At 34.0% G+C, this 57671-nt stretch carries 61 protein-coding genes, 1 pseudogene and 1 riboswitch (1 of these 63 cut by a window edge); of the genes and pseudogenes, 17 read left to right on the forward strand and 45 right to left on the reverse strand.

What is annotated here, in order from left to right:
* The 6 genes from AC6CHR_RS00640 to AC6CHR_RS00665 all read right to left on the reverse strand — a co-directional run.
* Positions 1 to 249, reverse strand: the 5' portion of a protein-coding gene (locus AC6CHR_RS00640) for a LysM peptidoglycan-binding domain-containing protein (protein WP_498246511.1). Its footprint begins 1578 nt before the window's first position; 249 of the gene's 1827 nt are visible here — the first part of the coding sequence; the start codon lies at positions 247 to 249; the stop codon falls past the left edge of the window.
* A 321-nt stretch (positions 250 to 570) separates the two neighbouring features.
* Entirely contained in the window at positions 571 to 1368 is a 798-nt protein-coding gene (locus AC6CHR_RS00645) for a class I SAM-dependent methyltransferase (protein ID WP_498246512.1), read from the reverse strand.
* A gap of 154 nt (positions 1369 to 1522) precedes the next feature.
* Positions 1523 to 1645 carry a hypothetical protein gene (locus tag AC6CHR_RS00650; RefSeq protein WP_498246513.1) on the reverse strand — a complete coding sequence of 41 codons (123 nt, stop codon included), beginning with the start codon at positions 1643 to 1645 and terminating at the stop codon, positions 1523 to 1525.
* A gap of 117 nt (positions 1646 to 1762) precedes the next feature.
* Positions 1763 to 2005: an NUDIX hydrolase gene (locus AC6CHR_RS00655; RefSeq protein WP_498246514.1), complete on the reverse strand. Its 243-nt coding sequence runs from the start codon at positions 2003 to 2005 to the stop codon at positions 1763 to 1765.
* Positions 2006 to 2059: 54 nt separating this feature from the next.
* Complete coding sequence (locus AC6CHR_RS00660) at positions 2060 to 2338, reverse strand: NUDIX hydrolase (protein ID WP_498246515.1); 279 nt, start codon at positions 2336 to 2338, stop codon at positions 2060 to 2062.
* The gene (locus AC6CHR_RS00665) at positions 2317 to 2910 is read right to left on the reverse strand and encodes a GNAT family N-acetyltransferase (protein WP_498246843.1); all 594 of its coding nucleotides are present in this window, start codon (positions 2908 to 2910) and stop codon (positions 2317 to 2319) included. The genes AC6CHR_RS00660 and AC6CHR_RS00665 overlap by 22 nt, the downstream gene beginning before the upstream one ends.
* Before the next feature lie 604 nt (positions 2911 to 3514).
* On the opposite strand from AC6CHR_RS00665, the gene AC6CHR_RS00670 reads away from it, so the two are divergent.
* Genes AC6CHR_RS00670 through AC6CHR_RS00680 form a run of 3 tightly spaced genes read left to right on the forward strand, consistent with a single transcriptional unit; the run spans position 3515 to position 4572 of the window.
* A complete protein-coding gene (locus AC6CHR_RS00670; RefSeq protein WP_498246516.1) occupies positions 3515 to 3880 on the forward strand; it encodes a DUF2089 domain-containing protein in 366 nt (121 codons plus the stop codon).
* A 12-nt stretch (positions 3881 to 3892) separates the two neighbouring features.
* Positions 3893 to 4276 carry an SHOCT-like domain-containing protein gene (locus AC6CHR_RS00675; RefSeq protein WP_498246517.1) on the forward strand — a complete coding sequence of 128 codons (384 nt, stop codon included), beginning with the start codon at positions 3893 to 3895 and terminating at the stop codon, positions 4274 to 4276.
* An 8-nt stretch (positions 4277 to 4284) separates the two neighbouring features.
* Positions 4285 to 4572, forward strand: a complete 288-nt coding sequence (locus tag AC6CHR_RS00680; RefSeq protein ID WP_498246518.1) for a hypothetical protein — start codon at positions 4285 to 4287, stop codon at positions 4570 to 4572.
* A gap of 17 nt (positions 4573 to 4589) precedes the next feature.
* Here AC6CHR_RS00680 and AC6CHR_RS00685 read toward each other — a convergent pair.
* Together AC6CHR_RS00685 and AC6CHR_RS00690 are read right to left on the reverse strand one after the other, a co-directional pair.
* Positions 4590 to 5162, reverse strand: a pseudogene (locus tag AC6CHR_RS00685) (YdeI/OmpD-associated family protein); the annotation flags it as partial.
* A 114-nt stretch (positions 5163 to 5276) separates the two neighbouring features.
* Positions 5277 to 6437 carry an MFS transporter gene (locus AC6CHR_RS00690; protein ID WP_498246519.1) on the reverse strand — a complete coding sequence of 387 codons (1161 nt, stop codon included), beginning with the start codon at positions 6435 to 6437 and terminating at the stop codon, positions 5277 to 5279.
* A 745-nt stretch (positions 6438 to 7182) separates the two neighbouring features.
* On the opposite strand from AC6CHR_RS00690, the gene AC6CHR_RS00695 reads away from it, so the two are divergent.
* The gene (locus AC6CHR_RS00695) at positions 7183 to 7587 is read left to right on the forward strand and encodes a CBO0543 family protein (protein WP_498246520.1); all 405 of its coding nucleotides are present in this window, start codon (positions 7183 to 7185) and stop codon (positions 7585 to 7587) included.
* Between the two features lie 208 nt (positions 7588 to 7795).
* On the opposite strand, the gene AC6CHR_RS00700 is transcribed toward AC6CHR_RS00695, so the two are convergent.
* Complete coding sequence (locus AC6CHR_RS00700) at positions 7796 to 8143, reverse strand: YrdB family protein (RefSeq protein WP_498246521.1); 348 nt, start codon at positions 8141 to 8143, stop codon at positions 7796 to 7798.
* A gap of 1 nt (position 8144) precedes the next feature.
* Positions 8145 to 8753 carry a hypothetical protein gene (locus AC6CHR_RS00705; protein ID WP_498246522.1) on the reverse strand — a complete coding sequence of 203 codons (609 nt, stop codon included), beginning with the start codon at positions 8751 to 8753 and terminating at the stop codon, positions 8145 to 8147.
* 781 nt (positions 8754 to 9534) lie between these two features.
* Here AC6CHR_RS00705 and AC6CHR_RS00710 point away from each other — a divergent pair.
* Together AC6CHR_RS00710 and AC6CHR_RS00715 are read left to right on the forward strand one after the other, a co-directional pair.
* Positions 9535 to 9678: a DUF2382 domain-containing protein gene (locus AC6CHR_RS00710; protein WP_498246523.1), complete on the forward strand. Its 144-nt coding sequence runs from the start codon at positions 9535 to 9537 to the stop codon at positions 9676 to 9678.
* A gap of 59 nt (positions 9679 to 9737) precedes the next feature.
* Entirely contained in the window at positions 9738 to 9860 is a 123-nt protein-coding gene (locus tag AC6CHR_RS00715; RefSeq protein WP_498246844.1) for a hypothetical protein, read from the forward strand.
* 289 nt (positions 9861 to 10149) lie between these two features.
* On the opposite strand, the gene AC6CHR_RS00720 is transcribed toward AC6CHR_RS00715, so the two are convergent.
* The 6 genes from AC6CHR_RS00720 to AC6CHR_RS00745 all read right to left on the reverse strand — a co-directional run bounded on the left by AC6CHR_RS00720 (position 10150) and on the right by AC6CHR_RS00745 (position 14567).
* Complete coding sequence (locus AC6CHR_RS00720) at positions 10150 to 11067, reverse strand: endonuclease I family protein (protein ID WP_498246524.1); 918 nt, start codon at positions 11065 to 11067, stop codon at positions 10150 to 10152.
* Between the two features lie 210 nt (positions 11068 to 11277).
* Entirely contained in the window at positions 11278 to 11400 is a 123-nt protein-coding gene (locus AC6CHR_RS00725; RefSeq protein WP_498246525.1) for a hypothetical protein, read from the reverse strand.
* 1032 nt (positions 11401 to 12432) lie between these two features.
* Complete coding sequence (locus AC6CHR_RS00730) at positions 12433 to 13197, reverse strand: alpha/beta fold hydrolase (RefSeq protein WP_498246526.1); 765 nt, start codon at positions 13195 to 13197, stop codon at positions 12433 to 12435.
* 76 nt (positions 13198 to 13273) lie between these two features.
* Positions 13274 to 13702, reverse strand: coding sequence for an NUDIX hydrolase (locus AC6CHR_RS00735; protein WP_498246527.1), 429 nt, complete (start codon positions 13700 to 13702; stop codon positions 13274 to 13276).
* A 196-nt stretch (positions 13703 to 13898) separates the two neighbouring features.
* Positions 13899 to 14294, reverse strand: a complete 396-nt coding sequence (locus tag AC6CHR_RS00740) for an NUDIX hydrolase (protein ID WP_498246528.1) — start codon at positions 14292 to 14294, stop codon at positions 13899 to 13901.
* A 42-nt stretch (positions 14295 to 14336) separates the two neighbouring features.
* Positions 14337 to 14567, reverse strand: a complete 231-nt coding sequence (locus AC6CHR_RS00745) for a hypothetical protein (RefSeq protein WP_498246529.1) — start codon at positions 14565 to 14567, stop codon at positions 14337 to 14339.
* Positions 14568 to 14879: 312 nt separating this feature from the next.
* On the opposite strand from AC6CHR_RS00745, the gene AC6CHR_RS00750 reads away from it, so the two are divergent.
* The gene (locus tag AC6CHR_RS00750) at positions 14880 to 15437 is read left to right on the forward strand and encodes a hypothetical protein (RefSeq protein ID WP_498246530.1); all 558 of its coding nucleotides are present in this window, start codon (positions 14880 to 14882) and stop codon (positions 15435 to 15437) included.
* A gap of 320 nt (positions 15438 to 15757) precedes the next feature.
* On the opposite strand, the gene AC6CHR_RS00755 is transcribed toward AC6CHR_RS00750, so the two are convergent.
* The 3 genes from AC6CHR_RS00755 to aroA all read right to left on the reverse strand — a co-directional run bounded on the left by AC6CHR_RS00755 (position 15758) and on the right by aroA (position 21551).
* Complete coding sequence (locus AC6CHR_RS00755) at positions 15758 to 17503, reverse strand: methyl-accepting chemotaxis protein (RefSeq protein ID WP_498246531.1); 1746 nt, start codon at positions 17501 to 17503, stop codon at positions 15758 to 15760.
* Between the two features lie 290 nt (positions 17504 to 17793).
* The gene (locus AC6CHR_RS00760; RefSeq protein WP_498246532.1) at positions 17794 to 18903 is read right to left on the reverse strand and encodes a phosphotransferase; all 1110 of its coding nucleotides are present in this window, start codon (positions 18901 to 18903) and stop codon (positions 17794 to 17796) included.
* Positions 18904 to 20207: 1304 nt separating this feature from the next.
* Entirely contained in the window at positions 20208 to 21551 is a 1344-nt protein-coding gene (gene aroA, locus AC6CHR_RS00765; protein WP_498246533.1) for a 3-phosphoshikimate 1-carboxyvinyltransferase, read from the reverse strand.
* A gap of 73 nt (positions 21552 to 21624) precedes the next feature.
* On the opposite strand from aroA, the gene AC6CHR_RS00770 reads away from it, so the two are divergent.
* Positions 21625 to 22554 (forward strand): LysR family transcriptional regulator, encoded by a 930-nt coding sequence (locus AC6CHR_RS00770; protein ID WP_498246534.1) that lies wholly within the window; start codon positions 21625 to 21627, stop codon positions 22552 to 22554.
* A gap of 313 nt (positions 22555 to 22867) precedes the next feature.
* Here the strand turns inward: AC6CHR_RS00770 and AC6CHR_RS00775 are convergent, their stop codons facing one another.
* Positions 22868 to 23851, reverse strand: coding sequence for a TIGR00341 family protein (locus AC6CHR_RS00775; RefSeq protein ID WP_498246535.1), 984 nt, complete (start codon positions 23849 to 23851; stop codon positions 22868 to 22870).
* A gap of 743 nt (positions 23852 to 24594) precedes the next feature.
* Positions 24595 to 24678, forward strand: a riboswitch (ZMP/ZTP riboswitch).
* A gap of 53 nt (positions 24679 to 24731) precedes the next feature.
* Between AC6CHR_RS00775 and AC6CHR_RS00780 the strand changes: the two genes are divergently transcribed.
* A complete protein-coding gene (locus AC6CHR_RS00780) occupies positions 24732 to 25565 on the forward strand; it encodes a bifunctional 5,10-methylenetetrahydrofolate dehydrogenase/5,10-methenyltetrahydrofolate cyclohydrolase (protein ID WP_498246536.1) in 834 nt (277 codons plus the stop codon).
* Positions 25566 to 25918: 353 nt separating this feature from the next.
* Here the strand turns inward: AC6CHR_RS00780 and AC6CHR_RS00785 are convergent, their stop codons facing one another.
* Together AC6CHR_RS00785 and AC6CHR_RS00790 are read right to left on the reverse strand one after the other, a co-directional pair.
* Positions 25919 to 26461, reverse strand: a complete 543-nt coding sequence (locus AC6CHR_RS00785) for a DinB family protein (RefSeq protein ID WP_498246537.1) — start codon at positions 26459 to 26461, stop codon at positions 25919 to 25921.
* Positions 26462 to 26908: 447 nt separating this feature from the next.
* Positions 26909 to 27352, reverse strand: coding sequence for a hypothetical protein (locus AC6CHR_RS00790; RefSeq protein ID WP_498246538.1), 444 nt, complete (start codon positions 27350 to 27352; stop codon positions 26909 to 26911).
* Positions 27353 to 27748: 396 nt separating this feature from the next.
* On the opposite strand from AC6CHR_RS00790, the gene AC6CHR_RS00795 reads away from it, so the two are divergent.
* Positions 27749 to 28054 (forward strand): DUF4306 domain-containing protein, encoded by a 306-nt coding sequence (locus AC6CHR_RS00795; protein WP_498246539.1) that lies wholly within the window; start codon positions 27749 to 27751, stop codon positions 28052 to 28054.
* 403 nt (positions 28055 to 28457) lie between these two features.
* Here the strand turns inward: AC6CHR_RS00795 and AC6CHR_RS00800 are convergent, their stop codons facing one another.
* From AC6CHR_RS00800 to AC6CHR_RS00810, 3 genes are read right to left on the reverse strand one after another with little or no spacing between them, the layout of a single operon-like run.
* Entirely contained in the window at positions 28458 to 29369 is a 912-nt protein-coding gene (locus AC6CHR_RS00800) for a glycine betaine ABC transporter substrate-binding protein (RefSeq protein WP_498246540.1), read from the reverse strand.
* On the reverse strand, positions 29369 to 30217 hold the full coding sequence (locus AC6CHR_RS00805; protein ID WP_498246541.1) for an ABC transporter permease: 849 nt from the start codon (positions 30215 to 30217) through the stop codon (positions 29369 to 29371). Before AC6CHR_RS00805 ends, AC6CHR_RS00800 begins: the two co-directional genes overlap by 1 nt.
* Before the next feature lies 1 nt (position 30218).
* On the reverse strand, positions 30219 to 31472 hold the full coding sequence (locus AC6CHR_RS00810) for a quaternary amine ABC transporter ATP-binding protein (protein ID WP_498246542.1): 1254 nt from the start codon (positions 31470 to 31472) through the stop codon (positions 30219 to 30221).
* A gap of 304 nt (positions 31473 to 31776) precedes the next feature.
* Here AC6CHR_RS00810 and cudC point away from each other — a divergent pair, with 304 nt between their 5' ends.
* Complete coding sequence (cudC, locus tag AC6CHR_RS00815; protein ID WP_498246543.1) at positions 31777 to 32325, forward strand: choline uptake/conversion transcriptional regulator CudC; 549 nt, start codon at positions 31777 to 31779, stop codon at positions 32323 to 32325.
* A 195-nt stretch (positions 32326 to 32520) separates the two neighbouring features.
* Entirely contained in the window at positions 32521 to 32865 is a 345-nt protein-coding gene (locus AC6CHR_RS00820) for a hypothetical protein (protein WP_498246544.1), read from the forward strand.
* Between the two features lie 251 nt (positions 32866 to 33116).
* Here the strand turns inward: AC6CHR_RS00820 and parC are convergent, their stop codons facing one another.
* The 3 genes from parC to AC6CHR_RS00835 form a co-directional block, all read right to left on the reverse strand.
* Positions 33117 to 35564: a DNA topoisomerase IV subunit A gene (gene parC, locus AC6CHR_RS00825; protein WP_498246545.1), complete on the reverse strand. Its 2448-nt coding sequence runs from the start codon at positions 35562 to 35564 to the stop codon at positions 33117 to 33119.
* Positions 35565 to 35567: 3 nt separating this feature from the next.
* Positions 35568 to 37538: a DNA topoisomerase IV subunit B gene (parE, locus tag AC6CHR_RS00830; RefSeq protein WP_498246546.1), complete on the reverse strand. Its 1971-nt coding sequence runs from the start codon at positions 37536 to 37538 to the stop codon at positions 35568 to 35570.
* A gap of 274 nt (positions 37539 to 37812) precedes the next feature.
* Entirely contained in the window at positions 37813 to 38226 is a 414-nt protein-coding gene (locus AC6CHR_RS00835) for a CoA-binding protein (RefSeq protein ID WP_498246547.1), read from the reverse strand.
* 272 nt (positions 38227 to 38498) lie between these two features.
* On the opposite strand from AC6CHR_RS00835, the gene plsY reads away from it, so the two are divergent.
* Both plsY and AC6CHR_RS00845 read left to right on the forward strand, forming a co-directional pair.
* Positions 38499 to 39083 (forward strand): glycerol-3-phosphate 1-O-acyltransferase PlsY, encoded by a 585-nt coding sequence (plsY, locus tag AC6CHR_RS00840; RefSeq protein ID WP_498246548.1) that lies wholly within the window; start codon positions 38499 to 38501, stop codon positions 39081 to 39083.
* 258 nt (positions 39084 to 39341) lie between these two features.
* The gene (locus AC6CHR_RS00845; RefSeq protein WP_498246549.1) at positions 39342 to 39644 is read left to right on the forward strand and encodes a HesB/YadR/YfhF family protein; all 303 of its coding nucleotides are present in this window, start codon (positions 39342 to 39344) and stop codon (positions 39642 to 39644) included.
* A gap of 176 nt (positions 39645 to 39820) precedes the next feature.
* Here the strand turns inward: AC6CHR_RS00845 and AC6CHR_RS00850 are convergent, their stop codons facing one another.
* The 7 genes from AC6CHR_RS00850 to acnA all read right to left on the reverse strand — a co-directional run bounded on the left by AC6CHR_RS00850 (position 39821) and on the right by acnA (position 45126).
* Complete coding sequence (locus tag AC6CHR_RS00850) at positions 39821 to 40126, reverse strand: hypothetical protein (RefSeq protein ID WP_498246550.1); 306 nt, start codon at positions 40124 to 40126, stop codon at positions 39821 to 39823.
* A complete protein-coding gene (locus AC6CHR_RS00855; RefSeq protein WP_498246551.1) occupies positions 40127 to 40543 on the reverse strand; it encodes an acyl-CoA thioesterase in 417 nt (138 codons plus the stop codon).
* 195 nt (positions 40544 to 40738) lie between these two features.
* A complete protein-coding gene (gene tlp, locus AC6CHR_RS00860) occupies positions 40739 to 40984 on the reverse strand; it encodes a small acid-soluble spore protein Tlp (protein ID WP_498246552.1) in 246 nt (81 codons plus the stop codon).
* A 116-nt stretch (positions 40985 to 41100) separates the two neighbouring features.
* Positions 41101 to 41244 carry an acid-soluble spore protein N gene (locus AC6CHR_RS00865; RefSeq protein WP_498246553.1) on the reverse strand — a complete coding sequence of 48 codons (144 nt, stop codon included), beginning with the start codon at positions 41242 to 41244 and terminating at the stop codon, positions 41101 to 41103.
* Positions 41245 to 41308: 64 nt separating this feature from the next.
* Positions 41309 to 41440 carry an FbpB family small basic protein gene (locus AC6CHR_RS00870; protein ID WP_498246554.1) on the reverse strand — a complete coding sequence of 44 codons (132 nt, stop codon included), beginning with the start codon at positions 41438 to 41440 and terminating at the stop codon, positions 41309 to 41311.
* Positions 41441 to 41648: 208 nt separating this feature from the next.
* On the reverse strand, positions 41649 to 42161 hold the full coding sequence (locus AC6CHR_RS00875; RefSeq protein ID WP_498246555.1) for a peroxiredoxin family protein: 513 nt from the start codon (positions 42159 to 42161) through the stop codon (positions 41649 to 41651).
* A gap of 238 nt (positions 42162 to 42399) precedes the next feature.
* Complete coding sequence (acnA, locus tag AC6CHR_RS00880) at positions 42400 to 45126, reverse strand: aconitate hydratase AcnA (RefSeq protein WP_498246556.1); 2727 nt, start codon at positions 45124 to 45126, stop codon at positions 42400 to 42402.
* A 496-nt stretch (positions 45127 to 45622) separates the two neighbouring features.
* Here acnA and sspO point away from each other — a divergent pair, with 496 nt between their 5' ends.
* Positions 45623 to 45772, forward strand: coding sequence for a small acid-soluble spore protein SspO (sspO, locus tag AC6CHR_RS00885; RefSeq protein WP_498246557.1), 150 nt, complete (start codon positions 45623 to 45625; stop codon positions 45770 to 45772).
* Positions 45773 to 45882: 110 nt separating this feature from the next.
* Here sspO and AC6CHR_RS00890 read toward each other — a convergent pair whose 3' ends face one another.
* Positions 45883 to 46146 carry a hypothetical protein gene (locus tag AC6CHR_RS00890; RefSeq protein WP_498246558.1) on the reverse strand — a complete coding sequence of 88 codons (264 nt, stop codon included), beginning with the start codon at positions 46144 to 46146 and terminating at the stop codon, positions 45883 to 45885.
* A 128-nt stretch (positions 46147 to 46274) separates the two neighbouring features.
* Between AC6CHR_RS00890 and AC6CHR_RS00895 the strand changes: the two genes are divergently transcribed.
* Together AC6CHR_RS00895 and AC6CHR_RS00900 are read left to right on the forward strand one after the other, a co-directional pair.
* The gene (locus tag AC6CHR_RS00895; protein ID WP_498246559.1) at positions 46275 to 46421 is read left to right on the forward strand and encodes a small acid-soluble spore protein P; all 147 of its coding nucleotides are present in this window, start codon (positions 46275 to 46277) and stop codon (positions 46419 to 46421) included.
* 149 nt (positions 46422 to 46570) lie between these two features.
* Complete coding sequence (locus AC6CHR_RS00900; protein ID WP_498246560.1) at positions 46571 to 46987, forward strand: Hsp20/alpha crystallin family protein; 417 nt, start codon at positions 46571 to 46573, stop codon at positions 46985 to 46987.
* Positions 46988 to 47306: 319 nt separating this feature from the next.
* Here the strand turns inward: AC6CHR_RS00900 and AC6CHR_RS00905 are convergent, their stop codons facing one another.
* From AC6CHR_RS00905 to AC6CHR_RS00945, 9 genes are all read right to left on the reverse strand, one after another.
* Positions 47307 to 47522 carry a DUF7336 domain-containing protein gene (locus AC6CHR_RS00905; protein ID WP_498246561.1) on the reverse strand — a complete coding sequence of 72 codons (216 nt, stop codon included), beginning with the start codon at positions 47520 to 47522 and terminating at the stop codon, positions 47307 to 47309.
* A 104-nt stretch (positions 47523 to 47626) separates the two neighbouring features.
* A complete protein-coding gene (locus tag AC6CHR_RS00910; protein WP_498246562.1) occupies positions 47627 to 48307 on the reverse strand; it encodes a GntR family transcriptional regulator in 681 nt (226 codons plus the stop codon).
* A gap of 192 nt (positions 48308 to 48499) precedes the next feature.
* Positions 48500 to 49594, reverse strand: coding sequence for a Gfo/Idh/MocA family protein (locus AC6CHR_RS00915; RefSeq protein WP_498246563.1), 1095 nt, complete (start codon positions 49592 to 49594; stop codon positions 48500 to 48502).
* A 17-nt stretch (positions 49595 to 49611) separates the two neighbouring features.
* The gene (locus AC6CHR_RS00920; RefSeq protein ID WP_498246564.1) at positions 49612 to 50772 is read right to left on the reverse strand and encodes a Gfo/Idh/MocA family protein; all 1161 of its coding nucleotides are present in this window, start codon (positions 50770 to 50772) and stop codon (positions 49612 to 49614) included.
* Between the two features lie 141 nt (positions 50773 to 50913).
* Entirely contained in the window at positions 50914 to 53004 is a 2091-nt protein-coding gene (locus AC6CHR_RS00925) for an alpha-glucuronidase family glycosyl hydrolase (RefSeq protein WP_498246565.1), read from the reverse strand.
* Positions 53005 to 53205: 201 nt separating this feature from the next.
* A complete protein-coding gene (gene xylA, locus AC6CHR_RS00930) occupies positions 53206 to 54528 on the reverse strand; it encodes a xylose isomerase (RefSeq protein ID WP_498246566.1) in 1323 nt (440 codons plus the stop codon).
* Between the two features lie 206 nt (positions 54529 to 54734).
* On the reverse strand, positions 54735 to 55889 hold the full coding sequence (locus tag AC6CHR_RS00935) for a family 8 glycosyl hydrolase (RefSeq protein WP_498246567.1): 1155 nt from the start codon (positions 55887 to 55889) through the stop codon (positions 54735 to 54737).
* 167 nt (positions 55890 to 56056) lie between these two features.
* Positions 56057 to 56380: an endo-1,4-beta-xylanase gene (locus AC6CHR_RS00940; protein WP_498246568.1), complete on the reverse strand. Its 324-nt coding sequence runs from the start codon at positions 56378 to 56380 to the stop codon at positions 56057 to 56059.
* A 61-nt stretch (positions 56381 to 56441) separates the two neighbouring features.
* A complete protein-coding gene (locus tag AC6CHR_RS00945; protein WP_498246569.1) occupies positions 56442 to 57287 on the reverse strand; it encodes an SDR family oxidoreductase in 846 nt (281 codons plus the stop codon).
* Between the last annotated feature and the right edge of the window lie 384 nt (positions 57288 to 57671).

A 57671-nucleotide genomic window follows, 5' to 3' on the forward strand; every position in this document is an offset into this window, starting at 1 on the left:
ATTAGCTTCGATGATAACAGATGGAGAAATCCCAAAAGACTGAGCAATTTTAAAAACAGTATCTCCTGATCTTACACGAAAGACATCAACTCCAGGAGGAACAGATAACTGTTGACCAACATAAATCGTATAAGGTGGAACAAGATTATTAGCGGCAATAAGAGACTCGGTCGTAAGCTCCCATCGTCTCGCAATCTGATAAAGTGTATCCCCAGAACGCACAGTGTAAAATGTTTGTATTGTAAACAATCCTCCTAACGATCATTATAGATTTATACTCATGCCTATAGGGTATTCGGTGTAAGAGTCAAAGTTTCTTAATGTATAGTAGGATGCTTGTATTTAATGCTCTGCAAAAATTATTTCTCCCTTTTAAGTAACGGGTTGGGATTAAAACTGCAAACTAAACACAAAATAAAAAGCACCAGAAGATCTAAGTGCTCTGTCTTGATGTTCGCGATGATAGAAATACTTTTTACTTCGTAGTCATCTACTCTATGGAGGTAAATAATATATAAATGACCTTATTACAATAAATATAATTAATCAGTGTGATGCATGATATTCCTTTTATTTTGCAGTAACCAAAAAACGGTAACCACCCTCATAGGAATCTTCCTCTAAATAATGACCATATTTCTTTTTCCAATCTCCGTTTTCCAAATCAAATTTCAATTTTTCTAAGATAGGATTTAGAAATTCAGGTGGTTCATTTGCCAATGGCGAAACTCCCGCCCGAAAAGTAGCTTGTAAATATAAATCTGGTTTTCTCCATGCTGAAACAAAAAACTTGTCTTCAATATCATGTGGGACAGGAAATGGGACGATCTGAACTTTGTTATTAAAAACTTTGCTCAAAGTATCAGATACCTTGTTAAGTGGCTTATACACTTTATATGCCTTTTCAAATATTGGTGAGAAGTAATCAGCTAACCAACAATCGTTACCACAAAATCGAGGATCTGCAACAAAAATAATTAATTTTCCATTTGGTTTTAAGATTCGTTTCATCTCGTAAAAGGCTTTTTCTAAGTCCTGAAAGTGATGAGTTGCAAGAATACATATCACAGCATCTGCAATCCCATTATCAAGAGGAATATTTTCTGCAACTCCATTTATCCAATTTATATTTGGATGTGTATTTGTTTGTTCTCTCATTACTTTTGAAGGTTCTACTGAAAAAACATTGAAACCTTTCTCAGCAAGTTCAAAACTATAATTCCCTGTTCCTGCTCCGACATCGATAACAACTGCAGATGCATCAAGGTCCAAATGTTCAAATAAAGTACTTACTATTCGCTTATCTGCTCTTCTTGTTTGGTTATAACTTTTTCCAATCAAATCATATTTACTCTCTTCTCTACTCATCTAATCTCAGCCCTTCTCATCTAAATTGAAAATTCCCTCTATCTACCTTTATACCTTTCTATAAAAATTTCACTATTCCTTTTAGTTTTTATTTCGTTGAAATTGAAAACACTTCTATTTGATAGGTTAAAGTCTAGTTAATTTTATACTTTTCCTAATCAGCCGGGAACAAGTCTTCTATTACTGTATGACTTCCAAAATCATATAAAACTTTAAATGCAATTCCATCCATTGTAAACGTACCTATTTGTAGAACTATAAAAATGTAATTAGACATTTTGTGACATTTCATAGAAAGTAGTATTTAATTGTACAAGTTAGTAAAAATCTTTTGTGTAGTTTTCTGAGTTTTTAATAAATACGACTGTTCCTATTGTAAAATATCGACTTTAGGTCAATAATGTCTTTTTATTTTCAACTTGTTGTTCAAAAATATAAAATTTTTTGCTATAAAATAAGCAGTTGCTGTGAATAGCTGTGTTTTAATTTTATTATTTGTGATTAAATTTCCAAAATGATCGAAATCAAATAATCTAACTTTTAGCTCTTCTGCATCATCTAAATCTTGTCCATATGCTTTAATTGCTTCTAAAATTAGATAAGTCTTCACTTTATTGTTTTGCGTTGCTAGATTCACCATAAATTCACCTAACAGAATAGGTTTACTTAAAGAAGTATATCCAGTCTCCTCCTATACCTCTCTAATTATTCCTTCTTCATGTGTTTCTTCATCTTCTTTTATGCCAGCAGGTACTTCTATGAAAAAATCCTCGCCTGCATAACGATATTGTTCAACCAAGACAAGCTGATTTTTCTTTGTTATAACAACGGCATTAACCCAACTTGAATATTCATTTACAATATAATCATCTATCACCATGCCGTTTGAATGTAGACATTTATCTTTTCTAACATTGCCAAACGGACCACTATGTAAATACTTTGAACTTAACGTTTTCCATTTATCCATTGCCCCTCTCCTATTTGACTATATTTTACATTTCTGTCCGCAGTTCTTGTAAAAAACCGCAATATCTCCCTAATAAAATAGACGGCTAGATTACCAATCTTCTTTGTCAGAATATAATGATAATGCTTTTTCTCTTCAATTTCTATGTTTCCTTTATGGCGGAAACCACATTTTTGAATAACTTTGTTAGAGCTTACATTGTGTGGAAGAACAACCGTATTAAGTAGTGCAACATCAGTATGATCAAACAAGTACTTTATTAACCCCTTTATAGCTATTGTCGTGTATCCACACTTTCTATATTGCTTTGAAATGGCATATGCTAATTTACGGTTTGGTTCTGGAAGCTCTTCTTTAATACCAGTATTACAGAAACCAATAAACTTGCCAGTTTCCTTTAATATAACACCTAAATTCAAATAATATGGACCACCTATAGTAGGCACTACTGATAAAAACTCTTTATTTGATGGTATTTCATAATTTATAACCCATTCTAATATTTGCTCTCTTGTTGATTGCCAATCTGGCAAAAATTTATAAACTTCGGGTTGTATAGTAAGTTCATAAATAGCATCAACATCTTAAATTCTAAATTCTCTTAGTAATATTTCACCGCAGTCTATTGTAAATAAATTGTTCAAATGTCAATCACCTATCTTTTCCCTTTTTCAACTTACATTCTATACTAAGTTGTATAATTCCTTGTATAATTCCTTCTCTATTTATATAGTTTGAAACTTCATCATCAACACCTATGGCCTCTTATCTGGAGGTTTTTATTTTTGTTTAGTATCTCTTTTAAATTTACTATGTAATTCCTAACCTACAATTTTTATAAAAACTCGGTTGGCACCTCCACCTGCAAAGATTTATGCTTCGAATTTTAGTCAGAGCTCATAACAGAACCAGAAAAATAAAATGTAGGTACAAGTATACGTTCTTTCAAGTTTTCCATTTGAGTAGTGGGTTCGTTAAATAAATGTGCAGTATCATTCACTCCATCCTGAAATCCAGCACACCCTTCGCCTTAGTTAATCCTCATTATATCAAAATCAATAAATTAAGCACATAAAATTAATATTATTAATTTATTTATTAATTTATCAAAACTTATTGTTTACTTTTTTAAATTATAGACATATAATCAAATCAAATGAAAGAAAGGATTTGGTTATGTCTTATCCAGTTATCACACATTGTCCTGTTTGTAGCAAAACAATGAAAATCACCAAGTTACAATGCAACCATTGTCAGACAACAATTGAAAATGAGTTTGAACTTTCAAAACTTGCTTCTTTTACACAAGATCAACTTCATTTTGTTGAAACATTTCTTATCTGTCGTGGAAACATTAAAGAAGTTGAAAAAGAGCTTGGCATTTCATATCCTACTGTTCGTGGGAAATTAAACGACATTATTACATCTCTGGGCTATGAAACAAATAAAAAAATTGAAGTCGATGAGAAAAAGATTGTTTCGATGTTGGAGTCAGGAGAAATTACCCCTGAAGAGGCAATAAAATTGTTAAAAAATGAGTAGGAGGAATTGGAAATGAAAAGTGAAATTTCTAAAGTACTTACAATGGTGCAAGAAGGTAAAATTGATGCTGAAAAAGGATCCGAGATTATTGAGATGCTTAAAGACAAACAAGAAGGTCCTTCATTAAGCCAAACCAAAAAGTATGTAGATAAGACATTAAAAATCCGCGTCATTTCTAAAGAAAATGATAATGTTAATGTTAACTTACCTATAAATCTTGTAAAAGCCGTTTTAAAAGCGGGTCATAATATTGCGTCAAGTATTCCGGAATCAAAAATGTATGTAAAAGACATTAATATCGATTTAATTATTGAAGCGATCGAAAATGAGTTAGATGGACAAATTGTTGATATTAAATCGGCAAACGGTGATACTGTATCCGTCATAATTGAATAGATGCTGCTATGATAAAGGTATTTATTCAAGTTGAAAATCATCGTAAATATACAATACCTGTACCCTATTCATTCCTTCAGGTTGGTTGTTCGATTTTATCTTCAAAATTGCTTTGGCGTCAATTATACAAAGTAACAAATAAATATGCTGAAAAGCCTCTTCCTATACTAACAATTGATCCAGTACTAGGTAAGAAACAATTGAAACAGCTGGTAAGAGAAATCAAGCACTATAAGGGTTTTGAATTAGTCGATGTTACATTACAAGATGGCACCAAAGTTAAAGTGAACTTATAAATTTGGTGCCACTCTTTATTTTTTCTTTGCCGATACAATTCAATAGATTATATCCTTGTGATAGGATTTCAATCATCTGTTGATAACGCTTGTCTCTTGTCTTTTCTTGCTTTGCTGAGAATATTAGCGTGCCCAGTCCCTTTGTTATCCATAGATAGAGACTGATAAAACGTGCGTTCACTTGATAAATCACTAATAAGGATTCAATAACCTTCACATTTTCCTTTTAATCAGCAACACATTGACTTGAATCAGATGGTTTTTTTTCTTTCTTTTTCTCACGCTTTAAGCCAACCACAGTAAAAACATCAACCATGCTAACATTTCGTCTCGATGAATAAACGTTTCATATCGCTTATTGCCTTTCTTCGGATAAGCCAAAAATAGATATCATTTCTCAAGTAAAAGATGGTCATTATGATACTACTACCCTGTGTATGCTTTACCTTTTTTCTACGAAAATAAATATAGCTTCAAGGTCTTTTGATAAAGTTGCCTCTTGCGTCAGTAAACACATTGTAATCATTCGGCTGATTCAATTTCGCCTTATTTGTATACATCTCAAGTTTAAGTTTATCGATTATTGTCACGTGTTCTCCTTAATTGAATGGTTTCAATTAATAAATCTGATAAGCCCATTCTATACTTCTAGTATAAGTGTATCATTTCTAGAAGTATAACGAGTATTGACCTATTACAAAGTGTTACCCATCCTTAGAAGTCTTAGATTCTACCCCTTTCCTGTCTCCTGTTAGATAAGATCCTCCAATTAAGAACAACCCACTCAAATAAAAGACAGGTGCAAGCCCTACTAACGTACCAATAGATCCAAATAATAAAGGTGCGATAACCTGGGAAAAACGATTTGTTGCTAAACGTAATCCTAAAGCTTCTGCTTTTCTCGATGCAGGTGAAGCATTGTAAATGGTTGTCATTGATAATGGTTGCCCACATCCTAATCCAATACCCATTAAGGCAGCAATGAAGTAGAAAATAATGATATGGTTGAAAATTGGAATTGTTAGATAGGCGATCCCAGCTAATGAAAGGGTCATCATCAGTACTCTTTCTCTTCCTAACTGATTAATTAACATGGGTAATGCTGACCGAACAACAACTGATGCTAAGCCCATGACAGTTAAAATCCAACCAACGGTCGAAATAGAATAACCTAAATCTGTCGCATATAAAGGAAAGTAGGCTACGTAAATATCTCTTGAATATAGGACGAGAGAACTAGCTACTAATGCCTTTCGCAATTGTTTATTTTTTAGTAAATTAAAAGCTGATTGACCTTTAGAAGGTATCTCGGTTGTACGTCTCTTACGGATCAGAAGGGGTAATGAAAACGCTAAAATAATTGGCACAATTCCGATCACTGTAGCAGCAAGGTAAGCTGTTGAATAAGTAAAATGATCAGCTAAATACCCTCCCATTACTGGTCCTATTAAGCTCCCAACCGCAACTCCTAAACTGAAGCGGCTATAATTCCGATCCCTATGTTCTACTGTTGACAATGTTCCAATCATATTTTGTAAATTCACATTAATAAATATTTGCGATATCCCGACAAGTGCCTGTGAAACATACAAAGCCCACATCGATTCAAAAAGAAATGGCACGAATATTCCAATCGCAACTCCAAAGGTTCCTAAAATTGTTGGTAAACGATCGCCGATTCGATCTGAAATCTTGCCTATAGGTATCGCTAATAACAATGGAAAAAAGGCATAGGTCGCAGCCAGATATCCTACCTCTGCCATACTAGCCCCCATATGATCCGCATACAAAGAGACAATTGGTCTCGTAATATTGATCATAATTTGATACGTTAAAGCAATTAATACAACGGTGCGGACAACCATATTCTCACCTTACTATCTTTTCTCTTTTTCCTATCAATTAGTAAATACTAATCGTAAATCTCTATGGAATCAACATTAGATGTAAAATGGTCTAATAATTATGAAAACTGCTTGGATTTAAGATCTGTATGTTTAGTGGAATTAAAAAAGCTGTAAACAATTTATGATGTTTACAGCTGTTATTTTCTTAACTCTATTTTCCGTAATAACCCTGTCCTTATCCCACCTCCAAATGGATACCTTTAGAATGAAACAATTTTAAACTGTTATCTTAGATAATATAACTTTATGTAGTAAACTTCTCATACTTATCAATAGCCAGTAGATTATAGTGTCGTATTCTTTCATATTCGATTGCAACTGAAAAGCAACTAGGCAATCTTCATTAAATCCCTCGCTTCGGCTTTGTTACCATTTCCACCTAGTAATTATGTCAATTTATCGAAAAATAAATCCTGCTCTACCAGTAACTCACTAACATAGTGTGTGTATAAATTCGTGCATGTTTTTAACAAAATCGATTAAACAACTACCAAAATTAATTTAATTTATAAAATGAGGTGAATAAATGAACGAAGAACAATCAATAAATTTTGATAACCTAAAACATAGTTCAGAAAATTCGGGTTATGATTGGATTGACTATTGGCAAACATATTCAAATGTAGACACATAGCAGTTTTGGATAAATATTGCCTTTTTAGTTAGTCCTTTAGTTGTGCTATTTTTCAAACTAGATAGAAAAATGGCTTTTCATATTGGTTTCTTTGGGTACAGTTGTCATGTATTATCATCTTACATCGATGGCTATTCTACCAGATTTGGCAATTGGGAGTATCCCTATAAAGTTATTCCCATCTTGCCAATTAGTTTTGGATTAGATACATCATTAATTCCTGTGGTTTATATGTTAGTTTATCAATGGACATTAAACCATAATAAGAATTTTTATATTGTAATCACTTTTGTTGCAGCTCTTTTTTCTTTTGTATTTAAACCTATATTATCTACATTTAATTTATTTCAATTATCGGAAGGTACAACATATTTTCATTTATTTTTTTGGTATTTACTTGGGGGTGTATTATCTAAATGGATTACCAACATCTTTCTTAAGTTTGAGAAAAACGCTTTTAGAACTAATCTTTAGTAGACATCTCAAAGTGTTTAATACTTCTTAGAGTTTATGAGGATTGGTGGGTATATAAACATGACAAAATGCATAAATAAATCCTCAATAGCCGTTTTCACACGTTTAGTGGTAATTATTCTAAAATCCTCTCTCTATTACGTAATTTTTCATTTCTACTAGGGTAATTCAAATTTTGTGAATTTCATTTAGTTACCAGTCTAATCACTTATTGTTTCCAAAGATATAATAGAAACGTATTAATTACAATAGATCCTGCGAAAACAATTGCCCAGATATGACCTTTTTTTAATAGAATTGCAACAAAAGCTAGGCCATAGATCGAGAATTCAAGTGCTATACGGTAGATTCCTTGAAGTTTAAATGGTGCACTAGGAGAACCAAACATCGCCCAAATAACGATAATAAGCAAAGGGCCACCAAGACCAACTACATATTGGAATACCACTCCTTTGTCAATTTTAAAGCCCCAATAACCAATTGCAATTATACTAATTACTTCTAATAAAAAACGCCACGTTAGATTCGTGAACTTAAAAATAGCAAGACTATCCATCCTATAAATTCCCCGAAAATGGATTTGTTTCGTACTGTGAAGTGACCTTTTTCTTTTCTTTAGCCGAGAGTAAAAATACCCCTAACCACACAAAACCAATTCCGGTAATAGTTCCCCCAATGACAGTAAGCCCTTCCGCTACATTCGGGATAACAGTAGCCAATGCAAAAACAACCGTTCCAATGACTAAACTCAATCCTCCTGCTTTAGGAAGAATCCTCACTTTCATAATTGAAATTCCAACGAATATCATCCCCACTACGAAAAATAATGGTCCAACCGAATAGATTATTTCGAAAACCAGATCATCAAAATTAAGATTTCCATTTATACGGTTAGCTGCTACTGATTCAAAATATACAACCGCTGTTACAAATACAGAACCAATAATACTAAACAACATACCTAATGTACTTAATGGATTATTTTTATTACCTTGAGCTTCATAAAAGCCGATAAAAGCAAAGATAAGACTTAGATGGCCAAATAATACGAAACTATTTCCAGTAACTGTTCCATCAGATCCACCTTGTAAATTGAGTAAGTGTGCGCTTGCTAAAAATAATCCTGATGCAATACTTGATACTCCTCCAATAGATCTAAATAACATATTCTCTCCCCTTAAAATAGAATAATTGTCTTATAAATAACCAAGCTAACAAAAAATGGAAAATGACATTCTGTGTCTCTTATTACCGCACAATAGCGCCAGGAGATTCACATATTTAAAATAACCCAATTTATGGGGAAATTGTGCATGAATTCCAGTTGTAAACAGTGTTCTGTTAAGTTATTTTCATAACTAAACCTTAAACTAATGGTGTTAGTTTAATTTTACAACTAATTACATTAGTTTTGCAAGATCTTTATTTACATTCCTTTTGTACTAACCAGGAAGTCTCTGCTCATAAACGTTCGGTACAGGAGACAGAACAAGTACGAGACGTACTTCGTAAAAAAGTTTCAGATGTTGAATCGCATGGTAATAGATATTATGAACGAGGACTAACTGTTCCCCACCTACTTAAATTCTAGTTAAGTAGGTTTCTTTACATACGGCTTTTTTTTAAAAGTTCGTTGATCTAGTACTAATAAAAATCGATTTTTGATATTTATGATGTAAATTGAAGCTATCTCCAGAAGGATAGGATACCAGAGTAATTTAGCGAAAAGAGCACGAAGATAACCTAAAACGTGTACATCAATTCTTTGTACGGAAATCAATAATTTTTGCGAAAACAGACTTACATAAAAAGCAGCTTCAGGAGGTCCTATGGGGAAATATATTATAATTGGTGCGATAATTGGTAGTATAATTTGGTTGGATAACAGGTTTTACGGTAGTAACAGGATTCGTTTTAGGAGCAATTATTGGCGGCATTAGTTATATAATGTATACGAGAAGGAACATCGAAGAACCCTCTGATAAAACAAATAAAAATAAAGAACGAATACAAACGGGTGAAGTAAAGGTTCATAAAGAAGTCGTCGAAGAACTGAAAACGTTCACGGTTCCGATTAAGCGTGAGAAATAGTAATAGAAGCAGGAAATGAAGAGGAACTTCGAATTCCTCTGAAAAAAGAAGAAGTTGAAATAAACAAACACTCGGTGCAAGTCAATGAAGTATCGGTTACAAAACGTCAAATAGAAGAAATGAAACAAAGAAAGGTAAAGCTGAAAAAAGAAACTGTACACGTCGGGTTACAGGTGATGTGATGCAGATGTCATAAAAAAGCCGCCATCTGAAATGACGGAATAAACAGTTTAGGAAATATTCGGGTGGTAACAGGTGAAGACGCTACCCGACTCCTACTACTTCTTCTTCGTATTCATTTTTCAACCTTCTTCATCAAATTTGAAACGTTTGTACAACGATATAGTACAAATCTTCCTTATGAGCCATTAGGTCAACTATTTTAATCTAATTTTAAAGTAATTTATTTTTTGCTTCTCCCTTTTAAGTTGCTAACAATTTCAACTTGAAATTTTCAAAATCACTTAGTTATTATAATAAACCTAACTTAAAATCAATTTTGTATGCATATTGTGGAAAATCAATTAGAGGATTTCTATTTTTCTGCATGTCGTAAATTGCCATATTGCGGTGTCTTTCATAAATCGATACCTTATAATCATTATGCCATTTTAGCAACATTTCAATGTCTTCTTGATTATAACTGCTTATTTCACCCGGGTATCTTATTAAAAAATACAATGTAGCTCTAGCAACCTCACCTTTTCCATTTTCAGGTTCAAATTTATTATCTTCGTACTTCCCACAATTATCTCTAATTTTTTCGACCTCTATTTTAGGGGTATAATCAACGAAATCATAGAAAGGATAATTTGATCTTGATGAGTTGCATTTGATATCACACGTATATAGATGGTGTAAATCTCCTCTCATCGGATTATCTTTATCAAACCATGACTGTGGTACTGTATGTTCACAATTATACATATTTTCACTCTCAATGGATGCCATCTCATCCAGAATATCACTATTGTTTCTTGTGTCACTTGTTAATAATTTGAAATATGCTGCTTTTCTTTTCAGTTCTGCTTCAAAATCTGCCTTCATTACTTGATCCGGATCTTTTCCTTCTCCCGAATAGATACTTTTTAAGTTGCCATCCTCATGAAGGTCAACCCATGAATAAAGGTAATTTCTTGTATTAGAGTTATAAGGTAATTGATTTTCATGTGTACTAGTCACTAACTGATTCAATTGTTTGAAAACTTCTTGCTTCTCCGATTCATTAAAATTAACTTCTTTGTAATAGTTATTGATGATAATTTGATCCTTTTCCTCATCATAATATTTTTTTTCGTTCTTAATTCTCTTTTTGTTATTTTTTAATATTAATAATGAAGCCTTTAAATCATTATTTCCATATGAATCTTTCATATTGACGTTATCCATTATATCCCATCCTCTCTACTTTATTATTAATTAATAGGAGTTAAATACGTATTTCCTCATTTTTTAATTATTTCTTATCTTGAGATCAAATTAGACAAATAGGGCAATAGGATATGAATAGTAACTAACATGTTAATACGTCAATCAATACACCTCCAAAAAATCGGTATCTAACAATTGGGTTGCAGTTTAGTTAATTGAGTTTTTTCACTAAATTTCCACCGAATCAACTTGGAATTTATGAACAGTATCTTTTAATTGATGCGACATTCCATTTGTCTCTTCTGCTACATCAGATACACTCTGAATTGATGATGTTGTTGCTTCTACCACAACTTGAACAGTTTTAGCATGTAGAGCTATTTGGTCGACAACCTCCGCTAATTTAGTGATAATTGCTACTAAATCATTTGATATCTCTGACAGTATTGTTTACTACCGCAAGAATGTTTTGTAGAGATTCTCACGCTTTTTCAGCAGTATTAACTCCATAAATAACCATTTAGTTTATCGTTCATAAATCTCCTTTCATTTAAAAAGGTGTTTCCCATTTAATCGTATTTCTGAAAGAAACCTCCATTCCCAATGATTAAGACGGTCGGCTTCTGTTTAAATTATTCATTTTTGCTCTTAATTATTGTGATAACCTACATTGGATGAAACGGCAAAATAGTATGTTTGAGAAGCTAAAAAGACTATCAATAATTGACAACCTACGATTAACAATCCCAGCTTAATTTTTTATAAATTGTCTATATGTTTTAATTGCGAAAAATAAAGATGTAAGTTGGAAAATACAGCCTAGAAAAAACCCGAAAATTGGGGAGTATTTTAATATTGGTTTCACAACAAGACCACCTGCAAAGCAGAATGCTGCAACAAATGAGAATACCACTGTCCAGTTAGTGTTTTTAAGCAAATAATATCACCTCAAATTATTCATTTTATAATTAAAAAACCTAACATACCGAATAACATAAAATATAAATGCCACTATTGCTATTCTCCAACCTACCTTCTCCTATCAAAATTATCAAAATAATAATGTTTGGCCCTTTCCCAAAAAGAAACCAATACACTATTTACTTTAATTAACGAAAATAATCACAAAAAGTTTCATTCTTGTTTAACTATTTCTCCATGTTGAATTACAAAATGAGGTCACACAGCAATGCCATCTGGACTCTAGCTCTCGTGGGGCTCTATCTCGTCAAGTAAACAGGTAGCCTCTTTCATGTAAAAGCTGTTAAATTGCAATACCTAGTCCATTACAACTGCAAAAATTGCCCCTCCATAATAATGGTCATAAGTTATCATCCCTACCCATTAAATACTGCTACACCTATATCACGATATTTCAATCGATTACTTTGTAAAACGGCCATTTTCTATCCATTTTTCAATCAGTTGATTAAAGTAATCTGGTTTTGCAAAAGAAATTCCGTGTCCTATATTAGGTATAACAACTTCTGTACAATTCGGATTTTGTGAGACTATATCTCTTGCTGATTTTTTCATGATCGTTTTTTCTCTTTCTCCAACAGTAACTAAGATCTGACCTTTTGCCTTATTAAAATCACCTGGTATCTCAAATGACATATTCTCTTCTAATATACTAACGAGGGCCTCTAATTTCATATAACAACTTTCCTTATAATATGTATCAAAGTATTTTTTATCTATATAAAGTGTTTTAGCTTGAAGTTTTGAAAATGATTTATTTTTTATCAACGGGTATGTTAATTTGGTAGTGGGTCTAATTAATTTTTTCGCAAAAGTCATCGGTCTTACTAAAGCACTGTTAATGATTGCATAGTTAATCAATTTTGGTCTCAAGCTCAACATTTGAATCGTTACTTGTGCTCCTAATGAAAAGCCAATAACGTTTACTTGTTTTTCATTTGCTTTAATTTCAATTAATTCTATTATTTTTTCTGAACTATCATAAATCGAAAAGTTTCCATTACCAGTGCTTAAGCCGTGTTCTGGTAAGTCAATTGTTAAACAATAGTTATGAGAGAAATACTCAATTTGGTTATCCCACATCCAACTACTCACACCCCCACCGTGCAAAAATACCATCATGAATGGAGAGTGCTTGTTACCATATTCTTGATAATGTAATTCCATTCTTTTTTCTCCTTTAATTTGTTTTCTTATTCAACAAAGAATATGTATGACTCCGTTTGGTAGTAATTCTCTACTTTTATAGGAATTTCGACTTTTTTTCTCTATTTATGTAATCAATTAAAAATTTTCTATCTTCTAGAAATGTTAATTCTAAAATCTTAATTTGTTCAGATGTTTTCCAAGCAATATCATAAATAAGATGATCTGGGTCTTGAATAATTCTTTTCCCACCTACAATCTTCACAAAAAAATAGTGAACCTCAACAGATAGGTTAAGTTTCGGATAGCTTTCTCTTTTCACCTTAATTTCTTCAACAATTTCAGCTAAAAACCCAGTTTCTTCTTCGATTTCTCTAATACAGCATTCCTGAAACGTTTCGTTACCTTCTCTTTCTCCTGATGGAATTGACCATGTCTTTTTCTCTGCAGGTTTTCCTTGTAAGACCATCAGCAGATCCCCATCTTCACTAAAAGATACACCAGCTGACCCATACCATTCTAGCATTTTATATAACCCCCTTTTTTTACGCAATGTCCGTTTGCTAATACATTTCCACCTACCCCAATGGATATTAATTTTTAACTATAACAGTTCCTTGATTAGTGGAACACGGAACCTAGATTGCAGACTCAACTATCCTTATACTACCTATTGAAAAAATCGTTTTATCCTATACGTTAATTTTTATTTATCTTCCTTCTTATTTGAATAACGATTGTACCTTTAAGGCAACTTCTCTAGGTTTAACATCTATTGCCGCCAACCTTTCTATATCGATCCAGATTGGCAAATATGTTCCTCTGTCTCTATTAAAATCTGAGTATTCTTCTCCTTTTCCCGTACCAAACATGCCCTTTATTATTTCGGCCAAGAAGAAGTATTGAGTACCATTAAATGTAACTTTTGCAATGCATGCTTTCAATTTAATTTCAATGCCCAACTCCTCTAGAGCTTCTCTCTTTGCCGATTCTTCTGGTGTCTCTCCATCCTTTATTCCACCACCAGGAAATACATAATAAACAGAACCTTCTCTTATTCTCTTAATTAGACCAATCTTTTTATCTTTAATCTGCACAACTGAACCTCTATCTCGCATCACTTTATCCCCTATATTGTTATAATTAATTTAAAGCTATTGTTAAAAACAAAACGTATCGATACATTTTATTTCCTCACTAAATAGTAGTAAATGGGATGTCTTTAGAGATCGATGATATGGGATAAATCTTGCAGACAAAGCTTTTCCATTAACAATAAGTTTGTAGTGAAGATCACGGTTCCAACTTCTAGTGTGGAGCTCTTTTTCAATTACGAATGAACCTTTGCCAATAGAGTAAGGCTTAAGAGCTTTACATATTAATTTGTTCATAATGAGTTTCACCTCTTATTCAATTACAAAATTCACTTTAAATGCATACTTACAAATTCAGTTTCGGATAAAGTATCATCAATAATGTTAGTCATTTACTATCAAAAAAATACTTAATTACGAACCTATAACAACCAATAAATTTCACTCTCATTTTAATAGATTATTTAAATTAATTCTTTTCTTTATCGCATAATTCCTCCAATGAATTGATTTAATAATTCACAATAGTAAAACTATGTATTTATGTATATTAATCAAGTGATTAATTTGGTAGAATTAGGTAATTACATATAACTAGGAGGAAATATTTTGAAGAAGATGTCGTTTTACATTGCCACTTTTATCGTTGTTTTAGTAATTATGAGTGGTTGTGCAACAAAACAAAAAGCAATTGAAAGTGAAAAGGCAAGCGCCGATGTTAAGCCCACAGAGATGAATGAAGAAAAAAATTCTAATGAAGACCAAGAAAAAGAAACAACATCGGATTCCGTTACTGGGTCTACTGAAGATGGTGCAGACGAAGAAACAATTTCTACTGATAATAAGTCCGCTGTAGTTCGAACTTTTTTAGAAAGTGCTAATGATCTTGATAAAGAAACATTTAGTGGAGTTTTAGTTAATGACCTAGACTTAAGGGAAGAATTGATCGAGAATTTCTTTAGCGAAGATGAAGTATATAAGTTTGATATTATAGAAATGATTGAGTCAACCGAAACACCTGATGACTACCAAGATATTCCCAAAGAAAAACTTGCAGTATTTGATGCGAAAATTAATATGACACAAGGTGATGAAATTGGTGAAATTCCCGTTTCTGTCATTCTTTATAAAGAAATAGATGGTTGGAAGGTTTTAGATTTCTATTAAGCTAGAAGATCTTCTAGCTTAATAGCGATATACAATGTGAAAGTTCATGAATAAAGAGCATCGAAGGAATACTACAATGCTCTTTTCCTATCAATATAGAACTTTTTAAATGAACACCCCATTTCATGGAATGGTAAACGAGAGAAAATATTACATAATTCCAAGAGGTGTTATCCATTTTCCTAAATAAAAAGAAGTAACTAAAAAAAACCTCCTAATATTTACTGTAAATCAAATAAAATCCAATGAAATAAAAAAATACACCTCCAATTGTTGGTATCTACCAATTGGGGTGCAGTATAGTTAATCGAGTTTTTTCACTAAGTTTTCACTGAATCAACTTGGAATTTATGAACAGTATCTTTTAGTTGATTCGACATTCCATTTGTCTCTTCTGCTACAGCAGATACACTCTGAATTGAAGATGTTGTTTCTTCTACCGCAACCTGAACAGTTTTAGCGTGTAGAGCTGTTTGGTCGACAACCTCCGCTAATTTAGTGATAATCGCTACTAAATCATTTGATATCTGTACTTCGCTTCTTGTCGTATCAGATATCGCTTTAATATCTCTGACTGTATTGTTTACTGCCGCAAGAATGTTTTGTAGGGATTCTCCCGCTTTTTCAGCAGTATTGACTCCATCTATAACCATCATTTTATTTTCTTCCATAGATACAGACGCTTGTTTTGTTGCATCTGATATTAATTGGATCAATTTAGAGACTTCCCTGGCTCCTTCATTTGACTTTTCTGCTAGATTACGTACTTCATCTGCAACAACAGCAAAGCCTCTACCATGTTCACCTGCGCGAGCAGCTTCTATACTAGCATTTAGTGCTAATAAATTCGTTTGTGCAGCTATACCTGTAATCATATCATTAATAGATTCAATTTCTTTTGAATAACTGCCTAATAAGGTAATAATCGATTGTGTTTCATCTGTTTTTTCAGAAATGCGATTCATCGTCTCGACTGTTTCATTCACCTTTTGTACCCCATCGTTAGCGGAATCCAACGTGTCAGTAGAATTGCTCACACTTCTGTCAGCCTTTCCTTTCGCATCTTCGATTAGAGTCGTTAACTTTTGAATTGTCTCTAAAGCTGATTGTGTCGATTGATTTCCTTGTTCAGCTCCATCCCTCAACTCATCCACAATTCCATTGATTTTATCAGATGCATTCATTATTCCTTCTATAGATGATGTTGTTTCATTGGTTGAATACAATAATTCTTCTGAAGATAAGAGAATGGATACAATCATTTCTTTTAGTTTATCGTTCATTTCATTCAGAGAATTTGATAACTCTCCTACTTCATCATTTGATTCTAATGTTAAGGTATCATGTGTTAAGTCACCAGCAGATATTTCTTTTAACCTAGTAGATATTGAAGTAATAGGTTTCGTAATTCTATGAGAAAAATAATAGAGTATACCACCTGCAACAATTATTACGACAATAAGAACGATACCAATGTTTAAAAGGATGCCACTAGCTCTTTTATTAAAATCCATTTCATACGTTCCAGTCGCGATAACCCAACCCCAATTTGGATCTACTTCTACATAGGTAATTTTTGGTTTTACTGTGTCAGGCTCTTCTGGAAGTGGCCATTGATATTGGGAAAATCCATTATCTTTTATTGAATCTAAGATGACCTCTCCTACATTCACACCATTTGGATCGATAGATTCATTCAAGTTTATTCCTTCTTTAGAAGGATGAGCTAACAAGACCCCTGATTTATCCATGATGAAGCTATACCCATTTTCACCTATATCTTGTTTATGATTTATCGAGTGATTCCCCTTTTCCTCTGGGCCCAAAGCAAATTCTTTGGCCGATTCCTTAGCAGATTCTAAAGTGATTTCACCTAATTCAACTCGATCATTTAAGTGATCTATCATGCTAATAATAGATTGAGTATTATTTTTAATAACTATTTTTCCGAGGTTGTCCATTTCATCTTTTGAAAAATTATAACTAATAAATCCGATAATTGAACACGTAATAATAAGAAGACTCACTGCGACAAGGACAAACTTGGCTTTTATTGTTAATCTCATTTTTTCACCTCCATTTGTATTTGTTTGGTTTTAATGATCATGTAAATCTTTTATACTATGATTTTGTAATCGTTTACATCATTTGAATTTAAATATAAACCTTTTGTCCTACAATTACAATCGGATAATAATATTATAACTAAATTTTTTATCAGTTTTTTGGGGAAATTGATGAATATGCATTGATGGTTTAAAGATTAGTATAGTAAAAATAATTATAAAATTCATTTACATAAATAAATCCAAGTCGTTTATAATTCATTGTCTCATAATTTAGAGATTACTTTTTTTTAAACAAGTAGATTAACTGGAGAAAATCGTTTTAAATAAGAGGTTATTAATGTACCTAAAACCAATTGGTTTAAAAGTGATCGATAAATTACTCCCTTTATTACTGAAACTAGAACAAGTTTAAATATTTTCAGTAACGAATCTAGCTCTCTGTAATTTTCTGAAAGCCAAATCATTTCTTTTGAAAACCGAAGAGGTGGTCCAGAATGTTGCTCCATATTTGACCTTATCCACCATGGACTTTCCATAAACCATAATAGTTTTAATGATCTTATTAGATTATCAGCTTCAAATAAATGACTTTCACGGTACCCTTGAACAAATGCTCTAACTAGATCAACATCAAAGTAATTTTCATTTAATGCACCAGATAGTATAGCTCTAGCTACATCTAACGGTGGAAAGTCGTACTTTAACCTATCAAAATCTAAAACAGCACTGATATGTTTTTCTTTAAATAATAAATTATCTACCCATAAGTCTCGATGGGCCCATCCTGTTTCAGTTAATGCAAGATCATCCAAATCTACAAATTCAGTTATTTTATATTGTAAATCAATTATTGCTACTAATTTTTCTATGTTCGTATCAATTACATCTTTTCTAACAGTTTCCCAATGTTCTAAACGCTTCTTGAGACTTGGTAAAATAAATTCAGGTCGGTTTCTGTCCGGGAGTGTTCCGTCATTTATTATTTGATGCATTTTGCCGGTTACACGTCCTAGGTCTTCCATTTGCTCTATCGTTAATTTTCCTGGAGGAACATTTACACCCTCACAATAATTCATTAGTATAAACAATTCTCCGTTATCTGATTCAAACATAAGATTACCTTCAAAAGGAATTAGTTTAGGACAAGGCAGCCTTTGATTATATAATCTCATCTGTTGGGATAAAGCAAATGATAGTTCGGTACGATTATAGAGTTTGAACCTTTCCTTGTTGTATTGCTTAATTAAGAAATCTCCTTTATCAGTAATAACTTTCCACTTTAAATTTAACCAACCACGTTTTATAGGAATGACCTCAAATACTTTGAATCCAAATAATTGTTTACACTTCCTCAATATATCGTTTACTATTTGATCCTCTATCAACTTTAACTCCATTATTCAGATCCTTTCATGTTTATAGATTATTAATATAATTCTACAAGTAGAATTACTTCCCTTTAATTAGAGGGTTATCAAGTATTTTTTCACTAGATTTTTCGCTTATAAATAAAAAATACCTTACCTTTTTTGAAGTAAAGCACCTATTAAAGAACATTATTAAGTTGATGAAGGAATCGTTTTATCATACCAATGCTGAACACGTTTAACATGTAATACATCACCTTTTACCTTTATTTCTATTTCTTCGTAATCCTCCCCTATAGCAATTACTTCTGCTACATCAAGAATGTTCTGTAGTCATCCATCTCCCAACCAATCGTGTACCATATTTTAACTGGATTGGTAAAAGGCTATATTAAAATTGTAATAAACCATTTCAAAAATTCATTTATTTTTCTCGAGTCTTTGATCGATAGAATAGAAGATTGATGATCGTGATGTATAAGGGAAATGAAATGAGATGAATACTCACATTAAAAATAGTAAAATCGCTTATTATTGAGTATTCTCCCCATTCTAAAAGGAAACGACACGACAATCCAATTAAATTTAATATCAAAGTTAATGGAAACAGAACTAGAGGTCGTTTTTCAAACAAAACAAAAAATAGATAAGCAACAAAAAAATTGAAAACTAAGATCGGTATCATCAATAGAAAATCGCTAACTAAATTTATTGGAAACATTATGCCTCCAATCATAACAATCCATAAACAATTAAAAATAATAATCTGATTTCTATTACTTGATATCAATTCAATTTTTGTTGTATTCATTCTCTTCTCAACCGACTTTCCTATTAAATGATTCTGTTGCTTTCTTTGTACAATTTAGTTACATTGATTCCCTTTCCTATAAATAAATTAATTTGCTCGATCTTAGTTCCTCAAACTATCTTTCCAATTTTCCACTCAGATGTTTTCTTAGCTTCACAAGAAAAAGCAGAGTGATTATCGATCTATAAAATCTTTTTATGTCAAAATAATAGCTTTGATTATGAAAGGTACTGTTATTGAAAAAAAGGCAATAAAGAAATAGCCAAAATATCTTATTGGTTTTGGTGATTTTTTAAGGTTTACATCATTGGATATCCTTCAATATTATTCATATGTTCCATTGCGTCATTAATAGATTTTTTCTCGAACATAGTACCCCTCCTTAATTTAACAAATCTTATTCATATTATATAACTTTTTTAAATGTAAACCCTTCTTTTTTTGAAAATGTGATGCAACATATTTGATTTCTCTCATTAGTGTTTAATTTAAAATCTTTAACAACTAAACACTGATTCATCATTTAATATCGAGCGATGTTTAAACCAAAGCTTTCTAACATATTAAAATACTGAGGGCAAGTTTTAGAAACACATCCTGGATCATTTATTTGTATCCCTTCAACTCTAGAACCAATGAGTGCTAATGACATTGCCACTCTGTGATCATCATGGGTATTGAGTAAAGTTGGTTTAGGAATACCTGGATACACTTTTAATCCATCTCTAAATTCCTCGACTTTAATTCCTAACTTAGATATTGAATCACATATGACACTAATTCGATTTGATTCATGATGACGGATATGTTCAACATCTTTTATTGTTATTGGTCCATCTGCAAATGGAGCAATAGCTGCTAATGTTAAAGTTTGATCTGACATCTCTCTCATTGATATTTCAAGTCCACCTTTTAATTGCTTAACACCTTCTAACTCAATAAAGGATGAACCTTTCGTTACTTTACAACCCATTTGTTCAAGGACATCTATCATCTTTATATCTGGTTGTTTTGTGTCATAGTTTAGATTATCAATTCGGATTCTTCCATTTGTTACCGCAGCAAGAGCAAGAAAGTAACAAGCAGTCGACACATCAGCTTCTAAATTTACATCTTGAGGAATGTACATCGAAGGATAGACTATTATTTTTGTTAGATTGTTATCATAACGAACATTTGCACCGAACTTTTTCATTAATTCTAAAGTTAAAAGCACGTATGAGTGTTGAACAATGTGCTCACTTATATTTACTGTAATTGCTTCTTTGAAATAAGGTGCTGCAATCAACAGACCACTTATAAATTGACTAGAAATATTCCCCGAAAGTCTGATCTCGCCACCCAATAATGCTTTTCCTTTAATTAACAACGGATAATAACCTTCATCGCTTAAATAGTTGATTTCAGCGCCAAGCTCCTTTAAAGCGTTTATTAATTGAGATATGGGTCTTTTGCTCATGCTCTCACTCGCTTCAATTTCCCATTTCCCTTCACCAGATACTGCTAATGCTCCAGGTAAAAATCTTGCTATCGTACCTGCTGCACCAATATACAAACTACTTGATTCCCATTTACCACCCTTGCCCTCAATGAAAGCTGTCTCATTTTCTATGTCTATATGGATACCCAATCTTTTTAAAGAGTCTAGACACCAATACGAATCATCACTTTTTAAAATACCTGACACTTTTGATTTTCCATTAGCTAAAGCACTTATAATTAAAGCTCTGTTCGTTAAACTTTTACTACCAGGAATCGTAATCGAGCCGTCTATTTTGCTTTTACTTGGTGACACGGTTACAGTATTTACATCTTTTAATGGAGTCCAGGGACTTCTGGCTTTTAAATCGAATTTATCCTTTTCCAACTTGCAACCACTCCTTATTTACTGAATCATGATAATCTTCTGTCCATTTAGTATAAATTCAATTAAGATATAAATGAAATCACTATTTCCGATAACAGTTATAGGTGGGATCTATATCGTGACATTAGACTTATATCGAGTATTTTATATGACAGCAATGGAAAAAAACTTCAGTAAAGCTGCAAAAAAATTATACATTACACAACCAAGTGTCAGTCACTCAATTAGGCAATTAGAAGATAAACTAGGGGTTTCACTATTTGTTAGAACCTCAAAAGGAGTAACAATAACCAATGAGGGTGAAATTTTATTTGGCTATATTAAACAAGCTTTCGACTTAATTGATAGCGCAGAGCTGAAGATTTCAAAGTTACTAAATTTAGAAAGTGGACAGGTTACAATCGGAGGAAGTGATTCAACCTTTAAGCATTTTTTGTTACCTCATATACAAATATTTCAAGACAACTTTTCAGAAATTCAGATTAAACTTCAACATGGTTCTACGCCTCAGATAGTAGAAAAATTAGCAAATGGACTTATTGATATTGGCATCATTCATTTACCAATTGATCAAAGTCAAATAAATACAACTGATTATATTAGTATTAAAAGTACCTTTATTGTAGGGGGGAAATATAAAAAATTAGCGAACAAAACGATTTCTCTCAAAGAAATGTTGAACTTTCCAATCATTTCTTTTTCAGATAAAAGTAGTTCAAGGTTTTTTCTAGATCAAATATTTCAATCTCAAAGGTTAAATGTAAAACCCGATATTGAGGTAGGAAGTGTTGAATTGTTGATTGAATGTGCCAAAATTGGAATGGGGATTGGGTTTGTCACTAAAGAATTGGTTTTAAAAGAACTATCAGAAGGTGAATTATTTGAAGTATGTTTAAAAGAAAAAATAGAAGACAGAAAAATTGGATTAATAACAAAACAAGGTATTCCTCTCTCAGTCGCAGCTAATAAGTTTTTTAATCATTTAATAGAAACCGAACATTAATGAATTATTAGATAGGGTCTTATTTCATATTCCATTTCTTTTTTAACGTCTTTTAATTCTATTTCTTCCCTATCATTTTATTAGAGCAATACATGGCTTTTACGCAAGTACCCATCAGCTCAAAGACATTATTACCTCACCATTTATTATTTGTCATAAAGAAAATGTTCTTTGGATCAAGCGGAAGGAATAGTTGAGTACTACTAGGGTATGAAAAAGAATATATATTGATTCTAAGTCTTTTGCTTAGATTGTACGAGGAAATGGTCCACTAAATTGCTGCAAAATAGACCAAAAAAGATAACTACGAATTCTATAAGTGTGAATATATAACAGCAATAACAAGAAAAATTGCAATGATACTGGTAAAGATTAAGGAGTTCTTACGAGAGGTATTTGCTTCCTTAATATCCCTCCAATTAATGGGTTTAATTCCACTTAGCCAAAACACCAAAATAGTTGATAAAAAGATCGCATTAATATTAATTAAAAGCATTAATAGAGGCATTAACGCTTCCTTCCATTGTCCAGCTCCAACCATCATACCTAACACAACAGTTGGCGGTAAAACAGCCAAGGAGACCATCACTCCAACTAACTGTCCATGTGAACGTTTAACAAATGATAAAGCTCCCGCGGCTCCGGCTACGGTTGCAACAATAATATCTATAATTTGTACATTTGTTTGTGAAAGAAACTCATTGCTGTTCACTGGTAGATCAAAATAATAACCAAATAAAACAGCGATCGTAAATGGAATTGATAGACCAAAAAGAGACGTAATAATTGATTGTTGAGCGAGCTTTTGATCACCTAAAATAGAGGCAAATGAAATTCCTAGAATAGGGCCAATTGCTGGATCGATGACATTCGCACCTATAACAAAACCAGGACTGTTTTGGATGATCCCGACTGTAGCTATAATTGCAGCAAAAATAGTAAACCAGGTAAAACTAGGGTTAATCTTACCTGAGGAACGAACAATTTCATATAATTCATGTTTACTAGCTCGCTCAAGTTCTTTTGTATCATTTGTTTCATTTAGCTCATTATATTCACTAGGGAAATATGCTTTAACGGAAAATAACATGATTTGAAAATCATCATTTTTTTTAGACGCTTTTTCTAGATAGTTTAAAATTTTTTCTGCGTCTTCTTTTTCAACTAAAATTCGAATAAGTTTATTATTGTCTTTTACATTAGTGATCCAATATGAAACGATAGGGAAATTATGTAAAATACTATTTGAAAATTCAAAATTGCTTGGTGAATATACTTCTATCAACTGTAACTCCATATTCATCCTCCAGAACCAAGTCTGCCATTTCTCAATATTATTTATTATTCACCTTTGTTAGATGTAATAATACAAAAGAACTAATGGAACCTCCTTATACCTTTTCTTAATATTTAGAGGGAAAGCATAAATCATCACCTAGTTTTCTTTTTTATACCAAAGTGATCTCACTCTTTCCGAAGATGTATTTTGTAACCTAGTAGTTCTAATAGATATCCTCATACGTAATCCCTGTTGGATTGAGCAAGGATTTCACCAAATCATGTTAGGTTTTTTCGGTGTCAATGGCCCGTAACCCTTCCTCTATTTTCTACCGAACGTTTTAACATACGATGCACCAATCTGCTTCTGTAAAATGTGATGAACCAACTCGTTTAAGATTTTAAAAGGTTTCCTAATAAAAATTGTTTTTCAGCTTTATTTAGTTTTCTATTTACAATTTTCTGAATCTCATAATTAAAAGAATCCGTCCGCCCCTACCACTCACTGTTAATTACTGTACCATCTAAATCAAATAATACACCTCTGAATCTACCTACATCATTACTCAACTCAACCTTTCTCTTTTTGTCTAAACTCTGATTTAAGTTGTACCTATTCAAACAATGGGTAAGAAATTCCTTTTCCAATAAAGCTGCAACCTTTAATGAATATTGAAAAGTGCATGATAACACTTTTCATATTAATAAACACCTTTTTTATTGACATTAATCCCCTTTATGTTATCTTGTTCTTATATAGGAGATAGGCACAGTAACTGACGACATTTGTGGAAATGACCACAAGGAAGCTGTGTTTTATAAGGTCGGGTCGTCTGGGCAGAGATAAGGATTATAATCCTTATCTTTTTTTTATTATATTATCAGGAGGCGACGACGTTATGGAAAAATTAATTTTGGATGGGAATATCGTAGCGCAAGAAATGAAAGATAGCTTGAAAGAACGGATTGATATTTTAACAAGTAAGGGTACCATACCCTGCCTTGCAACGATTTTAGTTGGTAATAATCCTTCTTCAGAAACATACGTAAGAATGAAAGGGAATGCCAGTAAGAGAGTAGGTATTAAATCTATCCGTGTCCAATTGCCTGAAGATATAGGAACGAAAGAGTTGTTAAATGAAATTGAAGCACTAAACAATGATAATTCTATTCATGGTATCCTTTTACAACATCCCGTTCCTTCACACATTGATGAGCGTATGGCTTTTGAAGCAATTGATTTACGAAAAGATGTAGATGGTGTTACAAGTGCAGGGTACGGTCAAACAGCATTAGGCTTTGGAAGATATCCCTCATGTACACCTGCAGCAATTATGAAAATTTTAGAATACTATCAGATAGAAATTGAGGGAAAACATGTAGTCGTAGTTGGTAGAAGTCCAATCTTAGGTAAACCAGTTTCGGCATTACTTCTCAATAAAAATGCGACTGTTACAACGTGTCATTCCAAAACTTCCAATTTACCCACAATATTAAAACAAGCAGATATTGTTGTAGCAGCGGTAGGAAAGCCTAAATTTATTCAAGGAAACTGGTTAAAGGATGGTTCAGTTGTTTTAGATGCAGGTTATAACAAAGGAAATCTCGGTGATATTGATTATGAGACTTGCTATAAAGTTGCAAGTGCAATAACCCCAGTACCAGGTGGCGTTGGTCCAGTAACAATCGCTACATTGCTGAAACATACGGTTGAATCAGCAGAAAATGTCTAAATTTAATTTTAATTTTGCTTGCTCTCTCGTTACGTAATAACCTTTCATTTTTTTCTTGAAGTATCTCTTTTTAAACAGAGATACTTCAAGAAAAGGATAGACAATCTAAAAAAACTCCACCCTTGACTCCAAAATAATAGGTGAATTTCAAATTCCCTTAACTAATGTGGTCTGAATAACTTAAAATCGATTGTTTATATTTCATATTCATATATCCTTATATTATCCTAGGAGTTACCAGAGGTTTTAGAATAACAATTTAAACCGCTCACAAAAAGGACTTTCTAATTTTGTCCTACATATAAAAAAGCAATTGATCATTTTCAGTATTAGAATAACACGACTAAAGTCATTTAAAAGATAAAATATACATAATCCGTAGGTACGCTTCGTTCACCTTGTTGATGAAGCATCGCTGACACATTACCACGATGGTAGGTTCCATGATTCACTACATGGTGAATAAGATCGGCAAGTATGAACTCACTACGACCATATTCAGGATGCTCAGTAATGATAATTCGATCTGGATCATGCTGCTCAGAAAAAAAACTGTAAAATTCTTCTGAAAGTGCATTATAGAACGCTTCAAGTTCATCTATTGACGCCCCTGATGCTTCTGACTGTCGACGTTCAACTTCTCTAACAGTATCATGGAAACTTCTTTCTTTCATCGTTTCCAGCCAGGTAATATCTGTTGCGTAAAGGTGAATCAGAACATCTGAGATAGATGAGAAAACACTTTTAACAGTCTCGTTATACACACTTTCAGGTAGTTGCTTTAAGTGTTGGATCACTTGTTGGTTAGCCCAAACGTGGTAATCGTACATTTTCTTTGCTCGGTTATTTTCCATTAGCTCACTCTTCTCTGTTTTAATTTGTTTACCTTTTATCAATGGATTTCCCTATAGCTCTATTCAACACAATAATTTTTTATCCTTCTTTCTGGACTTTTTTCGTCCAACTGTTTTGTATAAATTTAGTAGAATAATCAGTATCCTCTAAGGGGAATTCACTTAAAACATGCGATGTTTTTCCCACATACACTCAAAAATGTAGACCAGGTATATTTCCCCTGCTCATTATTTGAATAACTAAGGGTTGATTTGTTTTCTACTCTTTCTTACCTTTATTCCGCCAAATAGAATAAAAAAATCCCTCCATTATCACAATAGGATTTTTGATCAAACTTTTATAAATTATCATTTTTATCCAAAATATATATCGTTCATCTTTTTTCAAAACGGTGCAATTTTATTACAACCGGATAAAAAGATACACCAATGAGAAAAAACCACCCTTTAAGGATGGTCCTCAAATTACTACTACTTTTTCTTTTGGATTTAATATGGGTACGGAAAATAAGGATACGGATAGAAATATGGGTACGGTCTTAAAAATAAAAAATTTAATAATGGGAAACGGAATCGACGGAATCGACGAAATCTCCTTCTTCCATAGCCATATTGCCTATTTGTACCATCGTTTAACTCTTCTTCATCGATTTCCTCTGGTACTAACATTGTCACGTTATTTTCGTCCATATCTGTGATAATACCTTCTATATCTGATCCATCTTGCATTTTTGCTTGAACATGGTAGTTCATATACTCTCTACATTGTTTTTTTATATCCTCGTGCATAGGTTGGTATGCTCCCTGAACCCCAGTTGGATACATTTGATTAGGCATACTCTGAACATCTTGAGGATACATATTTTCGTTCCCTTGATTCGGATGATTGCCATGCTGCACTCGATGAACGTTAAGTTCATAATTATTGTACATTTATATCCCTCCTCTACCTCCTTAAGGTATGCACCCATCTAGAATTAGGTTAATAAATATTTATCCGAAATGTTATCTTAAACACAAATTTCTTGAGCAATCGGAATGAGTTGTTTCTATATGGGGTCCCACCATCACAATGCGGAAAATAAGGAGTTACAACTTTAATAAAATCTCTCTATATAAAAGCCTAATTTCTCTTCTACAACTACAACTTTGAAAAATTAAGGGCTTTAGTTACTACACATAACCGCACTATTATTTAAATTGAGCATCTATAAGAAACTTGGTGAATTATTAAAAATTTTCATTAAATCCCTTAATAATGTTTTCCATTTAAATGATATAATCTGTTTATAATAACATAAACAAACCATATAAAATGAGGTGAGTAGTTTGGCAAAATTATCAAGAGTCATTCTTTTTCTTGTTATGATACCTACATTTGCGTATAGTTTCTTTGCAACATCTTGGACAGGATCGTACATTATGCTTGAAGAAGATTGGATGACACATATTGTCTTTACTCCAAAGTCTTCAACTGGTCCAGAGCAAATTTATGAAGTTGATAAGTTTCTGTTCGCGTTTTCTATCCAACCATTGTTAAGTGTAGTCTGTCTCTTATCTTTCTTGATACTAATTGGGATGATTATTTATTGGGTGATGAAGAAGTTTCATTCTCAAAAAATGATATATGTATAAAAATTCTAGTTTGTATGTATAATTGAATTTGTGCTAAAGTGGTAGGTTACTAGAAGAAAAATGTAAGTTTACTGTAAAGAAAGGATAAAAAAAGTGATTGATTTCATTTTATCCATAATCCCCCGCTCTAATAGTAGTAATTGGTTTAATCATGTATTATCTAGGTAATTCCCAAAAATCAAACTTAAAGGTGTAGGTTGGATTTATACTATCTTTAATAGTTCTTGAATCACCTAATTTAGGGGTTTATTGAAGGATTTATGACTGGCTTTAGTGACTAAATTAGTAAACATTTATCGATTTCCTTTTAAACTACATATATTTAGAAATAAAATAACCGCTCAGAGTAAAAACTCTAAGCGGTTATTTTTAAATCAGTATGGAACTAAATGATTTAATATCATTACTCTTTTAAATCCTCGATTGAATCAATATCCATATAAGCTGGAACAACTAATCCAGTTTTAGCACCTTCAAGGTTTGGTCCTAGGTCTTCAAAATCGCCTTCATACTTTTCATATTGATCAGCATGAGTTAATGGTAACCAACCAGCGATATGTGCATCTACACTTCCATCAGCAACACCAGCCCACATTGGACCTGCTTCTACTTGACTGATTGTTACTTCATATCCAAGGTCTTGAAGTACTTTTGCTAGAACATTCGTACTTGCAATTTCACTATCCCAAGCAACATATGCAATTTGTACTTCTTCTCCATTACCTTCTTCAGCACCTTTAGTCCACTCTGCTACTCTATCACTGTTTTCTTCTACCCAGGCAGCAGCAGCTTCTTCAGCTTTTGTACCTTCTTGGATACTACTCATTATTACACCCATTTCATCGGGTGACCAGTGAAATTGATCTAATACCTTGTGTACACCTGGTAGATCGTCTGCTAATCCATTACGTGCAATCGAATTAATATTTTCTGCTTCTCCAAATACACCATTCGGATCTTCTAAATACTTTAAATCAAATTTTGAGAACATCCAATGTGGAGTCCACCCAGTAATTATAATAGGTTCTTCTTTATCATAAGCTTTCTTTAAAGATGCAGTCATTGCTGCGCCAGAACCTTCAATCAATTCCCATTCTGTTAGCTCATAGTCTTCAATAGCTGCTGCAGTTGCTTTCGTAATTCCTGCACCTGGATCAATTCCTGTAATCTTGTATTCTACTGATTCACCAACAGATGCTGTGTTATTACTAGAATCAGATTCATTTGACCCACTGCTTTCCTCACCACTACTACAAGCTGCTAAACCTACTGATAAACCTAATGCCAATGTTACTTTTGATAATTTTGTAAACATTAAACGGTTCCCCCTTTTTTACTTTTCCCGATATTTTGAGTAATTCTATCTAAAATAATCGCAATGATTACGATTGCCAATCCAGCTTCAAAGCCTGTTCCTGTTTGTAGCTGTGTGACAGCACGATAAACGTCTGCACCCAGTCCTGGAGCACCAACCATAGAAGCGATAACAACCATTGATAAGGCTAGCATAATACTTTGGTTGACACCCGCCATGATGGTTGGTAATGCTAATGGTAATTGTACCTTCATTAACTTTTGACTAGTAGTCGAGCCAAATGCCTGTGTTGCCTCAATTAATTCCTCAGGTACTTGTTTAATCCCTAAAATCGTTAAGCGGATAGTTGGAGGCATTGCAAAAATAACAGAAGCAACAACCCCAGGTACTACACCTATATTAAAGAAGAAGATTGCAGGTAATAAATAAACAAATGCGGGCATTGTTTGCATAAAGTCAAGAATTGGAGATACGACCTTACCAGTTTTTTCACTTTGTGAAGCCCAGATTCCAATTGGAATACCAAGTATGATTGAGATACCGACAGAAGTAAGCACAAGTGCAATCGTGTCTAGCATATTTTCCCAATATCCTAAGTTATCAATTAACAGCAAGCCAATGATTGTAAAGAGCGCTATCCGCCAATTACAAACCTTCCAAGCTAGTAAACTAACAATAATCGCTAATAAAATAACAGGTATAACGCCAAGTCCAAGCACGATTCCTTCGACAAAGAACTCAAGTCCATTTGCTATTCCTTCAAAGAGAGGATCAAAATGAAGAACGAGCCAATCAATAAACACATCGATCCAGTCTGCTATTGGTAATTTCGGTAATAATTCATCCATATTAGAGCACCTCCATTTCGACTTTTACAGGTTGCTCTTTATGTACAGTCTCATTTATAAATGTATCATTACCAGCAAGTGCTCCAATAACTGCCCCTCTTATGACTATTCCCTTTAAGCGGTTCGTCTCATCAACAACTGCCACTGGTATGACAGCACTAGATACGTCATCAAATAAGTCAACTAAATGTGTCTCTGGTTGGACTGTTATACAATCTTTGGTAATCACTTCTTCTAACTTAAGATTATTCTCAATTGCATTTTTTGCATCTGCTGCAGTGACAGCTCCGATTAATTTCTTTTGTTTATCAACAATATAAACGGTTGAAATGCCGTTTTCCTTCATGACATTTAGAGCAACTCTAGCTCCTTTTTCAAGCTGGATCGTCTCTGCCCTTTTCATAACATGACTTGCTGTTAAAACTTTTGATAGATCAACATCTTCTACAAATCGTTCAACATAATCATTAGAAGGATTCATAAGAATTTCTTCAGGCGTTCCTATTTGAACAATATTACCATCCTTCATTAATGCGATTCGGTCACCAATTCGTAATGCCTCATCAAGATCATGAGTGATGAATATTATTGTTTTTTCCATGGTTGATTGAAGATCTAATAATTCGTCTTGCATGTCTTTCCTGATTAGTGGATCAAGTGCACTGAATGCTTCATCCATTAATAAAATGTCAGGATCATTTGCCAACGCTCTTGCAAGTCCTACCCTTTGTTGCATGCCCCCGCTTAGTTGACTAGGTAATTGAAGTTCATAACCCTCAAGACCAACAAGTTTTAAAGCTTCTAAAGCCAGTTCTTTCCGTTTTTCTTTTTCTACACCCTGTATTTCTAAACCATACTCTGTATTAGAGAGAACCGTACGATGAGGAAATAATGCAAAACGTTGAAAAACCATACTCATTTTTTCCCGACGAACATTTCGTAGTTCTTCCTTATTCATTGCAACAATATCTTCACCATCAATTAACACTTGACCACCTGTAGGTTCAATCAAACGATTAAACATCCGAACAAGTGTTGATTTCCCACTACCGGAAAGACCCATAATAACGAAGATTTCTCCAGGGTATACATCAAAGCTAGCACGATTAACTCCGACTGTAGATCCGGTTTCTTTTAATATCTCTTGCTTTGATTTTCCCTGTTTAAGAAGCTGAGCAGCCTTTTTGGTGTTTTTCCCAAAAATTTTCGATACTTCTCGAACAGTGATTTTTACCGTTCTATTATTGTTATTCATTTTTCCACCTCTATATAATCATTAAAAAAACGCGACTAAGATACTATTTATTAGATTAAATCCGTCCTTTCCCACATAAATTGTCACGATCACTCCTGCCTTATTAAGTATAGAAATATTACAAAGTGATTACAAAGTGTATATAACGTCAAATATGACCGTAAGCTTCGTACAGAAAATACTGTACGTACTTTACATACTGTATGCGTACAATTCCTCCTATTTCCTTTTCATTCGTTATCTTTACAATCAATTCAGTTAACTGTAGTCTGTATATATAACTGATAATAGGATGTGAAAGGGTTTGCAGGGTAAAGATGAACTTGAGAAAGCTCGTGAACGTGTTATTGAGGCCATTTCTCAAAACATGAATTTATATGGTGTAACACCGTCAGTAGGAAGATTATGGGGACTTCTTTATTTTCAAAATCAACCATTGACATTAGACGAAATGAAAAATGAGTTAGGTATGAGTAAAACGAGTATGAGTACTTCTGTTAGAAATTTAATGGATTTACATATGGTTGATAAAGTTTGGAAGAAAGGAAATCGTAAGGATTTATACAAGGCCGAGGAAGACTGGTTTCAAACCTTCTCTGATTTTTTTACAATAAAATGGCGTAGTGGTGTGAACATTAATGTATCGGCAATAGAGAAATCATTACAGGAACTTCATAAACTGCTAGATACGAATGAGCTAACCGAAGAAATGATTGCTCTAATTAATAACGACATCGAAAAACTTCATCAGGCATTAGACTATTATGATTGGTTAAATCGCCTTGTTGACAGCTTTGAAACAAACGAAATATTTAAGTACATCCCAAAGACAAAGATCGAACACACTGATTAATTTTTTCGTGTTCTTTTTTATGCCAATTTCCTTCATCTTTTTGTTATTTTAAAAGGCGGCATGAAAACAATTAGCAACAAAATCAAATTTGTAAACCCTCCCATTGGATGATGACAAAAATAGACAAACAAAACGCTTTTCAAATGGTTAAAATGGCGGTATGATATGACTATTCTACAGCGAAGGAGTGATAAAATGAAACTACTTTTGCTGATTAAATCTTTGATGATATTTTTGATCGTGTTTGTCGGTTGTCATTTTGTTTCAATGCCTCACTCTAATCAGCCCGCTAGTCATGGCAAGCTGGTTGCTGTTGAAAGTGTATCAACCTTTGAAACAATTAATCTACAAGAAGATCAAAAACATGTTGATTTTCTTATAGGTGGGCATGTGGTAGGATATTTACTAGTCCTCATGCTAGCGTGCACTACACACCTAGTCCGTACCCCTACTAAGTCTAGACGGAAATTAAAACATTTTCTATACTCGGTTTATTATCAATCTTCCTATTTTTCCAAGTCTCATTTATATACAACCTAAATTTACAATAGGAGGTTATATAAATGATTTGGTTAAGATTCATTCCAGTAGTCTTATTTTCACTTACTGCAATTAGTCTCTTCACGTATCAAGGAATCGAAATTATCCATGCCTTTAATGATTACTTCAGTAAAAAATAAGAGCACAGCGCCGGTTCAGTGACGTATTAAAAAATAATGAAAAATGACAAAAGATATAATTTTTGATCGTATAAGAAAAGGGGCTGATCCTAGTGGATTAGCCCCTTTCTCCTATTCTTGTTTATCCTTTGTTCCGTCCTCAAGTGATAACCACACATTTGTAACAGAACCTGTATCCTGTTCATCTATAACGAAAGAACCGTTACTATAGCGGTCATTAGGTCTTAAGGAAGAAACGTTTATACATTCAATAACACCTTTTGCTGTTTCAAGATAAAAGTCGCCTTTATCTTGAACAATCTCTGCTCCAGCAATTCGATGAGGATTACTTTTTAATTCTCTAAGCATAACTAAACCACGTTTAGCACGTGTTGATTTTTCAAAGTCAGCAACAGACATTTTTTTGACAGCACCTCTTTGAGTTGCAATAACTAAATATGCCTTTTTATTACGTAAGATCAATTTACCACTTACGACATAATCATCTGGTTTTAAATTAATACCTTTAACACCTGCTGCTCGAGGTCCAACAATACTTACTTCTTCTTCCTCAAACCATAAACCATAGCCTAAGTTAGTCACTAAGAATAAATCATTTTCCCCTGAACTAACATGGACATCAATAAGCTGGTCATCACCTTTGAGATTTAAGGCAACTAATGGTTTTGAATGCCTTTGTGCCTTGTAATGAATTAGCTCTGTTTTTTTCACCATACCTAATTTTGTAATAAAGGTTAAGAAATTAGGTTCTTCAAAATTCTTTACCGGTATTGCCTTGAGGATGTCTTCATCTCGATCAATTGGGATAATATTAGCAATATGTTGACCAATATCCTTCCATCTAATTTCAGGTAGTTCATGGACAGGACAATACAAATAATTTCCTTTGTTTGTGAATAACAAAACGACCTCTGTTGTATTGATTTCAATTTTTGAGAGTAGCCTATCGGTATCTTTCATTCCGAAATCCTGCCCATTCGAAGCTGAATATGACCTCAGACTTGTACGTTTAATATAACCATCTTTTGTAACAGTCACGATAACATCCTCTGAAGCAATCATCACTTCAAGATTAATCTTAATTTCCTCGATTTTCTCTTCAATGACAGAGCGACGATTATCAGCGTACGTTTTTTTGAGCTTTCTTAGGTCATTTTTAATCACTTTTAAGAGGATATTTTCATCACTCAAAATGCTAGTAAGCTCCTCAATTTTCTTCGCTAACTCCTCTGATTCATTGGTTAATGCGGTAATATCAGTATTTGTTAAACGATAAAGCTGTAAGGATACGATCGCTTCGGCTTGCGGCTCAGTAAATTGAAAAGCATCAATTAAATTATTTTTGGCATCACGTTTGTCTTTCGAAGCACGGATTTTTGCGATTACTTCGTCTAATATAGACAAAGCCTTTATTAATCCTTCAACAATGTGGTGGCGTTCTTGTGCTTTACGAAGCTCAAATTTCGAACGGTTCGTAACAACCTCTTTTTGATGGCCTATATAGGCATCTAGAATCGAAGGCAAACTCATTAGCATTGGTCTACGATTATGAATTGCTACCATATTAAAATTATAAGTAACTTGAAGATCACTATTTTTGTATAGATAGTTTAATACACCTATAGCATTGGCATCTTTTTTTAGTTCAATGACAATCCGTAATCCTGTTCGATCAGTATCGTCACGGACCTCTGAAATCCCTTCCACTTTACGTTCAATACGGAATTCGTCCATACGTCTAACAAGGTTTGCTTTATTCACTTCAAATGGGATTTCTGTCACAACGATTTGTTGTTTCCCACCTCGTGTATCTTCTATACTCGCTTTCCCACGGATAATTATTTTTCCTTTACCCGTTTCATATGCCTTTTTAATCCCATCAGTTCCCTGGATAATCCCTCCAGTTGGAAAGTCGGGACCTTTGATCACCGTCATCAGTTCATCTACTGTACTACTTGGTTTATCCATACGCTTAATAACCGCATCGATAACCTCACCTAGATGATGTGGAGGTATATCTGTTGCATAACCAGCCGATATACCCGTTGAACCATTGACTAAAAGATTGGGGAACATCGCAGGAAGGACTAATGGTTCTTGACTTGTATCATCAAAATTCGATACAAATTCAACTGTATCCTTTTCAATGTCCCGGAGTAATTCAGAAGCAATTGCAGATAATCTAGCCTCGGTATAACGCATTGCAGCAGGAGGATCACCATCAAGACTTCCGTTATTTCCGTGCATTTGAATCAGTACATTTCGAACTTTCCAGTCTTGACTCATACGTACCATTGCTTCATATACTGATGAATCACCATGTGGGTGGTAGTTACCAATAACGTTACCTACTGTTTTTGCTGACTTTCGGAAATTACGTTCAAACGTATTTCCGTCGACGTGCATTGCATATAAAATTCTTCTTTGTACAGGCTTTAGCCCGTCACGCGCATCTGGAAGAGCTCGATCTTGAATAATGTACTTACTATAACGTCCGAAACGGTCACCAAGTACATCTTCAAGAGGTAAATCACGATATATTTCTACTGAATCTGCCAAAACCTAGACCTCCTCTGGGACCGATAAGTGTTCATTTTCTAATATATTTGTTTCTTCATCAAGACCAAATGCGACATTATTTTCGATCCATTTACGGCGTGGTTCTACTTTATCCCCCATAAGTGTTGTTACGCGACGCTCAGCACGTGCTGCATCATCTATTTTAACCCGAATTAATGTCCTTAACCCTGGGTCCATCGTTGTCTCCCAGAGCTGGTCTGCGTTCATTTCTCCTAAACCTTTATAACGTTGGAGCATGTACCCTTTTCCAACTTTTGCGATAGCATCTTCTAAATCATCATCCGACCATGCATATTCAACAACCTCTTTTTTGCCCGTTCCTTTACTTACCTTATAAAGTGGCGGTAAAGCGATAAATATTTTACCATTTTCAATTAATGGTTTCATGTAACGATAAAAGAATGTTAATAAGAGGACCTGTATGTGTGCGCCATCTGTATCCGCATCAGTCATGATAATTATTTTATCATAGTTAATGTCTTCGATTAGGAATTCTGCTCCAACTCCACCACCAATTGCATGTATAATCGTATTGATTTCTTCATTTTTAAAAATGTCGGCAAGCTTAGCCTTCTCAGTATTAATGACTTTACCTCTTAATGGTAGTACAGCCTGAAAGCGGCGATCTCTACCTTGTTTTGCAGATCCACCTGCAGAATCTCCCTCGACAAGGTAGATTTCATTTTTGAGTGGATTACGTGATTGTGCTGGGGTTAGCTTCCCACTAAGATTGGTATCGGAGCGTTTACGCTTCTTACCCGTTCTTGCTTCTTCACGTGCTTTACGTGCAGCTTCTCTCGCTTGAAAGGCTTTAATCGATTTTCTTACAAGTAATGTCCCTGAATCAGGATTTTCCTCTAAAAAGTAAGATAAATTTTCAGAGATAACAGCATCAACAGCAGATCTAGCTTCACTTGTTCCAAGCTTACCCTTCGTTTGTCCTTCGAACTGGAGTAGTTCTTCCGGAATACGAACAGAGATAATCGCTGAAAGACCCTCTCGAATATCAGATCCTTCCAAATTTTTATCCTTTTCTTTTAACAATCCGGTCTTTCTTGCATATTCATTAAAAGCTCTAGTCATTGCGGTTTTCGAACCAGCTTCATGTGTACCGCCATCTTTCGTCCGTACATTATTGACAAAGGATAAGATGTTTTCTGAATAACCGTCATTAAATTGAAAAGCAAAATCAACCTCAATACCATTTTGATTTCCCTCAAAAGAAACAACTGGGTGAAGTGAGTCCTTTTCTTCGTTCAAATAGGAAACAAACGCCTCAATTCCAGTCTCATAAAGATAGGTCTCTCCTTGACCACTTCTTTCATCCATCAGTTCAATTTTAAAGCCCTTTAACAAGAATGCTGACTCACGTAAGCGTTCACTTAACGTTTCAAAGTTATATGTTGTCGTAGTATTAAAAATTAGTGGATCAGGTTTAAAATGAATCTTTGTTCCAGTTTTAGTCGTTTTCCCTTTCTTTTCAAGGGTTGTTGCCGGCTTACCGCCGTTTTCAAATCGTTGTTCATATATAAAGCCTTCTCGTTGAATCGTTACGACTAACCATTCAGATAAGGCATTTACAACAGATGCACCTACACCATGTAGACCACCACTTGTCTTATAGCCACCTTGACCGAATTTACCACCGGCATGAAGAATGGTTAAAATAACTTCTGGAGTTGGTTTGCCAAGCTTATGCATACCTGTTGGCATTCCACGACCTTTATCTTGTACAGATATACTGTTATCTTTATGTATTTTAATAATAATGTGATCTCCATATCCAGCTAACGCCTCATCTACAGAGTTATCAACGATCTCATACACAAGATGATGTAGTCCTCTGCTATCTGTGCTTCCGATATACATTCCTGGACGTTTCCTTACTGCTTCAAGTCCTTCAAGAACCTGTATGGCATCATCATTATAATCAAATTGTTGCTTTTTAACCAAAACGACTAAACCCCTTTCAATTGACACACAATCACGTTTCTCTTTAGTTAGAACGCATGTTTTAGTATTTTATACAAATTTTCAAGATTCGACAACCCTTACATAAAAACAATAGCTAATTTATATATATATTATCAGTAGATCGAATAGTGCTAATTACATAATATCCACGCTTTATTGTATATCGTAAATTGCATTTAGCAAACCTTATTCGTGTAATAAAGTAAAAAATCCTTGTTTTTACAAGGATTTTTCTAAAATGAACACATTGTTTTTACTTTGTCATAGCATGCTCAACCTTGATACATCGATTCATCACAACTGTCTTTTCATTCTGTTTTAACAACTCATAGGCCTCTTCGTTTTCAAGACCTAATTGAGCCCAATAAACATCTGCATCAATCTTCAAGAAATCTTTTGCAACTTCAAGTAACTGTTCTGAACGACGAAATACATTGACAATGTCAATATGCTTATTTATATCCTGTAATGTTGCTACTGCTTTCACACCAAGTACTTCATCAATAGTTGGATTAACTGGTATAATTTCATATCCAGCCTCCTGCATAGCCTTACTCACCATGTAAGAGGTACGAGCAGGATTATCCGATAAACCGACAACTGCAATTGTTTTACTATTTTTTAGAATCTCGCCAGTTTCTAGTTTTGTAGGATATTCAATAGCCATTTTAAAACCAGCTCCTTTTCTTAATCTTAGCAAGATAATTCGGTTCAAACAATGATTATACCTTGCTCGATTTTAGTCTGAGGAAAGTACTTCTATTTTCAATTCATAACTAATATTCCATAACAAACTACATTGATTCGAATTTGAACCACACACTTAGTATAACGCTTAATTTGGATAAACTAACTATTTTTTTGTTTTTTTATTCTCTCGTAGTGTTTTTCTATTGGGTCATGATAGAATAAAAGAAGAATATACAAAGGAGCACTCATATGATAGAAGCCATAATTATTTTTATACTTGCTTACTTAATCGGTTCCATCCCATCAGGCCTTATCGTCGGTAAACTCGGATATGGAATTGATATCCGAGAACATGGAAGTGGGAACTTAGGTGGCACCAATACTTTTCGAACATTAGGCATTAAAGCTGGACTGATTGTGACAAGTGCAGATATATTAAAAGGAACACTTGCTGCAGCATTGCCATCTCTTTTTCATTTTGAGTTACACTACTTATTAGCAGGGATTTTTGCTGTTTTAGGTCATACATACCCACTTTTCGCTAATTTTAAAGGTGGTAAGGCTGTAGCAACTTCCGCTGGGGTATTGCTTCTATTTAACCCAATGTTATTTGTTACGTTAATAGCATTCTTTTTTGTCATTCTATATATAACAAAGTATGTATCCTTATCATCCATGCTAGCAGGTGTATATGGCATCATTTATAGCTTATTTACGGGAGAACCATCCTTAACAATCGCGATCTCTTTATTAACTATTTTTGTTATCTATCGACATCGTGCAAACATTAAAAGAATTATGAATAAAACAGAACCTAAAGTCAAATGGCTATAAAGTAATTAAAAAAACCACATAACAGTGGTTTTTTTTAATGGTGAAGGACTTTTGATTAAAGGAGTACCGACCTAGATAAAAGAGTTTTTTTAAAACAATTTGACCTATTCTTATGCTATAGAATTTCTGATAATGGTTCTATCGTTTAATCTATATTATAATAATAAAAGAACTATTTAGTTTTAATTGTCCTTATTCGGGAAAAACCTATATGGCGGAGAATTTCTAAACCTAAAGTAGTAAAAGGAGTGTTTTATTTTGGACATAATCGTAAATGACAAAGCAACTAACTGGTATAAAAACGAATTAGACTTACAAAAAGGTGATAAGGTTAAATTTTTTGTGCGATATGGTGGATGTAGCAATGTACAAAAAGGCTTTTCGCTTGGGGTTTCAAAACAAACTCCGGAAGAAGTTGGTTCTAGTGTAGATAATCAGGGCATCACATTCTTTGTTGAAGATCGTGACCTTTGGTATTTTGATAATCACAATCTTCATGTTGATTTAGATGAGGAAATGGATGAACCTGTATTTAATTATGAAGACCCTATTGAACATTGAGTATGAAAACAGTGAGTGAAGTTCCCTCGTTTCAGGCTTTGAAGCGAGCAGTAGAAATACTATCCAAAGTACAAGAATTATAAAATATCGAATAAAATAAGAGGTTGACTAAGAATCAGCCTCTTATTTTACTTTTGTTACGGCTTCATACAATTGGTTTACGAGAGTATTGCCGATTAAATATTAAGCTTAAACCGATTTATATGATCATTTAATTGATAATACTTAAGGATTTCCACTTGTATATCACCTAATAAATCAAAGTGTGGAAACCTCTCATTATGATGGATCCATTCTTCTTTTAAACCAAATTCTGCGCCCCATTTAGCTAGTTTTTTAATGTCACTACAGCCAACCTTTGTGATGCTATGTGAGTTTGGAAAGCGCTCATCAATCCAGAAATGAGTTAAAAAAGCGATTTCCCCTTTTGATACTTCAGTTTTCCATTTTGTTAATTCTGTACGTTTTACTCCAAATGCCATTTACTTCTTTGCCTTCTCATATGCTTCATGCCAGTCTGGGAACAGCTTACGAAACTTAATCGGCCTAAATGTATCTTTATGTACACATACATGTCTTGATTTTGCCACAATTGCTAAATCTCCAGTGGGAGTATAAATTTCATATCCGTATACACTCTTCATTCCATTATATTCTTCTATCCAGGTGTGAATGGTCGCTGTTTCCCCATATCGTAATGGCTTTTTGTAAGATATCTCTATATCAATGACAGGTGAGATTATCCCTTCCTTTTCCATTTCAGCATAGGAAAAGCCGAGATCTTGAATAAGCTTTGTTCTACCTACTTCCATCCAAATTAAATAATTTGCATGGTAAACAACACCCATTTGGTCTGTTTCGGCATATCTAACATCAATTTCCGTTTTTGAAATAAGCATTGTTTTCTCTCCTTGTTGCTCTTCAATTAGCTTTTTTAAGAAAATCTTCTATAAATGATATCATACAACATATTTTTTTTGAATTATACTGAATTGCTTGTATGAAGGTATAGAAATAAAGACGCTATAACATAATTATTAGCTTAATGTTGAAACTTTTTATCAAAAAAAAAACCAGGCGTTAGCCTGATTTTTTTACTGATCTAAACGGTAGCCATCTTCACGTGCTTGGGCTTCATCTCTAATTTCATCTCTTAGCGCTTGAATACTTTCTTCACGGCGATGATTCTTTCCCTCGATTTGCTCACGGTCTTTCGGTGATGCAAATTGTAGTGTATCTTGAGATTCTTCGATGTTCTCAATGGTATTTTGCACCATACTTTGAAGCTTCTCTACATTGTCTGTGCGATCATCAGGGTTAGGACGGTTTTGTTTAGTCATCGAAGTTTAATCCTTCCTTTCTTCCAAGTCAAAAAGCAAACATGCTTAGTGTGCTGTATAGAAGGTTATTTTAAACACGAATTTTTTTAGATATGTTTTAAAATATGGTGTAGTTGTTACTCCCCTTTTGTCTGAATGACTTGAGGATGTTGTCCCGATTTATCCTGCATTTGTTTACCTTTGTTATTACCAAAACTTCTTGATTTAGTTCCTATATGATTTGGCTGAAATTTAGCTTGCCTTCTGTTACCATTTGTCAATTTAATCGCCTCCTCATAGGTTAGAATGCCCTAGTTCAGAAAGATAAATGACTAGAAAACCTTGTTAATCTAATTTTTTCTGCATTCTTTGTTCCCAGCGATCTTCAATTCGTTCAAGAGCCTCTCGATCATTTAATAACTGTTGCTTGTTTTCCAAAACTAATTCCTCAAATGTTCTTTTTCTACTTTTTCTCAACATGTTCACCTCACTAATTTTGTTTATACATAAGTTGCTCATTTTAAGCACAAAGATTGAATATGATCTTGTTTGAATCCCCATGTCCTTGAAGTAGCTAACATCCTATATTTTTCAAGGATGCCCAATATTCTAACTATTTAGTACAATAAAAGTGTTACTTGTTTTTTTTTCATAAAAAAAATAAAAAACCGAGACAATGCCTCGATTATTTCTTCAAACCTAATAATTCTTCCATTCGTTCATAGCTCATAGCACCTGGAAATTTTGATTCAATTAGTCCATTTTCATCCACTATATACGATGTTGGGTATGACATCACTTCATATTGCTTATTTATTTTCCCCTTTTCATCTAATAACACTGGAAAGGAAAGATCTAGCTCCTTGATAAATTTTCTAACGGTATTAACACTTTTTTCTGAACTTGTCAGATTTACTGCAGCTATCACAACCTCTTCTTGATAATCGTCCTGTATTTTTTGCATATCTGGCATTTCAGCTCGACACGGTGGACACCATGTTGCCCAAAAGTTAACGATTACTTTTTTACCGTTTAGATCGGATAAGCTCATTTTTTCACCATCTAAAGACATTAATTCAAAATCTGGTGCTTTACTCCCTTTGGTAATACCCTCTTTTGCATCTTTGGGGACTAACGCAAAGTAAATAGCATAACCAACTAAGAAAACCAATATTGAGATAGCTAATATTTTTTTCATCTGTATAAACTAAGACCTCCTATGTAAAAGGACCACATTGTTACTTAGTGTATTTCCACTAGGAAACAAATATGTTAGTTCCTAATTCTATTTAATCATGGAAGTTTAAAAAGAACAATGGATTTAGCTTTCTGTTCTTTTTTTAGACAAATACCTCTATCAAACAGGCAATTTCTAGACTAAATTTATATATATAACAACACAAAAAAGGAACGGAAAACCGTTCCTTTTTTGTAAATTATGCTTTTAATTTATCACGTAGTACCATTGGAAGAATTCCACCATGACGATAGTAGTCAATTTCGATATCACTATCAAAACGAACTAATACTTCAAATTCTTTTTTATTACCAGCTTCATCTGTTGCTGTAACTTTCACAAAGTCACGTGGCTTAACAGATTCATCAATAATAACTTCGATTGATTCTTTACCAGTTAGACCTAATACTTCTGCATTTTCTCCAGCTTTAAATTGAAGTGGAAGAACACCCATTAGTACTAAGTTACTACGGTGGATACGCTCAAAGCTTTCAGCAATAACTGTTTTAATGCCAAGCAGATTCGTTCCTTTAGCTGCCCAGTCACGTGAGCTTCCCATACCATAATCTTTACCAGCTAAAACAACTAGTCCTGTACCAATTTGTTTATAATCCATACAAGCATCATAAATTGATTTCACTTCACCAGTTGGCCAGTAAGTTGTGTAACCACCTTCTGTACCAGGTGCAATTTGGTTTTTGATACGAATGTTAGCAAACGTACCTCTCATCATTACTTCATGGTTACCACGACGTGAACCATATGAATTAAATTCTCTTGGTGTAACGCCATTTTCTTGAAGATAACGACCAGCAGGCGTATCTTTACCAATTGAACCAGCAGGTGAAATGTGATCAGTTGTCACAGAATCACCGAATTTAGCAACAACTCGTAAATCAGACAACGTTTCAACTTTTCCTGGTTCTGCTTCTAGTCCTTCAAAGAATGGAGGATTTTGAATGTATGTTGATTTATCATCCCAGACATATAAAGCTTCATCAGTTGTTTCAATTTCATTCCAACGAATATTATCATCAAATACTTGTTCATATTCTTTTCTAAATAATTCTGGAGTAACAGCTTTGCTAACAACTTTGTTAATTTCGTCTGTTTCTGGCCAGATATCATTAAAGAATACTTCGTTACCATTCTTGTCTTTACCTAAAGAATCAGTTTGCAGATTAATATCTACAGTACCAGCTAAAGCATATGCTACAACAAGCGGTGGAGATGCAAGGTAGTTTCCTTTAACTAGAGGATGAATACGACCTTCAAAGTTACGATTTCCAGATAAAACGGATGTAACCAATAAATCATTTGCTGCCACAGCTTCTTCAATTTCATCAAGCAACGGACCAGAGTTACCAATACATGTTGTACAACCGTAACCAACAAGGTTAAAACCTAGTTTTTCTAAGTGTGGAAGAAGTCCAGAATTCTCTAAATAACCTGTTACAACTTTTGAACCAGGTGCTAAAGATGTTTTTACATATTTAGGTACCACAAGTCCTAATTCAGTAGCTTTTTTCGCAACTAACCCAGCAGCTACTAGTACATAAGGGTTTGATGTATTGGTACAACTAGTAATTGCGGCAATCGCAATTGATCCAGTCTTCATTTGAGTTTCTTCACCATTTTTAAATTTCACAGTGATTTCTTTATTAATTTCAGTCGCCTCTAAGCCAAAGCCTTGGTTACCAGCTGGTGCTACCAAATGCTGATGGAATGTATCCTTCATCATTGAAAGAGGGATTAAATCCTGTGGACGTTTAGGACCTGATAGGTTAGGTTCAATGATTCCAAGATCAATTTCGACAACTTTCGTGAAAATTGGATCCTCATTATCAGGAGTGAAAAATAAACCGTTGGCTTTACAGTAATCTCCAACAATTTGGATTTGTTCTTCATCACGACCTGTTAAACGCATGTAAGTAAGGGCTTCTTCGTCTACTGGGAAGAATCCACAAGTTGCACCGTATTCAGGAGCCATATTAGCAATTGTTGCACGATCTGCAAGTGGTAATTGTGCTACACCTGGACCAAAGAATTCAACAAATTTACCAACAACACCTTGTTGACGTAAAACTTGAGTAACTTTTAATGCCAAGTCAGTAGCTGTTGTTCCTTCTGGAAGGTTACCCGTTAATTTAACACCGATAACTTCAGGTACTGGGAAGTATGATGGTTGACCAAGCATGCCAGCTTCAGCTTCAATTCCGCCAACACCCCAACCAAGAACACCGATACCATTAATCATTGTTGTATGTGAATCCGTACCAACTAATGAGTCTGGATATGCTTCAAATTCACCGTTCTCTGTTTCAACTGCATGAACAACATTTGCTAAATACTCAAGGTTAACTTGGTGAACAATTCCCGTTGCAGGTGGTACTGCACGATAGTTGTCTAAAGATTTTTTTGCCCAGCTTAGGAACTTATAACGTTCTGCATTACGTTCAAATTCAAGCTCCATGTTAAATTGCAAAGCATCCATAGTTCCCGCTTTGTCAACTTGTACTGAGTGATCGATAACTAGATCAACCGGAATTTCAGGATTGATTTTATCCGCGTCTCCACCCATATCAGCCATTGCCTTACGAAGAGATGCTAAATCAACTACAGCTGGTACTCCTGTGAAATCTTGCAGGATAACACGAGATGGTTTAAATGGAACATCAATTTCTTTTTGTTGGTCAGTTCCCCATTTAGCTAAGTTTTCAACATGCTCTTTTGTGATAACTCTTCCATCTACTTGACGTAAAACGGATTCTAAAAGAACCTTTACTGAATAAGGTAATCGTGAAACATTACCAATTCCAGCATCCTCTAATGCTTGTAATGAATAGTAGTTGTACGTCTTTCCATTAACCGTAAAATTTTTACGTGCTTTGAAAGCATCTTTGTTCGTTTTTACTTGATTGGTCATTAACTATTTTCCCCCTTATTAAAGATCAAGATCGACTCTTGTTGTCGAAGGATGGTACCCCGATTTTAAAATTCGCACAATTCAATCTTAATACAACTAGTAACATAAGTAAATAACAATGATGTTATTGATATGTATAAGTTTACCTTATGTAAGCGTGCTAGTTTTACTTTTTTACTATACCAAATTTTTAACTAAATAGCATGAAATCCGCATAAGTTTTTTTCCTTTTTCTCGCTCTTTTTACATCTTGCTACTTGAACGGCTAAATCACTATTTCAGTTTATTGAAAAAATAAAAAAGATAAATATCCCGAAAGTTAAAAAATTCGAGGTAAATCGATTAATTACATGGTTAAGTACCTTTTTATTTAGGCACACTTCTAAAAGTTGTTGGTATCTAACCGGAAATCCATTATTTGTCAGTTTATTGTTTGGAACGTTGAATGCCAAGTACCGTTTTGAGACAAGCTATTTATACGGAGGTGAGAGTATCAATGGCGAAACGCAAAGCAAATCACGTGAGAATGGGTATGAATGATGCTAGTGCTCAAGGAAATGGAGCAGGTTACAATGAGGAACTTCAAAATGAACCTTTAACAGCTGCACAAAGGCAAAATAACAAAAAACGGAAAAAAAATCAATAATGAATCCTTGCTAGCGACAAAAAACGACGGTGCTTCCGTCGTTTTCATGGAAATGACCAAACTCCTACCGATAAGAAGTTGACAATTTCCCCAATTCATCTAGGATGTTACTATTGCTCAGAATTATTTACTTCGTTAACGATTTTTTGAAGATCTTGTTGATACTGTTCTAGTCGCTGTCTTTGTGTTTCAGATGCATTTTCTAGTGCATTGTTTATTTCTTGATAAGCTTCATTTACCTCTTCAGACAAATGTTTGAGCTGTGTCCCATAATCTGCACTGTCTTTAACAATATTTTCATACGTATCAATTGCTTCGGTAACTCCTTGTTCTGCTGCTTGAAATGATTGTTGTTTGTTCTTATTATAAGGCAAAGTTCCTCACATTCCTTCCTCCAATTATAAAACCATCTGTTAGTATGCCATATGCACAGAAATATATTCATGTTTAAACTAGAATGTTTTTCTGATTTTGACTCATCCTATAAGTGAGGAGGGATGATATGACGAATGAAAACAATAATAAGCACGTCCGTAAAAGAAATAACGAAAATAATAATTCAGGACAACCAGAGCCTTTAAGTGGATCTAAGAAAGTGAAAAATCGAAATCATACACGCCAAAAACATAACCAAGGACACGATATGTAACGTAAGGAATGGATTTTTCCATTCCTTTTTTAACTTGAAGAATATTGATTAATTTTAAACCATAGGACCAATACCCCTCACCAAATAGTTAATCTTGCATAACTTATTGTTTAAAGGGGTTTATTTGTACTATGGAGGTCAATGAAAAAATGAATATTAGAAGGTGTTCAAATCCGTTGAATATTAATGGAATTGAAGAGTGGATGACACAGTTTTTTACAGACCCATTTACAAACTTACTAGATGAACAAACTTTTCGGGTCGACTTGTTTGAAACAAATGAAAACTATATTATAGAAGCAGAGCTTGGGAAAACAATAGAAAAAGAGGATATACAAGTATGTACTTCCATCGCAACAGTAAAGATTTCAGTGCAACAAAAAAGGGTTGAACATCAGAACCAAGGAAAGCAAAGCGATGAAATCATAACGAGGACTGTGATACTTCCTTATAAAATAGAAGATAAAGTGATTATTGCTTCTTTCATTAATGGCATTTTAGAAGTGAAAATCTCAAAGTTATGTAGTGAAACGCAAACACGAACATCGATTCCAATTGAAGGCTAACAAAAAATAACCCTTCTCGTTGGCCTTAATGTTTTTTTCTTATGAGTTTGTTTTTGGGGGCATACTACTTCAAACTATTAATAAAGAATTGAATAACAGGAAAAAGACAGCTCTGGATGCTGTCTCTTATTCTTCCACGATACATTTAGATTTTTGGCTTTGTACACTAATCGTAATACGTTTTAGATCGTGATTTCCACAGAGCAAGCATGTACTTTCTTCTTCATTGAGTAGCATACAATTTGTGCAATAAAATTTTTCCATCAAGGTTACCCCTTTTCTATCACTATATGATGAAAAAGTTGTTAGTTGCCCTTTTTTATTCAATAAGATGGTCCAAGCTATTATGGAATATCTTATCTAGCTTGTCGATTTTATAAATGAAAAATTCATGATCTGAATATTCGCCCATGCGGTTTTTTACTTTATAGGTATCAACTGCTGATTTAGCATTTTCTACTGTTGTAAATACACCAAGAACATTTGAACTTTCTCCACACTCGGCACAGCCAAGATCTAAAACGACATAATACATTTTAACACCTCTAAATCATTTGTTTATTAAGATTTTCGATATTGATTAAGAAAAAGCACCAATGAATTTAATCTCTTTTCAAGTGCTTCTTTCAACAACGCATCCTATTTAAAATAAGTAGGATAATCTTTCTTTAGTGCTTCTTTTTCAATAACAACTAATCGTAAATGATCAGACATAACTTGTTCAGCTTGTTCTGGTTCATTTTTTCTAATAAGAGCAAATATCTGTTTATGCTGAGATATAATAATATTCCAGTCAACATAAGAAGAAAGCCGGAGCAACCTCAATCGATTGAAGTGGCTACTCATTTGTTGAAGCATGTTCCATGTTCTTTGTTTATGACAAGCAACAAATAATAATTTATGAAACTCATCGTCTAATTCTAACAACTTTATATGATTTTTCTTTTCTTGACACTTTTCTTGCAAGGCAATATTTGTTTGTAACAAAAAAATATCATCGTCTGTTATGTTTTCACATGCTAATCTTACGACTGCCTTTTCAATATTTTCTCTAACAAACCTTGACTCTTCGACATGTATTAAATCAATTAATGATACAAATGTACCCCGTTGTGGAAAAATATCAAGTAGCTCTTCTTGCGCTAATTGCAAAAATGATTCTCTAACAGGTGTTCTACTAACATTTAATTGGTCAGCTACTTCCATTTCAGACATTTTTGAGCCAGGTTTCAATTTTAAAGTAATGATTTCTTCCTTTAAATGTCTATAAATAATATTTCTTGTTGATCCATTATTGCGATTATCATTGATAACAACCAACCCATCACCTCTTTGTTCTACTTCCTAACATGAAAAGCTTTCTATCATACTAGTATGATAAATTATACATAGTATAGTTGAATTAATCACGTTATTCAATAAAGGCGATTTTCACCTTTTAATCATTTATCTTTTAAAAAAACACAAAAAAGGGACAGTTCATTTTAGAACTGCCCCTCCTTTATAGCTATGTTATCTGATAAATAAATCATTCTTCGTTACATTCATCGCTTCATTCTCAGCAATAATACATAGTTCTGCTGCCTTGAATGTATGTTCTTGTGTCATCGCGTTTTCGGTAGCGTTTAGACAATCTACAATTAACGCTCCGAAATATGGGAACCCTACTTTCCCACTAAGTGAATAATGTTTTTCACCTTTTTGATTTACCAAGTAGAGATGGTTCCCACTTTCTTCTCTTCCGATATCAACATATTTTCTCAGTTCAATGTAGCCGTCTGTTCCTAATATAATTGTTCGCCCATCCCCCCATGTACTAAGTCCATCAGGAGTAAGCCAATCTACTCGAAAATAATTAGTTGCACCGTTATCAGCAAGTAATGTCGCATCGCCAAAATCCTCTAGTTCAGGGTAGTCATGATGTTTATAATTTCCTACCTTACTATGTAAGACCTTCGCATCTCTTGCTCCACTATAATAAAGAAATTGCTCGATTTGATGGCTACCGATATCGCATAATATCCCGCCATAAAATTCCTTCTTAAAAAACCATTCTGGACGGTGTTTAGCATTTGCACGGTGTGGACCTGTTCCGATTACTTGCACAACCTGTCCAATAGCGCCTTTATCAATTAGCTGACCAGCAAAGACAGCGCTCTCATTATGGATCCGCTCACTATAATATACAGCCCATATCAATCCTGTCTCCTGTACTTTCTTTTTCGCAGCATTAAGTTGTTCTAAAGTAGTAAATGGTGCTTTATCAGTAAAATAGTGTTTTCCATGTGTTAAGGCTCTTAATCCTAGATCACAACGTTTTGAGGTAATAGCCGCACCAGCTACTAGTTTGATTGTTTGATCCTGAAAAATTTCTTGCTCAGAAGTAGCTATTTTAACCCCAGGAAAATGACTGCGGAACTTTTCTGCTTTATTAGGATCCGGATCATATACCCATTTTAGCGTACCTCCCGCTTCAATTAACCCATTACACATACCATAAATGTGACCGTGATCAAGCGCAATTGCTGCAAAGGAAAATTCACCTTCATTAACAACTGGGTCACTTTTCCCTATTGGAGCATAATTCATACCATCTGTTTTCTGCATAATAACCTCCATATTCTTTATTCGTATTTTCCACCTGTAGTTATTGTGGTGTCTGTAAAGTTCTCTACGCTTTGTTTCTTCTCATAGAAATGCTTCGCGTTTGCAAGAATTCCTTCTCGAGTATAAAAAGGGTCATCTATTGACATTGGTAGCTCTACTCGAACGCCTAAATTCGCTGATTTATAGATGGCAGAAATAAGTTCTAGCGTTTGCTTTCCTTGGATACCGTCTACTAGTAGAGGCTCCTCTCCCTCTATTGCTAACAGAAAATTATTTATTTGTCCGGCATGCCCCGTGTAATTTAATGAAGGGTATTGCTCAAAGCAATCATTGATTATCTTCTCAAGCTCTCGATCAGTTTCAGAGTGAGGAAAACCATTTTCACGGGCTTTTTCGGCTGTCACTTTCCATGGTACAGAAACCCTAGCTTTTTCACCTTGGAAAATTAGTTGCTGTTCTTCACCGTGATGGACAACAGAACTTGTTACCTGAGCTAGTCCACCAGTTTCATATTTCAAGATTGCTACTGATAAATCTTCAACTTCAGCATTATCATGTAGAGTATTGGATGTTATCGCGACAACTTCTTTCGGCAATCCCATTGACCATTGAAGCATATCGATATGATGAACAGCGTGGTTTAGCGTACATCCACCGCCTTCTTTCTCCCAAGTACCTCGCCACCATAAATCATAATAACTATGGCCTCGCCACCAATAGGAATCTACCTGAACATGGGCTATTTTACCGATTAAGTTTTGGTCCAACACATGTTTTAATTTCATAATAGGGTCCATAAATCGATTTTGAGCAACAACTGACAATAACTTATTACCTCGCTTGGCAGCTTCATTCATTTCATCACATTCTTGTAATGAAGAAGCCATCGGCTTTTCTACTAATACATGCTTTCCCGCCTTTAGAAAATTAATAGCAATGTCCGCGTGAGTAAAAGGAGGTGTACAAACTGATACCGCATCAATCATTGGATGCTCTAATAGATCCTTATAATCGGTGAAGATCTCTGCTTTTAATTGATATCTTTCGATCATCTTTTTAGCCTTTTCAGGATAGATATCTGCAATAGCCACGATTCTACATCTATCTTGAAATTTAACATATGCCTCTAAATGCGCAGAAGAAATTGAGCCCGTTCCAATTATCGCAATATTAATCATCAATTCTACTCCCTCAATTTTTTTACTAAAATATAGTAATTATACATTTTATATTACAATGATACATATTAATATGGTAGTTATAATATGACTAGTTTAGTAATATTAACAAAACTAGTCATATTACCTTAGTTCGCTAAATCAATAAATTGTTCGATTCTTTTCATCAGCAATCCCGGAATGACGATAATAATACGTGTTAATTCGATCACGCCACTCAGTAGCATTGTTGAGCTGTAAGGTCAATCGTTCTAAAACATTTTCAAATCTATAGGTATCTATTTTGTCTTTAAGCTGTACCCACTTTTCAGTTAATTCTTTAACCTGTTCAACACCTAAAAAGTGAGTATCATAGATATGCTGAATCACCGTTTTTCCAGACTTTAATGTATGTGTATATGGGACATGGTGAAAGAATAGTAACAATTCATCGGGGCATGTATCAACAGATTCAAAAATTTCAGCATTCTTTGGATAATATTGGCCACTATACCCTGTTCCATCATTAACCGTTCTATTAACTCCCATTCCATTACAATCAGAGAAATGATAAGTACCCCACTTAGAATATTCATATCCTTCTATATTCACACCATAATGATGCCCTGGATTTATCATCCACCCGACACCTAAAGGTGATGTATAGTTTTCATAAATCCCCCATGAGCTTAGGAGCATTTGGCTTATTTCTTCAACAACTTGATCATCATGTCCAAAAGTTAAACGTACCCATTCATCCGTAATCTCTTCTGAAGATAAATCCGGATTCCAAATTAGACGTCCATAACCATAAAAGTTGGCTTGAGCTAATGTATTTCCAGTCCAAGTTAAATCATTTCCTATATTTGATACAGCTGTAATACCACTTTGTAAATATGGATACTGAGATCCACTAACAATTGATTTAATTGTGGATCCTTTTCCTTCAGAATATGTATCGAAATCTAAGACTTCTTTCCATTGTGGAACCAAAAAGCACAAATCCTTTTGCTGACCAGTGTATTCCTGTGCTACTTGGAATTCCAATACTTGATTCGACTGTTTCAATGCCCCAAATAGTGGTGAGACAGGCTCTCTTACTTGAAAGTCCATTGGTCCATTTTTGATTTGAAGGATAACATTATCAAGAAAGTCCCCATCTAATGGTTTAAAATGATCATACGCCGCTCTTGCACGGTCTGTTTTACGATCTCGCCAATCTTGAAGACAATCATAAACAAAGCATCTCCAGAATACAAGTCCACCAAAAGGCTCTAACGCACGAGCAAGTAAGTTTGCCCCATCTGCATGGTTTCTTCCATAAGTAAAAGGACCTGGACGATGTTCAGAATCTGCCTTTACAATAAATCCACCAAAGTCTGGTATATATTCATAAACTTCTTTTACTTTCTCTGTCCACCACTGTTTTACATCTGGATCAAGTGGATCGGCTGTATGTAAGTGACCAATTTCAATCGGGCTAGCATAATTGACACTTAAATAGGTAGTTAAGCCATAGGCCCTGAATATATCTGCAATTTCAGCAACATGGGGCAATAACTCAGCTGTAATAAGTTTCGTTTCCACTTTGTGAACGTTTACATTGTTAATTGAAATACTATTAATACCCACTGATGCAAGATACCTAGCATAATCCTTAATACGATTGAGATCATGTGTGAATTCACTCTTGTCATAGAAAATTGAATTCCCAGAATAACCTCTCTCAATATCACCCATCATATTATCCCAATGATTAATCATCCGAATTTTATTCTTAGGATTTTCAAGCAAACTCAATCTAGTTATATTTTTCCCCATTTGGATTAATTTCAATAGATGAAAGGCAGCATATAACACACCTTTATCAGACTTACCTACAAGTATAGTTGAATTTACACCTTTGTTTTCAGTCGTTTGAATAATATATCCATCATTATTTAGCTGATCAGCAGACTCAAGATCCAAACCATATTCTTGCAAGCCTGGGTTAGTAGAAATAGCTAATACAATAGAAGGTTGCTGCTGTATTTCTTGAAAAGTTGCTGGTGCTTTCCCCAGCATAGAAGAAAGTCCGAATGAAAGCTCTTCTACTGCAGAATCAATAACTGATGATTGATCTAAGATGACTAGATTATTTACAGCTTGTTTATATGATTCCTTTAAAGACCCATCTTTTATTTCACTGTATTGTAACCAACAATTATATGCATTCTTCCAGACTGATTCCTTTATTGTAACATTCGATGACACAAACATTTACCCCTTTCTAGACTTCAAAAAATAAGGCTGACCTACCAAAAGAGTTCGATCATTACACAATACCTATTTAACTGAGTATTCTTTATAGAAATCTCAATAACTTCGGTTTGAGCATTATCCTCTTTGGTTTTAGTCAGCCTTCTAGCTACTAAATCTCTATCTTTTAGATAGTGTTATATCTTCGAAAAACTATTACTTCGTTATTGTTTCTAGTAGGTATTGGTTTACAAGTGCTTTTAGACGTTCTTGTCTACCAGATTCATTTTTAATTTCATTTACTTGTAATGCATAAGCCTCTAATTTATGGAAATCAGTTTTCCCTTCAACAATATCTAGTCCGATTCCTTCAGAATAACTGCTGTAACGTTCATCAACAAAACTATCTAAAACTTTATCTTCAATCAGCTTATTTGCTACTTTCAAACCTACTGCAAAGCTATCCATACCTGCAATATGTGCGTGGAAAAGATCTTCTGCTTCAAATGATCCTCTTCGTACTTTTGCATCGAAGTTAAGACCGCCTTTTCCTAATCCGCCATTTTTCAAGATTTCATACATTGCTAGTGTAGAAGAATATAAGTCTGTCGGGAATTCATCCGTATCCCAGCCCAGAAGTGTATCACCTTGGTTTGCATCAACAGAACCTAGCATATTGTTAATTCTAGCTAAGTGTAATTCATGCTCAAATGTATGACCTGCAAGTGTTGCATGGTTCGCTTCAATGTTAAATTTAAAGTGTTCAGTTAAGTTATATTTTTGTAAGAATGCTAAACCTGTCGCTACATCAAAATCGTATTGGTGTTTTGTTGGCTCTTTTGGTTTCGGTTCAATCAAGAATGGTACATTAAAACCAATTTCCTTCGCATAATCAATGGCCATATGGAAGAACCGTGCTAGGTTATCTTGTTCTAGCTTCATGTTCGTATTTAGAAGTGTTTCATATCCTTCACGTCCACCCCAGAATACATAGTTTTCAGCACCAAGTTCTTTACCAACTTCTAACGCCTTTTTAACTTTTGCAGCTGAATGAGCAAAAACATCTGCATTATTTGAGGTAGCTGCACCGTGTACATATCTTGGATTTGTAAACATATTCGCTGTATTCCATAGCAGCTTCGTATTGCTAGTTCCCATATATTCCTTAATCATTGCTACGATTACATCTTGATTTTCATTTGTTTCTTTTAATGTAGAACCTTCTGGAGCAATATCAACATCATGGAAACAGAAGAATGGAGCATTTAATTTTTCAATTAATTCAAACGCTGCTTCTACGCGTGCTTTTGCTAAGTCCATCCCTTTTAAATGATTCCAAGGGCGAATCGCTGTTCCAACCCCAAATGGATCTGAACCATCTGCAGCAAAAGTATGCCAGTAAGCTACTGAGAAACGGAGAGTTTCCTCCATTGTTTTTCCATTAATCATTTCTTCTGGATTATAGTATTTAAATGACAGTGGATTTTTAGAACTTGCACCTTCATATTTAATCTTGTTAACATCTTCAAAAAAAGCCATTTTATATTCCTCCTGTATTAAATATGTTGTATAACGACATCTCTGTTATCGCTTACATTTCCTATATAAGCTAACAGATAGATAGCTATATCTGATTGATTAGTAGAATATCAATATTCTATAGTTAGAATATCATTACTCACTTAGTTTGTCTATCAGATAAACTAAGTTTTTTTATTTTTTTATTCCTTTTTATCGTAACGTTGTCATTGATCTGTTGTACTTGGAAACCAAATTTTATAGTTACCGCTTAAAGCCAGCATACTAAACAGATATAAACAGTTATCATAGTATCGTCTTTCACCTGTTCGAACAGGTGTATTCCAGAAAAGTTCTACTGCTTTTTGAGCATTTTCTCCCACTGTAGCAAGAGCTAGCATCGCATTAGTCGCTATTAGGCCAACCGGATGAAGTGATTTTTCTGCAAAAGGGACACCATCTACTGTGTATCTACGGTAATCAGCCGGATCCTTATCTGCAAAGAACGCTAAAACCCGATCAGCCTCTTCTCTTTCCCACTTATCTCCTTTAAACCATTCGTAATCGAGTCCTACATTACTTGCTACTCGATATGAATCACTAAAGAAGTGGCCATACCCCTTTTCATCATTAGGTGTCCCATCATAGTAGGCATACTCTGGCGCTAAACCAGTTTTGGGATGGCAAGCAAGTTTGAGATATTCTCTACTTGCATTTGCAGCTTCTTTCCAAAAAGCTCGATCCTCAGGATACGCCCATAAAGAAAATAGTTCATAAAAATGTGGCAAATGATAAGATGGATCAGAAAATTCACAGTTAGGGATAAACTTGATTAATTTATTTTCTGGATTCCACATTGGATAACCATCTCCAACCTCCCCCTTATGAAGACAATCCCTTAAAAGATCTTTTGCATGAGTACTATAACTATACAGCCCTTCCCCATCTCCCCAACGATGTGAAGCGAAAAACAATGCTAATGCAAAGAATTCTTCACCATCAGGTGCTGGACCATCTGATCGTTTTGATCCATCTGGGTTACAAGACCATGCAAAGTAACCGGCATTTTCTCCTTCAGTTAAATACATAAATGTTTTCGACCAATACCAAAGCCGATCAAATACATCCTTCTTATCTAACTGTACAGCCATCATCATGCCATAAGACATTCCTTCTGTACGAACATCTAAATTACCTGTATCTAATAAATATCCGCCATTATCACCAAATTCAAAATAAATACTTGTCTCTTGATTACCATAGAATATTTTATCCCAGGTATCATTTAGTCTACTAGTAATTTCATCATTAGAATAACCGTATTCTTCAAAGACATTTCTGTAGCTACTCGTATAAAAAGAACCTTTATTTTTTGTTAACATATCGAATCCCTCTCCTTTTCACTACTAATTAGAAATTTAAAGTTTTCCAAAATGCTTATTTTGGTGTTTGATTTTCATCGAAAATCAAACACCAATTTTTTCTACCCTTTAAATATCTAACCACGTATAGTCATCAGCAGCACCCCAAAACGTAATAACATTCCTAATCACATCCCTATATCTCTAAATAATTCAAATATTTGTTCATATCGTTCCTTTTGTAGGACAATCATTTGTTCAGCAGACTTAAATAAATCAGTTTCTCTATCATCAAACTCAAAGACGGGAATCCCCCTCTCTGTAGGATGAATCTGTAATCCAAACGATGCGTATCTTTCAATAGCTTGACGGATCATATCCAAAGATGGATTATATGAATTCCAATGAGCCTGTAAACCAACACCATATAGAGATATCCTTTTCCTCGCAAATACCATCCAACCACTTTGATTTTCTAAAAAATCGATCCCCTTCATCAGCGATTGCTTCATTTATTACATCCAAATAGACAACGTCTTCTTTAAAATAACCCTTTATAGCAAATACAAGACCTTACACACCAGAATAAGCCATAAACCCACCATCTACTGGTACACTTATCCCTGTAACAAAACCGCTAGATTCATTGTCTACTAACCAAAGTAATGTACCTAGTAAGTCCTCTGGATTACCAAACCTCCTCATTGGTGTATGGGAAAGAATCTTTTCTGATCTCTCTGTATTTGTACCATCCTCGTTTTTTAGTAATGCTTCATTTTGTTTTGTTAAGAAGAAACCAGGTGCTATTGCATTTACACGCAAATTAGACTCAGCCATATGTACAGATAACCATTTTGTAAAATTCTCAATTCCTGCTTTAGCTGCACTATAAGCTGGAACCTTTGTCATTGGACTTGGAGCACTCATGGATGAAATATTAATGATAGATCCATTATTCCCAACCATCCTTTTTGCAAAAATCTGAGTCGGAATTAACGTTCCTACTATATTTAAATTAAAGACATGCTCGAATCCTTCTGTTGTTAAGTCGAAAAAAGTGGTTATCTCCTTGTTCTCCAAATCAGCTGTCTCAAAAATTTCATTGGTTGTTACACCTTTTGGATGATTTCCTCCAGCACCATTAATCAAAATATCGCAGCTTCCATAGGCTTTAAAAACAATTTCTTCCGCATTTTTAACACTTTCACTATTTAATACATCACATTCAATCGCTATCGCTTCCCCACCTTGCCGCTGAATATCCTCTACAACAACTATAGCTTTTTCATAGGTTCGATTTAATATCGCAATTTTTGCTCCTTGTCTAGCTAATTCTATTGCCATACAGCTGCATAGAACACCACCGCCGCCTGTGATGACAACTACTTTCCCTCGTAAACTTTCATGAATAGGCAACATAATCTTCATCCTTTCATTCTGCTAATCTTTATACCTTAAACACAATACAAACATGAGTTTAATAGGCCTCTATTTTTTTCTTCAGAGATAAAAAGATAGGTCCAAGCAGATAATTAAAACGCTTACAATATCTTAAATGTTATTATATCACCTCTAAAATACTTTGTGTATTGTATAAACAAAGTATTTTTATTTATTTGAATGCCAAGTGTTCTTCGTTTAGATAAGATTTTAAATTCTCTTTACCTCTCTTCGTTCCGCATATCGTTAATAATCGCCAAATGTGCCATTTCTTCTCTATGTGGGCCTCATTTATATGATCTAAAAACACCATTCCCAATCATAAGGGTATTGCTAGTATTTCTTATACAACTGAAATTTGCC

This window comes from Metabacillus sp. GQ13 (assembly GCF_059758525.1).

Coding starts and splice junctions, on each gene's coding strand:
- AC6CHR_RS00800 (WP_498246540.1), bottom strand. CDS start 29,369: ATGTTTACAAAATTATCAAAAGTAACATTGGCATTAGGTTTATCAGTA.
- AC6CHR_RS00945 (WP_498246569.1), bottom strand. CDS start 57,287: ATGTTGCCTATTCATGAAAGTTTACGAGGGAAAGTAGTTGTCATCACA.
- AC6CHR_RS00680 (WP_498246518.1), top strand. CDS start 4,285: ATGATAAAGGTATTTATTCAAGTTGAAAATCATCGTAAATATACAATA.
- AC6CHR_RS00670 (WP_498246516.1), top strand. CDS start 3,515: ATGTCTTATCCAGTTATCACACATTGTCCTGTTTGTAGCAAAACAATG.
- AC6CHR_RS00810 (WP_498246542.1), bottom strand. CDS start 31,472: ATGAATAACAATAATAGAACGGTAAAAATCACTGTTCGAGAAGTATCG.
- AC6CHR_RS00735 (WP_498246527.1), bottom strand. CDS start 13,702: ATGCTAGAATGGTATGGGTCAGCTGGTGTATCTTTTAGTGAAGATGGG.
- AC6CHR_RS00835 (WP_498246547.1), bottom strand. CDS start 38,226: ATGGCTATTGAATATCCTACAAAACTAGAAACTGGCGAGATTCTAAAA.
- AC6CHR_RS00905 (WP_498246561.1), bottom strand. CDS start 47,522: ATGTATTATGTCGTTTTAGATCTTGGCTGTGCCGAGTGTGGAGAAAGT.
- tlp (WP_498246552.1), bottom strand. CDS start 40,984: ATGACTAAACAAAACCGTCCTAACCCTGATGATCGCACAGACAATGTA.
- AC6CHR_RS00920 (WP_498246564.1), bottom strand. CDS start 50,772: ATGATTAATATTGCGATAATTGGAACGGGCTCAATTTCTTCTGCGCAT.
- AC6CHR_RS00710 (WP_498246523.1), top strand. CDS start 9,535: ATGTATACGAGAAGGAACATCGAAGAACCCTCTGATAAAACAAATAAA.
- AC6CHR_RS00730 (WP_498246526.1), bottom strand. CDS start 13,197: ATGGAATTACATTATCAAGAATATGGTAACAAGCACTCTCCATTCATG.
- AC6CHR_RS00770 (WP_498246534.1), top strand. CDS start 21,625: ATGAAATCACTATTTCCGATAACAGTTATAGGTGGGATCTATATCGTG.
- AC6CHR_RS00935 (WP_498246567.1), bottom strand. CDS start 55,889: ATGTTAACAAAAAATAAAGGTTCTTTTTATACGAGTAGCTACAGAAAT.
- AC6CHR_RS00780 (WP_498246536.1), top strand. CDS start 24,732: ATGGAAAAATTAATTTTGGATGGGAATATCGTAGCGCAAGAAATGAAA.
- AC6CHR_RS00695 (WP_498246520.1), top strand. CDS start 7,183: ATGGCTTTTCATATTGGTTTCTTTGGGTACAGTTGTCATGTATTATCA.
- AC6CHR_RS00745 (WP_498246529.1), bottom strand. CDS start 14,567: ATGAACAAATTAATATGTAAAGCTCTTAAGCCTTACTCTATTGGCAAA.
- AC6CHR_RS00740 (WP_498246528.1), bottom strand. CDS start 14,294: ATGCGAGATAGAGGTTCAGTTGTGCAGATTAAAGATAAAAAGATTGGT.
- AC6CHR_RS00675 (WP_498246517.1), top strand. CDS start 3,893: ATGAAAAGTGAAATTTCTAAAGTACTTACAATGGTGCAAGAAGGTAAA.
- AC6CHR_RS00790 (WP_498246538.1), bottom strand. CDS start 27,352: ATGTACAATAATTATGAACTTAACGTTCATCGAGTGCAGCATGGCAAT.
- xylA (WP_498246566.1), bottom strand. CDS start 54,528: ATGGCTTTTTTTGAAGATGTTAACAAGATTAAATATGAAGGTGCAAGT.
- acnA (WP_498246556.1), bottom strand. CDS start 45,126: ATGACCAATCAAGTAAAAACGAACAAAGATGCTTTCAAAGCACGTAAA.
- AC6CHR_RS00805 (WP_498246541.1), bottom strand. CDS start 30,217: ATGGATGAATTATTACCGAAATTACCAATAGCAGACTGGATCGATGTG.
- AC6CHR_RS00855 (WP_498246551.1), bottom strand. CDS start 40,543: ATGCTTATTTCAAAAACGGAAATTGATGTTAGATATGCCGAAACAGAC.
- AC6CHR_RS00940 (WP_498246568.1), bottom strand. CDS start 56,380: ATGAAGCAATCGCTGATGAAGGGGATCGATTTTTTAGAAAATCAAAGT.
- AC6CHR_RS00895 (WP_498246559.1), top strand. CDS start 46,275: ATGACGAATGAAAACAATAATAAGCACGTCCGTAAAAGAAATAACGAA.
- AC6CHR_RS00900 (WP_498246560.1), top strand. CDS start 46,571: ATGAATATTAGAAGGTGTTCAAATCCGTTGAATATTAATGGAATTGAA.
- AC6CHR_RS00760 (WP_498246532.1), bottom strand. CDS start 18,903: ATGGAGTTAAAGTTGATAGAGGATCAAATAGTAAACGATATATTGAGG.
- AC6CHR_RS00690 (WP_498246519.1), bottom strand. CDS start 6,437: ATGGTTGTCCGCACCGTTGTATTAATTGCTTTAACGTATCAAATTATG.
- AC6CHR_RS00850 (WP_498246550.1), bottom strand. CDS start 40,126: ATGGCATTTGGAGTAAAACGTACAGAATTAACAAAATGGAAAACTGAA.
- AC6CHR_RS00875 (WP_498246555.1), bottom strand. CDS start 42,161: ATGAAAAAAATATTAGCTATCTCAATATTGGTTTTCTTAGTTGGTTAT.
- AC6CHR_RS00650 (WP_498246513.1), bottom strand. CDS start 1,645: ATGTCTAATTACATTTTTATAGTTCTACAAATAGGTACGTTTACAATG.
- AC6CHR_RS00645 (WP_498246512.1), bottom strand. CDS start 1,368: ATGAGTAGAGAAGAGAGTAAATATGATTTGATTGGAAAAAGTTATAAC.
- plsY (WP_498246548.1), top strand. CDS start 38,499: ATGATAGAAGCCATAATTATTTTTATACTTGCTTACTTAATCGGTTCC.
- AC6CHR_RS00820 (WP_498246544.1), top strand. CDS start 32,521: ATGAAACTACTTTTGCTGATTAAATCTTTGATGATATTTTTGATCGTG.
- AC6CHR_RS00775 (WP_498246535.1), bottom strand. CDS start 23,851: ATGGAGTTACAGTTGATAGAAGTATATTCACCAAGCAATTTTGAATTT.
- AC6CHR_RS00700 (WP_498246521.1), bottom strand. CDS start 8,143: ATGGATAGTCTTGCTATTTTTAAGTTCACGAATCTAACGTGGCGTTTT.
- AC6CHR_RS00915 (WP_498246563.1), bottom strand. CDS start 49,594: ATGCAGAAAACAGATGGTATGAATTATGCTCCAATAGGGAAAAGTGAC.
- sspO (WP_498246557.1), top strand. CDS start 45,623: ATGGCGAAACGCAAAGCAAATCACGTGAGAATGGGTATGAATGATGCT.
- AC6CHR_RS00755 (WP_498246531.1), bottom strand. CDS start 17,503: ATGAGATTAACAATAAAAGCCAAGTTTGTCCTTGTCGCAGTGAGTCTT.
- AC6CHR_RS00660 (WP_498246515.1), bottom strand. CDS start 2,338: ATGGATAAATGGAAAACGTTAAGTTCAAAGTATTTACATAGTGGTCCG.
- AC6CHR_RS00720 (WP_498246524.1), bottom strand. CDS start 11,067: ATGGATAACGTCAATATGAAAGATTCATATGGAAATAATGATTTAAAG.
- AC6CHR_RS00705 (WP_498246522.1), bottom strand. CDS start 8,753: ATGTTATTTAGATCTATTGGAGGAGTATCAAGTATTGCATCAGGATTA.